The organism is Achromobacter pulmonis (genome assembly GCF_902859765.1).
In the GTDB taxonomy this organism is placed as follows: Bacteria; Pseudomonadota; Gammaproteobacteria; order Burkholderiales; family Burkholderiaceae_B; genus Achromobacter; species Achromobacter pulmonis.
In genome coordinates this window covers 1-57,215 of sequence record NZ_CADIJV010000031.1, presented here as the reverse complement: position 1 = coordinate 57,215, position 57,215 = coordinate 1, and the positions used below count along the sequence as shown (strand labels likewise).

The 57,215-nt window shown below is 65.3% G+C and carries 52 protein-coding genes (1 of these 52 running past the window's edge); 29 read left to right on the top strand and 23 right to left on the bottom strand.

Going from position 1 to position 57,215, the window contains the following annotated elements; all coding sequences use genetic code 11:
- The 4 genes from mrdA to HV701_RS21605 all read right to left on the bottom strand — a co-directional run.
- Window positions 1–1,252, bottom strand: the 5' portion of a protein-coding gene (mrdA, locus tag HV701_RS21620; protein WP_175135057.1) for a penicillin-binding protein 2. Its footprint begins 677 nt before the window's first position; 1,252 of the gene's 1,929 nt are visible here — the first part of the coding sequence; it begins with the start codon at window positions 1,250–1,252; the stop codon falls past the left edge of the window.
- 17 nt (window positions 1,253–1,269) lie between these two features.
- On the bottom strand, window positions 1,270–1,839 hold the full coding sequence (gene mreD / locus HV701_RS21615; protein WP_175135056.1) for a rod shape-determining protein MreD: 570 nt from the start codon (window positions 1,837–1,839) through the stop codon (window positions 1,270–1,272).
- Entirely contained in the window at window positions 1,826–2,710 is an 885-nt protein-coding gene (gene mreC / locus HV701_RS21610) for a rod shape-determining protein MreC (protein ID WP_175135055.1), read from the bottom strand. Before mreC ends, mreD begins: the two co-directional genes overlap by 14 nt.
- Window positions 2,711–2,794: 84 nt before the next feature.
- Entirely contained in the window at window positions 2,795–3,838 is a 1,044-nt protein-coding gene (locus HV701_RS21605; RefSeq protein WP_006216320.1) for a rod shape-determining protein, read from the bottom strand.
- Between the two features lie 228 nt (window positions 3,839–4,066).
- Here HV701_RS21605 and gatC point away from each other — a divergent pair, with 228 nt between their 5' ends.
- The 4 genes from gatC (at window position 4,067) to HV701_RS21585 (ending at window position 7,815) form a co-directional block, all read left to right on the top strand.
- Entirely contained in the window at window positions 4,067–4,375 is a 309-nt protein-coding gene (gene gatC / locus HV701_RS21600; protein WP_175135054.1) for an Asp-tRNA(Asn)/Glu-tRNA(Gln) amidotransferase subunit GatC, read from the top strand.
- A gap of 3 nt (window positions 4,376–4,378) precedes the next feature.
- Entirely contained in the window at window positions 4,379–5,977 is a 1,599-nt protein-coding gene (gene gatA, locus HV701_RS21595; RefSeq protein WP_175135053.1) for an Asp-tRNA(Asn)/Glu-tRNA(Gln) amidotransferase subunit GatA, read from the top strand.
- 2 nt (window positions 5,978–5,979) lie between these two features.
- A complete protein-coding gene (gene gatB / locus HV701_RS21590; RefSeq protein ID WP_175135052.1) occupies window positions 5,980–7,437 on the top strand; it encodes an Asp-tRNA(Asn)/Glu-tRNA(Gln) amidotransferase subunit GatB in 1,458 nt (485 codons plus the stop codon).
- A 126-nt stretch (window positions 7,438–7,563) separates the two neighbouring features.
- Complete coding sequence (locus HV701_RS21585; RefSeq protein ID WP_175135051.1) at window positions 7,564–7,815, top strand: hypothetical protein; 252 nt, start codon at window positions 7,564–7,566, stop codon at window positions 7,813–7,815.
- Between the two features lie 486 nt (window positions 7,816–8,301).
- On the opposite strand, the gene pyrE is transcribed toward HV701_RS21585, so the two are convergent.
- Window positions 8,302–8,991 carry an orotate phosphoribosyltransferase gene (pyrE, locus tag HV701_RS21575; RefSeq protein WP_175135050.1) on the bottom strand — a complete coding sequence of 230 codons (690 nt, stop codon included), beginning with the start codon at window positions 8,989–8,991 and terminating at the stop codon, window positions 8,302–8,304.
- A 134-nt stretch (window positions 8,992–9,125) separates the two neighbouring features.
- Between pyrE and HV701_RS21570 the strand changes: the two genes are divergently transcribed.
- Both HV701_RS21570 and gdhA read left to right on the top strand, forming a co-directional pair.
- A complete protein-coding gene (locus HV701_RS21570) occupies window positions 9,126–9,914 on the top strand; it encodes an exodeoxyribonuclease III (protein ID WP_175135049.1) in 789 nt (262 codons plus the stop codon).
- A gap of 450 nt (window positions 9,915–10,364) precedes the next feature.
- The gene (gene gdhA / locus HV701_RS21565; RefSeq protein WP_175135048.1) at window positions 10,365–11,711 is read left to right on the top strand and encodes an NADP-specific glutamate dehydrogenase; all 1,347 of its coding nucleotides are present in this window, start codon (window positions 10,365–10,367) and stop codon (window positions 11,709–11,711) included.
- A 100-nt stretch (window positions 11,712–11,811) separates the two neighbouring features.
- Here the strand turns inward: gdhA and HV701_RS21560 are convergent, their stop codons facing one another.
- Window positions 11,812–12,303: a copper chaperone PCu(A)C gene (locus tag HV701_RS21560; RefSeq protein ID WP_175135047.1), complete on the bottom strand. Its 492-nt coding sequence runs from the start codon at window positions 12,301–12,303 to the stop codon at window positions 11,812–11,814.
- A 21-nt stretch (window positions 12,304–12,324) separates the two neighbouring features.
- Window positions 12,325–13,224, bottom strand: coding sequence for a LysR family transcriptional regulator ArgP (locus HV701_RS21555; protein WP_175135046.1), 900 nt, complete (start codon window positions 13,222–13,224; stop codon window positions 12,325–12,327).
- 149 nt (window positions 13,225–13,373) lie between these two features.
- Between HV701_RS21555 and HV701_RS21550 the strand changes: the two genes are divergently transcribed.
- From HV701_RS21550 to HV701_RS21525, 6 genes are all read left to right on the top strand, one after another.
- Window positions 13,374–14,006: a LysE/ArgO family amino acid transporter gene (locus HV701_RS21550; protein WP_175135045.1), complete on the top strand. Its 633-nt coding sequence runs from the start codon at window positions 13,374–13,376 to the stop codon at window positions 14,004–14,006.
- 126 nt (window positions 14,007–14,132) lie between these two features.
- Entirely contained in the window at window positions 14,133–15,074 is a 942-nt protein-coding gene (locus tag HV701_RS21545; RefSeq protein ID WP_175135044.1) for a LysR substrate-binding domain-containing protein, read from the top strand.
- A gap of 330 nt (window positions 15,075–15,404) precedes the next feature.
- The gene (locus tag HV701_RS21540; RefSeq protein ID WP_175135043.1) at window positions 15,405–16,568 is read left to right on the top strand and encodes an ABC transporter substrate-binding protein; all 1,164 of its coding nucleotides are present in this window, start codon (window positions 15,405–15,407) and stop codon (window positions 16,566–16,568) included.
- 139 nt (window positions 16,569–16,707) lie between these two features.
- Window positions 16,708–17,580 (top strand): branched-chain amino acid ABC transporter permease, encoded by an 873-nt coding sequence (locus tag HV701_RS21535; protein WP_175135042.1) that lies wholly within the window; start codon window positions 16,708–16,710, stop codon window positions 17,578–17,580.
- Between the two features lie 3 nt (window positions 17,581–17,583).
- Window positions 17,584–19,506 (top strand): branched-chain amino acid ABC transporter ATP-binding protein/permease, encoded by a 1,923-nt coding sequence (locus HV701_RS21530; protein ID WP_175135041.1) that lies wholly within the window; start codon window positions 17,584–17,586, stop codon window positions 19,504–19,506.
- A 16-nt stretch (window positions 19,507–19,522) separates the two neighbouring features.
- Window positions 19,523–20,245 carry an ABC transporter ATP-binding protein gene (locus HV701_RS21525; RefSeq protein WP_175135040.1) on the top strand — a complete coding sequence of 241 codons (723 nt, stop codon included), beginning with the start codon at window positions 19,523–19,525 and terminating at the stop codon, window positions 20,243–20,245.
- A 168-nt stretch (window positions 20,246–20,413) separates the two neighbouring features.
- Here HV701_RS21525 and HV701_RS21520 read toward each other — a convergent pair whose 3' ends face one another.
- The 3 genes from HV701_RS21520 to HV701_RS21510 all read right to left on the bottom strand — a co-directional run bounded on the left by HV701_RS21520 (window position 20,414) and on the right by HV701_RS21510 (window position 22,276).
- The gene (locus HV701_RS21520) at window positions 20,414–20,842 is read right to left on the bottom strand and encodes an organic hydroperoxide resistance protein (protein WP_175135039.1); all 429 of its coding nucleotides are present in this window, start codon (window positions 20,840–20,842) and stop codon (window positions 20,414–20,416) included.
- Window positions 20,843–20,994: 152 nt separating this feature from the next.
- Complete coding sequence (locus tag HV701_RS21515; RefSeq protein WP_175135038.1) at window positions 20,995–21,456, bottom strand: MarR family winged helix-turn-helix transcriptional regulator; 462 nt, start codon at window positions 21,454–21,456, stop codon at window positions 20,995–20,997.
- Window positions 21,457–21,568: 112 nt separating this feature from the next.
- The gene (locus HV701_RS21510; protein WP_175135037.1) at window positions 21,569–22,276 is read right to left on the bottom strand and encodes a Crp/Fnr family transcriptional regulator; all 708 of its coding nucleotides are present in this window, start codon (window positions 22,274–22,276) and stop codon (window positions 21,569–21,571) included.
- A gap of 169 nt (window positions 22,277–22,445) precedes the next feature.
- On the opposite strand from HV701_RS21510, the gene HV701_RS21505 reads away from it, so the two are divergent.
- The 7 genes from HV701_RS21505 to HV701_RS21475 all read left to right on the top strand — a co-directional run bounded on the left by HV701_RS21505 (window position 22,446) and on the right by HV701_RS21475 (window position 31,161).
- Entirely contained in the window at window positions 22,446–24,422 is a 1,977-nt protein-coding gene (locus HV701_RS21505; RefSeq protein ID WP_175135036.1) for an AMP-dependent synthetase/ligase, read from the top strand.
- A 5-nt stretch (window positions 24,423–24,427) separates the two neighbouring features.
- On the top strand, window positions 24,428–25,318 hold the full coding sequence (locus tag HV701_RS21500) for an ABC transporter ATP-binding protein (RefSeq protein ID WP_175135035.1): 891 nt from the start codon (window positions 24,428–24,430) through the stop codon (window positions 25,316–25,318).
- A gap of 10 nt (window positions 25,319–25,328) precedes the next feature.
- A complete protein-coding gene (locus HV701_RS21495) occupies window positions 25,329–26,258 on the top strand; it encodes a branched-chain amino acid ABC transporter permease (RefSeq protein WP_175135071.1) in 930 nt (309 codons plus the stop codon).
- Window positions 26,259–26,278: 20 nt separating this feature from the next.
- Entirely contained in the window at window positions 26,279–27,343 is a 1,065-nt protein-coding gene (locus HV701_RS21490) for a branched-chain amino acid ABC transporter permease (protein ID WP_175135034.1), read from the top strand.
- Between the two features lie 224 nt (window positions 27,344–27,567).
- On the top strand, window positions 27,568–28,908 hold the full coding sequence (locus tag HV701_RS21485) for an ABC transporter substrate-binding protein (protein ID WP_175135033.1): 1,341 nt from the start codon (window positions 27,568–27,570) through the stop codon (window positions 28,906–28,908).
- A 58-nt stretch (window positions 28,909–28,966) separates the two neighbouring features.
- Window positions 28,967–29,809 carry an ABC transporter ATP-binding protein gene (locus HV701_RS21480; protein WP_175135032.1) on the top strand — a complete coding sequence of 281 codons (843 nt, stop codon included), beginning with the start codon at window positions 28,967–28,969 and terminating at the stop codon, window positions 29,807–29,809.
- 83 nt (window positions 29,810–29,892) lie between these two features.
- Window positions 29,893–31,161 carry a phenylacetate--CoA ligase family protein gene (locus HV701_RS21475; protein WP_175135031.1) on the top strand — a complete coding sequence of 423 codons (1,269 nt, stop codon included), beginning with the start codon at window positions 29,893–29,895 and terminating at the stop codon, window positions 31,159–31,161.
- 81 nt (window positions 31,162–31,242) lie between these two features.
- Here HV701_RS21475 and HV701_RS21470 read toward each other — a convergent pair whose 3' ends face one another.
- From HV701_RS21470 to HV701_RS21455, 4 genes are read right to left on the bottom strand one after another with little or no spacing between them, the layout of a single operon-like run.
- Window positions 31,243–32,481: an NAD(P)/FAD-dependent oxidoreductase gene (locus HV701_RS21470; protein WP_175135030.1), complete on the bottom strand. Its 1,239-nt coding sequence runs from the start codon at window positions 32,479–32,481 to the stop codon at window positions 31,243–31,245.
- A gap of 13 nt (window positions 32,482–32,494) precedes the next feature.
- Window positions 32,495–32,932, bottom strand: a complete 438-nt coding sequence (locus HV701_RS21465; RefSeq protein WP_175135029.1) for a YeeE/YedE family protein — start codon at window positions 32,930–32,932, stop codon at window positions 32,495–32,497.
- A 1-nt stretch (window position 32,933) separates the two neighbouring features.
- Window positions 32,934–33,365: a YeeE/YedE family protein gene (locus HV701_RS21460; protein WP_175135070.1), complete on the bottom strand. Its 432-nt coding sequence runs from the start codon at window positions 33,363–33,365 to the stop codon at window positions 32,934–32,936.
- Window positions 33,359–33,697, bottom strand: coding sequence for an ArsR/SmtB family transcription factor (locus tag HV701_RS21455; protein ID WP_175135028.1), 339 nt, complete (start codon window positions 33,695–33,697; stop codon window positions 33,359–33,361). The genes HV701_RS21460 and HV701_RS21455 overlap by 7 nt, the downstream gene beginning before the upstream one ends.
- A 125-nt stretch (window positions 33,698–33,822) precedes the next feature.
- Between HV701_RS21455 and HV701_RS21450 the strand changes: the two genes are divergently transcribed.
- From HV701_RS21450 to HV701_RS21435, 4 genes are all read left to right on the top strand, one after another.
- Window positions 33,823–34,686: an MBL fold metallo-hydrolase gene (locus HV701_RS21450; RefSeq protein ID WP_175135027.1), complete on the top strand. Its 864-nt coding sequence runs from the start codon at window positions 33,823–33,825 to the stop codon at window positions 34,684–34,686.
- Window positions 34,687–34,788: 102 nt separating this feature from the next.
- On the top strand, window positions 34,789–36,255 hold the full coding sequence (gene pap / locus HV701_RS21445) for a polyphosphate:AMP phosphotransferase (RefSeq protein WP_175135026.1): 1,467 nt from the start codon (window positions 34,789–34,791) through the stop codon (window positions 36,253–36,255).
- Window positions 36,256–36,274: 19 nt separating this feature from the next.
- Window positions 36,275–36,724: a GNAT family N-acetyltransferase gene (locus HV701_RS21440; protein ID WP_175135025.1), complete on the top strand. Its 450-nt coding sequence runs from the start codon at window positions 36,275–36,277 to the stop codon at window positions 36,722–36,724.
- Window positions 36,721–37,185: an HIT family protein gene (locus tag HV701_RS21435; protein WP_175135024.1), complete on the top strand. Its 465-nt coding sequence runs from the start codon at window positions 36,721–36,723 to the stop codon at window positions 37,183–37,185. Before HV701_RS21440 ends, HV701_RS21435 begins: the two co-directional genes overlap by 4 nt.
- A gap of 30 nt (window positions 37,186–37,215) precedes the next feature.
- Here the strand turns inward: HV701_RS21435 and HV701_RS21430 are convergent, their stop codons facing one another.
- Window positions 37,216–38,322 (bottom strand): glycosyltransferase, encoded by a 1,107-nt coding sequence (locus HV701_RS21430; RefSeq protein ID WP_254595228.1) that lies wholly within the window; start codon window positions 38,320–38,322, stop codon window positions 37,216–37,218.
- A 585-nt stretch (window positions 38,323–38,907) separates the two neighbouring features.
- On the opposite strand from HV701_RS21430, the gene nhaA reads away from it, so the two are divergent.
- A complete protein-coding gene (gene nhaA, locus HV701_RS21425; protein WP_236755523.1) occupies window positions 38,908–40,089 on the top strand; it encodes a Na+/H+ antiporter NhaA in 1,182 nt (393 codons plus the stop codon).
- A gap of 49 nt (window positions 40,090–40,138) precedes the next feature.
- Window positions 40,139–40,540: a DUF488 domain-containing protein gene (locus tag HV701_RS21420; RefSeq protein ID WP_175135021.1), complete on the top strand. Its 402-nt coding sequence runs from the start codon at window positions 40,139–40,141 to the stop codon at window positions 40,538–40,540.
- Between the two features lie 45 nt (window positions 40,541–40,585).
- Here HV701_RS21420 and HV701_RS21415 read toward each other — a convergent pair whose 3' ends face one another.
- From HV701_RS21415 to HV701_RS21405, 3 genes are all read right to left on the bottom strand, one after another.
- Window positions 40,586–41,434 (bottom strand): lysozyme inhibitor LprI family protein, encoded by an 849-nt coding sequence (locus tag HV701_RS21415; protein WP_175135020.1) that lies wholly within the window; start codon window positions 41,432–41,434, stop codon window positions 40,586–40,588.
- 30 nt (window positions 41,435–41,464) lie between these two features.
- Window positions 41,465–42,661, bottom strand: a complete 1,197-nt coding sequence (locus tag HV701_RS21410; protein ID WP_236755521.1) for a COG3904 family protein — start codon at window positions 42,659–42,661, stop codon at window positions 41,465–41,467.
- Between the two features lie 157 nt (window positions 42,662–42,818).
- Window positions 42,819–43,481 (bottom strand): N-acetylmuramoyl-L-alanine amidase family protein, encoded by a 663-nt coding sequence (locus HV701_RS21405; protein ID WP_175135019.1) that lies wholly within the window; start codon window positions 43,479–43,481, stop codon window positions 42,819–42,821.
- Between the two features lie 421 nt (window positions 43,482–43,902).
- Here HV701_RS21405 and HV701_RS21400 point away from each other — a divergent pair, with 421 nt between their 5' ends.
- The 4 genes from HV701_RS21400 (at window position 43,903) to tenA (ending at window position 46,508) form a co-directional block, all read left to right on the top strand.
- On the top strand, window positions 43,903–44,688 hold the full coding sequence (locus HV701_RS21400; RefSeq protein WP_175135018.1) for a 3-hydroxybutyrate dehydrogenase: 786 nt from the start codon (window positions 43,903–43,905) through the stop codon (window positions 44,686–44,688).
- A 191-nt stretch (window positions 44,689–44,879) separates the two neighbouring features.
- Window positions 44,880–45,446 (top strand): PH domain-containing protein, encoded by a 567-nt coding sequence (locus tag HV701_RS21395; protein WP_175135017.1) that lies wholly within the window; start codon window positions 44,880–44,882, stop codon window positions 45,444–45,446.
- 5 nt (window positions 45,447–45,451) lie between these two features.
- Window positions 45,452–45,727: a hypothetical protein gene (locus tag HV701_RS21390; protein WP_175135016.1), complete on the top strand. Its 276-nt coding sequence runs from the start codon at window positions 45,452–45,454 to the stop codon at window positions 45,725–45,727.
- Window positions 45,728–45,845: 118 nt separating this feature from the next.
- On the top strand, window positions 45,846–46,508 hold the full coding sequence (tenA, locus tag HV701_RS21385) for a thiaminase II (protein WP_175135015.1): 663 nt from the start codon (window positions 45,846–45,848) through the stop codon (window positions 46,506–46,508).
- A 34-nt stretch (window positions 46,509–46,542) separates the two neighbouring features.
- Here the strand turns inward: tenA and HV701_RS21380 are convergent, their stop codons facing one another.
- From HV701_RS21380 to HV701_RS21360, 5 genes are all read right to left on the bottom strand, one after another.
- A complete protein-coding gene (locus HV701_RS21380; RefSeq protein ID WP_254595226.1) occupies window positions 46,543–47,133 on the bottom strand; it encodes a hypothetical protein in 591 nt (196 codons plus the stop codon).
- Window positions 47,134–47,181: 48 nt separating this feature from the next.
- On the bottom strand, window positions 47,182–47,862 hold the full coding sequence (locus HV701_RS21375) for a hypothetical protein (RefSeq protein WP_175135014.1): 681 nt from the start codon (window positions 47,860–47,862) through the stop codon (window positions 47,182–47,184).
- Between the two features lie 142 nt (window positions 47,863–48,004).
- A complete protein-coding gene (locus tag HV701_RS21370; RefSeq protein ID WP_175135013.1) occupies window positions 48,005–48,466 on the bottom strand; it encodes a hypothetical protein in 462 nt (153 codons plus the stop codon).
- 7 nt (window positions 48,467–48,473) lie between these two features.
- Window positions 48,474–56,747 (bottom strand): hemagglutinin repeat-containing protein, encoded by an 8,274-nt coding sequence (locus tag HV701_RS21365; protein WP_254595225.1) that lies wholly within the window; start codon window positions 56,745–56,747, stop codon window positions 48,474–48,476.
- Between the two features lie 71 nt (window positions 56,748–56,818).
- Window positions 56,819–57,215 (bottom strand): ShlB/FhaC/HecB family hemolysin secretion/activation protein (locus tag HV701_RS21360; protein ID WP_175135012.1); only part of this gene is annotated, 397 nt, incomplete at its 5' end.

Below are 57,215 nucleotides of genomic sequence, written 5' to 3'. Positions count from 1 at the left end.
CGAGGTCGATGCCGGTGATCTGGCCGAAGCCGAACTGCTTGGTGAAATCGTGCAGCGCGTTCACGCCGATCTCGGGGCCGAGCGAATAGAAGTAGGTGTCCGAGGACACCACAATGGCCTTGTGCATGTCGGTCATGCCATAGGCGGCGCCACCGGCGTTGCGGAACTTCTGGCCGCCGAACTCGAAATAGCCCGGGTCGGAGATGCGGTCCGTGGCGCGGCGCTTGCCCAGCTCCAGCGCCGCCAGGCCGACGAAGGGCTTGTAGGTCGAACCGATCGGATAGGTGCCGTACAGCGGCCGATTGATCAACGGATGGTCCGGCGACTCGTTCAGCATGCGCCAGTTGTCCACGTCGATGCCATCGACGAACAGGTTCGGGTCGAACGACGGCTGCGACACGAAGGCCAGCACCTCGCCGGTATCGGGATCGATCGCCACCAACGCGCCGCGCTGGCCTTCGAAGGCGTCCTCAGCCACTTTCTGCAGGCCCATGTCGATCGACAGCATGATGTCCGATCCGGGCACCGGGTCGATGCGGCGCAAGGTACGCATCGGCCGGCCACCGGCCGTCACTTCGACTTCTTCGAGACCGGTGCGGCCATGCAGCGCTTCTTCCCAGGTTTTCTCGATGCCTTTCTTGCCGATGACGTCGGTGCCACGATAGTTGCCCAACTGGCCGCCGCGCTCGAGTTCCTCGATATCGCCCTCGGCGATGCGGCCGATATAGCCGACCACGTGGGCAGCGGACTGCCCTTGCGGGTACTCGCGCACCCAACGCGCGCGCAACTCGACGCCGGGGAACTGGAAGGCGTGGGCGGCGAACCAGGCCGCCTCGGTATCATTGAGATTGTTGCGCAGTTGCAGGCTGGCATAGCGGCTGGATTCGGCCGCGCGCCGCTTGAAGCGGCGCTGGTCGGCCGGGCTGATATAGACCACCTGGGTCAGGCGCTCGAACAGGGCGTTCATGTTGCCGGCCTGCGCCGGCACCACTTCCAGCGTGTAGGTGCGGTAATTGCGGGCCAGCACCGCGCCGTTGCGGTCGAGGATCTCGCCGCGGCGCGGCGGGATCGGCACCACCGCGATACGGTTGCGGTCGGCGCGCTCGGACAGGCCTTCGTAGCGGTCGACCTGCAGATACCAGAACCGGCCCACCAGCACGCCGAAGCAGGCCAGCGCGAAGATGCCGCCCACCCAGGCGCGCAGGCGGAAGCGCTGCTTCTGCTGCTGACCGGTTTTCTTGAATTCGAACATGGGACGCGGCGCCGCCGTCAGGCGGAGGAAGATTCGGCGTCGTCGTCGGCGCGCTGCGGCAAATGCAGCACCCAGCCCGCCAGCGGCCACAGGGCGGCGGTGATGGCCACGCTGACGCCCCAATCCCAGCCCGGCCACTTGCCGGCCAGCCAGGCATGGATGACCTGGGTCAGCAACCGCGCGATCAGGAAGACCGGCAACATATGCATTGCCTGGCTCCAGAGATCGAAGCGTTGCAGGCGGCGATGCAGCACCACGGCGCCATAGGCGACCAGGGTGTAGGACAGCGCGTGTTCGCCCAGCAGGCCAGCATCGTGCACGTCCATCAGCAAGCCGAAGCAGAATGCGGTGAACAGGCCGACACGGCGCGGTTCATGCACGCACCAGAAGGCGATGATCAGGATCAGCACATCGGGCGCGCCCTGCCACAGGCGCCACGGCAGCAGCGATGCGAGCCACACCAGCAGGATGCTGCCCCAGACGAACACCCCGTGCGCCGGGCCCGACAGGCGCTCCGGCTGCACATTGCTGGGCGTCCCCAGGCGGCGGCGGGGTTGCCCGGAGGCTTGTTGGTTAGTCCGATCCACCGGAATCGACCTCCTGACGGTTGGATTCGGCGCGTTCCACATCCACCTGCAGGACCAGGAAGTGGCGATAGCGTTCAGGGTGGGCCAGCGGCTCGCAGACGGCGCGCGCGAAGCCCGAAGCGGTATCGCGTTCGACCGAGGTCACCTTGGCCACCGGCAAGCCGGCCGGGAACAACCCACCGACACCACTGGTGACAATGGTATCGCCTTCCTTGATGTCGGCATTGGCGGCCAGATAACGGACCTCCATCTTGCCAGGAGAGTTCCCGCCAAAGGCGATCAGGCGCAAGCCATTGCGCAGCAATTGCACCGGGATCGAAACCTGCTCGTCGGTGACCAGGGCGGCCTCGGCCGTCATCGGCGTCACCCGCACGATCTGGCCCACCACGCCGCCTTCGTCGATCACCGGCATACCGGGCGCCAGGCCGGCCTTGCTGCCCTTGTTGAACACCAGCCGCTGGTTGAACGCATTGGAGGGCTCGTACAGCACCTCGACCACCACGGCCGATTGCGCCACGGTGTCGGTCACGCCCAGCAGGCGGCGCAACTGGGCGTTTTCGGCGGCCAGCTGCGCGGCGTGCGTGGCCACCTGGGCCAGCTCGATGCGCTGGCGCTGCAAGGCTTCGTTTTCACTGCGGATGAGATTGGCGGCATTGACCCATTCGTTGACCTGCTGGACCAGGTCGCGCGGCGCCATGACGGCGCGCTGGAAGGGATACAACGCCACGGACATCGCCCGGCGCGCCGGTTCCAGCATGCGCCACTGCGAATCCATGATGATCAAAGCCAATGCCAGGACGACCAGGATGACCAGCCGCACCTCTGCCGGAGGGCCGCGCCTGAATAGGGGAGGAGTCCCTTGTCGTTGCATGAATCTCAGCCCGGGCACCCGCGCCCGCTGCTCCCGCAGCGGCCGGAGCCGTGGAAAAGCGGGGCTCCGGGCTGGCGGGCGGGATTAGTCGTTGATGAAGATGGCGCCCAGTTTCTCAAGGTGTTCCAGCGCCTCGCCGCAACCACGCACGACGCAGGTCAGGGGATCATCGGCGACCACCACCGGCAAGCCGGTTTCTTCCTGCAGCAGGCGGTCGAGGTCGCGCAGCAGCGCGCCACCGCCGGTCAGGGCGATGCCCTTGTCGGTGATGTCGGCGCCGAGCTCGGGCGGGGTCTGTTCCAGGGCGATCTTGACGGCCGAGACGATCTGGTTGAGCGGATCGGTCAGCGATTCCAGGATCTCGTTGGACGAAACCGTGAAGCTGCGCGGCACGCCTTCGGCCAGATTGCGGCCCTTGACTTCGATCTCGCGGACTTCGGAACCCGGGAAGGCCGAGCCGATTTCCTTCTTGATGAGCTCGGCGGTGGGCTCGCCGATCAGCATGCCGTAGTTGCGGCGGATGTAGTTGACGATGGCCTCGTCGAACTTGTCGCCGCCGACGCGCACCGAACCCTTGTAGACCATGCCGCCCAGCGAAATGACCGCCACTTCGGTGGTGCCGCCGCCGATGTCGACGACCATGGAGCCGCTGGCGTCGGAGACGGCCAGGCCGGCGCCGATGGCCGCGGCCATGGGTTCCTCGATCAGGAACACGTGCGAGGCGCCGGCGCCGAGCGCCGATTCGCGGATGGCGCGGCGTTCGACCTGGGTCGAACCGCAGGGCACGCACACGATGATGCGCGGGCTGGGCGCCAGCATGTTGCGGGGATGCACCATGCGAATGAACTGCTTGAGCATCTGCTCGGTCACCGTGAAGTCGGCGATGACGCCGTCCTTCATGGGCCGGATGGCCTCGATGTTGCCGGGCACGCGGCCGAGCATCTGCTTGGCTTCGTGGCCGACGGCCTGGATGATCTTCTTGCCGTGAGGCCCGCCTTCATGACGGATCGCGACCACGGAGGGCTCATCGAGCACGATGCCCTTGCCGCGGACGTAGATCAGCGTATTGGCGGTACCGAGGTCGATCGCCATATCGCTGGAAAAATAACTGCGCAGGAATCCGAACATGGGAGCTCAGCTAAATTCTGGGGGGAATTGGGGTCATGCCGCGGGGCGTGCCACCCGGGAAACCCTGGGTGCGCCTGTCATCACGGCGATTAAACCGTGAATCATAACTTATAATTTCCCCGGAAATAGCGCATAAATGCAGGCTATTCAAGCTTTGTAACGGGTTTGGCATGTGCATACTGCCCAGTCCCTCCCCTCGGCCTCCGCTTCTCGATATTTGCAATCCCCATGGCGCTCAATGACACAGATGTGGCCCGCATTGCCAGGCTGGCCAGAATCGAACTGACCCCGGACCAGCGCGCCCACGCGCAGGCCGAACTCAATGGCATCCTCCACCTGATCGAACGGCTGCAGGCCGTCGATACCCAGGGCGTCGAACCCCTGGCCCACCCGCTGTCCGCCCATGAGGACATCGTGCTGCGCCTGCGCCAGGACGCCGTCACCGAAACCGCCTCGGAGGCCCGCCGCGCCGAACTGCTGGCCAACGCCCCCGACGCCCAGGACGGTCTTTTCCTGGTCCCCAAGGTTCTCGACTAAGCCATGACCCAACCCGCCCTGCACACCCAATTCGAGGGGATCGCCGCCCTGCGCGCGGCCCTCGCCCAACGCCAGGTCAGCGCCGTCGAACTGGCGCAAAGCTCGCTGGCGGCCGCCGAGGCGGCCCGCGGCCTGAACGCCTTCTTACATATTGATGCCGAATTGACGCTGGCCCAGGCGCGCGCCGCCGACGCCGCGCTGGCCGCCGGCACCGCCGGCCCCCTGGCCGGCGTGCCCATTGCCCACAAGGACGCCTTCGTCACCCGCGGCTGGCGCACCACCGCCGGCAGCAAGATGCTGGACGGCTACGTCAGCCCGTTCGACGCCACCGTGGTCGAGCGCCTGCAGGCTGCCGGCGCCGTGTCGCTGGGCAAGCTCAACTGCGACGAGTTCGCCATGGGCTCGGGCAACGAGAACTCGGCCTACGGCGTGGTCCGCAACCCCTGGGACCCCACCGCCGTGCCCGGCGGCTCCTCGGGCGGCTCGGCCGCCGCCGTGGCCGCCCGCCTGGTGGCCGCCGCCACCGGCACCGACACCGGCGGCTCGGTACGCCAGCCCGCCGCGCTGTGCGGCGTCAGCGGCATCAAGCCGACCTACGGCACCGTGTCGCGCTATGGCATGGTGGCCTTCGGCTCCAGCCTGGACCAGGCCGGCCCGCTGGCCCCCAGCAGCCGCGACCTGCTCGAACTGCTGGACGTCATCAGCGGCTTCGATCCGCGCGACGCCACCAGCCTGGAAAAATGCGATGCCGCCGTCAACGAACCGGGCCGCGTGCGGCGCGACTTCGACGCCGCGCAGGGCAAGTTCGACGCCGCCGGCAGCCAGCCCCTGAAAGGCCTGCGCATCGGCGTGCCCGAGGAATACTTCGGCGCCGGCCTGGCGCCCGACGTGGCCGCCGCGGTGCAGGCCGCCCTGGAACAGTTCGAGGCCCTGGGCGCGGTGCGCGTGCCGGTGTCGCTGCCGCGCACCGAGCTGGCCATCCCCGCCTACTACGTCATCGCTCCCGCCGAAGCCTCCAGCAACCTGGCGCGCTACGACGGCGTGCGCTACGGCCACCGCGCCGCGCAGTACGGCGACCTGAACGAGATGATCAGCCGCTCGCGCGCCGAAGGCTTCGGCGACGAGGTCAAGCGCCGCATCCTGATCGGCACCTACGTGCTGTCTCACGGCTACTACGACGCCTACTATCTGCAGGCCCAGCGCCTGCGCCGCATGATCGCCCAGGACTTCCAGCGCGCCTTCGCCGGCCAGTGCGACGTCATCATGGGCCCGGTGACCCCGACGGTAGCCAAGAACATCGGCGACAACCGCGACGACCCCACCGCCGACTGGCTGGCCGACGTCTACACGCTGGGCGTCAGCCTGGCCGGCCTGCCCGCCATGTCGGTTCCGTGCGGCTTCGGCACCGGCGCGGACGCGGGACAGACGCCCCCCGAGGGGGCTGCCAGCGCCTTGGGGCGGCCCGGCGGCGCAGGCCGCCGCCCCGTCGGCCTGCAGATCATCGGCAACTACTTCGACGAAGGCCGCCTCCTGGCCATCGCCGACCGCTACCAACAAGTCACGACGTGGCACAAGGCCACGCCGGCCCAGCAGGACGCCTAAGCATGAACTGGGAAATCGTCATCGGCCTGGAAACGCACACGCAGCTTTCCACCGACTCCAAGATCTTTTCGGGCAGCAGCACTGAATTCGGCGCCGCGCCCAACACGCATGCCAACGAAGTCGACCTGGCGCTGCCGGGCAGCCTGCCGGTCATGAACCGCGGCGCCGCCGAACGCGCCATCCGCTTCGGCCTGGCGGTCGGCGCCGAGATCGCGCCGCGCTCGGTGTTCGCGCGCAAGAACTACTTCTACCCCGACCTGCCCAAGGGCTACCAGATCAGCCAGTACGAGCTGCCGGTGGTGGTGGGCGGCTCGCTGTCGTTCTTCGTGGGCGAGGAAGAAAAAACCGTCAACCTGACGCGCGCCCACCTGGAAGAAGACGCCGGCAAGTCGCTGCACGACGACTTCACCCTGGCCAATGGCGCGCCGGCCAGCGGCATCGACCTGAACCGCGCGGGCACGCCGCTGCTGGAAATCGTCACCGAACCGGAAATGCGCTCGGCCGCCGAGGCCGTGGCCTACGCCCGCGCCCTGCACAGCCTGGTGGTGTGGCTCGGCATCTGCGACGGCAACATGCAGGAAGGTTCGTTCCGCTGCGACGCCAACGTGTCGGTGCGCCCGGTCGGCCAGAAGGAATTCGGCACCCGCACCGAGATCAAGAACGTCAACTCGTTCCGCTTCCTGGAACGCGCCATCACCTATGAAGCGCGGCGCCAGATCGAACTGATCGAGGACGGCGGCACCGTGGTGCAGGAAACCCGCCTGTACGACGCCGACCGCGACGAAACCCGCAGCATGCGCAGCAAGGAAGACGCGCACGACTACCGCTACTTCCCCGATCCCGACCTGCCCACGCTGGTGATCTCGCGCGCATGGGTCGACGAAGTCCGCGCCGCCATGCCCGAGCTGCCGGCCGCGCAGCGCGCCCGCTTCGAATCCGAGTACGGCCTGCCGGCCTACGACGCCGCCCAGCTGACCGTCAGCCGCGATCTGGCCGCCTACTTCGAGGCCGTGGCGCACGCGCTGCCGGCCGGCCAGGCCAAGCTCGCCGCCAACTGGATCATGGGCGAAGTGGCCGCCACCCTGAACAAGGAAGAAAAGGCCATCGCCGAATCCCCGGTGCAGGCCCCGGCCCTGGCCGCGCTGATCAACCGCATCATCGACGGCACCATCTCCAACAAGATCGCGCGCGAAGTGTTCGGCGCCATGTGGGCCGGCGAGAACGGCGGCCAGCCCGACGCCATCATCGAGGCCCGCGGCCTCAAGCAGATCAGCGACAGCGGCGCCATCGGCGCCATGATCGACGACGTGCTGGCGGCCAATCCGGCCATCGTCGAGGAATACCGCGCCGGCAAGCAGAAGGCGTTCAACTCGCTGGTGGGCCAGATCATGAAGGCGGCGCGCGGCAAGGCCAACCCGCAGCAGGTCAACGACCTGCTCAAGCAGAAGCTGGACAGCTGATCCCCGGCCGGCCCGCTGTCACGGGGGCCGGCGCAGTATCAGACCGAACCGAAGGCCGCGGCATCTTGCCGCGGCTTTTTGTTTGGCCAAGAATGGTCTGGTCGATTTTGCGCCGGAGACTTGGCCATGACCACCCCCTATCTATCCGTTCCGCAAGAACAGGTCGCCGAGCGACTGGATGAACTCATTGAAGCGGCCCATACCGGGACCCGCGTCGTCATCACCCGGGACGGCAGGGCGTATGCCCAGTTCTGGCGGGTCAACCCGCTGCTGACCGAAGAGGCGCACCGCGCGATCGAGGAACTCAAGCAATTCAAGGGCATCCCGTATGTGGACGACGCCACCTGGTGGTATGCCGTGAAGGGGATACGCGAATGACGCTCGTGCTCGATGCGTCGGTTGCCTTGAGCTGGCTGCAATTGCCCAGCCAGACCCCAGTGGGCAAGCGCTCACGATACTGGAAGGCCTGATTGACAAGCCCGCGCGTCCCATCGATCTGGAAGCTGGAAGTCGCCCAGGGAGCCTTACGCATCGAACGGTTGCGGCAAGCCACGCCAGACATGCTAAAAAAATTCTCGACGCGGTTGAAGATGGCGCCGGTGGTCAACGAAAGCCGCCCTGCCGCCACCTGGCTGCCGCCCTGTGTCGCCCTTGCCCGGGAACACGCCCTCACGGTGTATGACGCGTCGTACCTGGAACTTGCGCTTTGGCACGCTGTCGCACTGGCCACCTTCGACAAGCGCCTGGCGCAAGCGGCATATGCCTGCGATGTCGTCGTCATCGGCCCTGAAGCGCCGGCCAGCAGGCTGGAGTCCCCGGCGGCCCGATACGGAAGCCGGCAGGCCAGCTCACACCGGTCCGGGTTTATTTCACCCCGTACTTCGTCCGGTACGCCTGCACTGCGTCGCGGTGTTCGGCAAATGCGGCGTCGTCCTGCAGCAGCGCCATGATGTCAGCCAGCGACGCGATCGCCACCACCGGGATGCCGTAGGTCTTGGCCACGTCCTGTACCGCCGAATGCGGCGACAGCGCGTCATCGGCGCCGGCGCGCTCCATGCGGTCCATGGCGATCAGCACGGCGGCCGGCTCGGCGCCGGCGTTGCGGATGATCTCCACCGACTCGCGCACCGAAGTGCCCGCCGTGATCACGTCGTCGATGATGACGACCTTGCCCTTGAGGGGCGCGCCCACCAGGGTGCCGCCTTCGCCGTGGTCCTTGGCTTCCTTGCGGTTGTAGGCGAACGGCACGTCGTTGCGCCCCTGCATGGCCGGATGATTGGCCAGCGCGACGGCGGTGGCGGTGGCCAGCGGGATGCCCTTGTAGGCCGGGCCGAACAGCATGTCGAAGGCCACGCCGGAATCCAGCAACGCCTGGGCGTAGAAGCCGGCCAGTTTGCCCACCGACGCGCCGCTGTTGAACAGGCCCGCATTGAAGAAGTACGGACTGATGCGGCCGGACTTGACCTTGAAGCTGCCGAAGCGCAACACGCCTTCGTTCAGGGCGAAGCGGACGAAATCGAGCGAGGTGGCGGAGGCGGTGTGGGCGGCAGACATGCGGGCAGGATCCGGGAGGTGACAAACCCCGGCATTTTATCCGGTGTCGGGGCCATTCCCGGACAACGTCGTCGAGTCGGTTAAATTCCTGGCATGGTTCCGGCCGTTCCTGGCCGCTCTACAGGAGTCCCGCTTTGCTGCGCATCACGTCGATCAACCTCAATGGCATCCGGTCCGCCTTCCGCAAGGGCCTGCAACCCTGGATGGAAAAACACGCGGCCGACGTGCTCTGCCTGCAGGAAATCAAGATTTCGGACGGCGACCTGACCGACGAATTGCGCCACCCGCCGGGCTATACCGGCCATTTCCATCACGCCGAGAAGAAGGGTTACAGCGGTGTCGGCATCTACCTGCGCGATGCGGCCGAACGCGTCAGCATCGGCCTGGGCTGCGAAGAGTTCGACCACGAAGGCCGCATCATCCGCGCCGACTGGAAGAACCTGTCCGTCATCAGCGCCTACCTGCCCTCCGGCTCCAGCGGCGACGAGCGCCAACAGGCCAAGTACCGCTTCCTGGACCGCTTCGGCCCCTGGATCGACGAGCTGATGCGCGAACACAAGAAGACCGGCCGCGAATTCATCATCTGTGGCGACTGGAACATCGCGCACAAGGAAATCGACCTGAAGAACTGGAAGGGCAACCTGAAGAATTCCGGCTTCCTGCCCGAGGAACGCGCCTGGCTGACCGACGTGTTCGACAAGCGCGGCTTCGTCGACGTGTTCCGCGCCATCGACGACCGTCCCGACCAATACACCTGGTGGAGCAATCGCGGCCAGGCCTGGGCCAAGAACGTAGGGTGGCGCATCGACTACCAGATCGCCACGCCCGGGATCGCGGCCCGCGCCCGCAGCGTTGCCATCTACAAGGACGAACGCTTTTCCGACCACGCGCCGTTGACCATCGACTACGACGCCACACTCTGAAAAGCCGCGGCGGCGGAATCATCATTGCGCCGCCCGTGCCTGATCCGGATCAAAATATAATTAGGGACACATAATAGGAAATGGCTCCGTCAGAATAAGACCATGCTTCACTCATGCGCGGGATTCCCCTATGAGATGGCGATTGCGCGCTGCCCGCCAGGATTGAATAATATTGGGGACACATAAAATTTCCCTGTGAATTCAATGCCTCCCGCGGCGCCCCATGACAGACAAGGTTCCCGGCGCGCCACCCCAAACACCATACGTCCCCGATAAAACAATAAAAAAGTGCTTTGATATCAAGGTGATGGCGCACTTTCCCGCTTTGCGCAGGGCAACAAAATAGCCCTACAATCCCGCACCAAGCCGGTGCAACTCGCACCAAAACGGAGAAACAACGCCCCAATACGGCGCATCTCCGCACTCATTCGAAGCGCCCCCAAGGAGATCATGTTGAAAGTGCAGCGTCTGGACGACTTCCTGCGTAGCGTCGCCGTGCGCGATCCGCAGCAACCGGAATTCATGCAAGCCGTCCAAGAGGTGATGCTGAGCCTGTGGCCTTTCATCGAAAAGCACCCCCACTACGCCGAGCACGCCCTGCTCGAGCGCCTGGTGGAACCGGAACGCGTGATCCAGTTCCGCGTGTGCTGGACCGACGACAAGGGCCAGGCGCAGGTCAACCGCGCTTTCCGCATCCAGCACAGCTCGGCCATCGGCCCGTTCAAGGGCGGCATGCGTTTCCACCCCTCGGTGAACCTGTCGATCCTGAAGTTCCTGGCGTTCGAGCAGACCCTCAAGAACTCGCTGACCACGCTGCCCATGGGCGGCGGCAAGGGCGGCTCCGACTTCGACCCCAAGGGCAAGTCCGATGCGGAAGTCATGCGCTTCTGCCAGGCCCTGATGATCGAGCTGTACCGCCACCTGGGCCCGGACACCGACGTGCCGGCCGGCGACATCGGCGTGGGCGCGCGTGAAGTCGGCTTCATGGCCGGCATGATGAAAAAGCTGTCGAACTCCACCGCCAGCGTCTTCACCGGCAAGGGCCTGACCTTCGGCGGCAGCCTGATCCGCCCCGAGGCCACCGGCTACGGCACCGTCTACTTCGCCGAGGAAATGCTCAAGCGTGTCGGCAAGTCGTTCGACGGCCTGCGCGTGTCGGTCTCGGGCTCGGGCAACGTGGCCCAGTACGCCATCGAGAAGGCCATGGCGCTGGGCGCCAAGGTCGTGACGGTGTCCGACTCGAACGGCACGGTGGTGGACGAGGCCGGCTTCAACCACGAGAAGCTGGTGGCGCTGATGCACGTCAAGAACGATCTGCGCGGCCGCCTGGACGCCTACGCCCGCCAATTCGGTCTGGTCTATGAGCCCGGCAAGCGCCCCTGGCACGTGCCGGTGGACGTGGCCCTGCCCTGCGCCACCCAGAACGAGCTGGAACTGGCCGACGCGGAAACGCTGATCAAGAACGGCGTGCAATGCGTGGCCGAAGGCGCCAACATGCCCGCCACCCTGGAGGCCGCCAAGGCCTTCATCGCCGCCCGCGTGCTGTACGCGCCGGGCAAGGCCAGCAACGCCGGCGGCGTGGCCGTATCGGGCCTGGAAATGGCCCAGAACTCGGCCCGCCTGTCATGGACCCGCGAGGAGGTGGACACGCGCCTGCACGCCATCATGCGCGACATCCACGAGAATTGCGTGCGCCACGGCCACAGCGAGCGCGAATACGTCAACTACCTGGACGGCGCCAACATCGCCGGTTTCGTCAAGGTCGCCGACGCAATGCGCCAGCAAGGCCTGTACTGATCGCCAGGCCGGCGCGCCAGGCGCCGGCGCACCGCGACAAAAAAGGCGGCAGGCTCGAATCGCCCGCCGCCTTTCTTCATTGCCGAACAGTCCGGCGCGATCAGTGCTTCATCGCGCCGTGCTCGTGGCTCATGCCGGGGTTGTGCGAGGCCGGCTTGACCTTGAACTGCACCGCCACCTCGCCCGCCTTCTCGAACTTGAGCGTGGCCGGCACGGTGGCGCCCTCGGCAAACGGCGCCTTCAGCTTGATGAACATGACGTGGTAGCCGCCCGGGGCCAGTTTGACCTCGCCACTGGCCGGCAGCGCGATGCCGCCTTCGACCTGGCGCATCTTGGCCACGCCGTTGGCCGTCTCCACGGTATGCAACTCGACGCGTTCGGCGGCCTCGGAGGTGACCGACAACAGGCGATCAGGCGTCTTGGCATCGTTGTCGATGTCCATATAGCCCGCGCCGTTGGATTGCCCCGGGGCGGACGCGCGCACCCAGAGATCGTCGACCTCGACATCGCCTACCTTGTAATCCTTGGCCCAGGCCGAACCGGCTGCGCACAGGCCCAGGACGGCGACAGCGGCGAACTTGCGGATGTTCATGGGGGGTGTTCTCCTATGGGGTTAACGCCGCCGGACCAGGCTGCGGGCGGCTGACAGAACCGAGTCGGTCAAAGCTTCCATCGCTTCGGAGTTTACCCGCCAATGCTGCCAGTACAACGGCACGTCCTCCCACGCGCGGCCCCGCAGCAGCATCAACTGACCTGCGTCAAGATGTTCCTGCACCAGCGGCAGCGGATTCATGGTCCACCCCAGTCCGCCGAGCGTCGCCTGCACAAAGGCGCGGGTGGACGGCACCCACCAGACCGGCGGCTGCCACGGCGCCGGGTCGGAAATCTTGTGCGCGAACCGCGCCTGCAACGCGTCCTTGCGGTTGAACACCAACACCGGCGCCTGTGCCAGCGTCTGCGCATTCACGCCCTGGGCGAAATAGCGCTTGTGGAAAGCCGGCGTGCAGGTCGCCACGTAGCGCATGCTGCCCAGCGCATGGATGCGGCACCCCTGCACCGGATCGGCCAGCGTCGTCACCGCTCCCAGCACCGCGCCATTGCGCAGCAATGCCGCGGTGTGGTCCTGGTCCTCGGACTGCATGTCGAGCGTGGCGCGGGTACGGCTGGAGAATTGCAGGGCCGCGTCGACGAACCAGGTTTCCAGGCTGTCGTGGTTGACCGCGATGGGGATGCTGGCATGCGGCACGTCGTCGTCCGCCACCCCCAGCCGGTTCAAGGCATCGTGCTCCAGCAGCGCGGTCTGCTCGGCCAGTTGCACCAGCACCTGGCCGTCGGTGGTGGCCGCCGCCGGCACAGTGCGCTGGACCAGCAGACGCCCCATGCGATCTTCCAGCGCCTTGATTCGCTGCGACACCGCGGAGGGCGTCACGCTCAAGGCCAATGCCGCCCGCTCGAAACTGCCTTCGCGCACCACCGCGGCGAGGGCGCGCAGGTTGCCGTGATCGATTTTCATGAAATTAGTTTTACTTAATATAGTGAAGGAAAATTAGCTGTATTTCATATGCATGGCAAGCGAGAATATTGCATTGCCGGCATGCGCAACGCTGCCGGCCCGCTATCCAAGCGCCACCACAAGGCGTTGCAGTCACAAGGTTCGCCGTCATGTTCACCACGTTGTCATCCCCCCTCTTCCTTACCGCCTGGGCCAGCGGCACGGCCACCGGGCTGGGCCTGTTCGCCGTCGTTGGCGCGCAGAGCGCATTCATTCTGCGCCAGGGATTGATGCGCGCCCACCTGCTGTCGGTGGTCGCGATCTGCGCGCTGATCGACGCGGTTTTCATCTTCGCCAGCGTGTCGGGCCTGCAGGCCCTGACTTCCTGGTTTCCGTGGCTGACCACGGCCGTGCTGTGGTTCGGCGTGGCATTCCTGTCCTGGTATGCATTGCAGTCGGCGCGCCGCGCCTGGACCGCCACCGGCGGCCTGGCCGCCGCGCGCGCCGTGGTGCCATCGCGCCGCGCCGCGATGTTGGGCGCGCTGGGCTTCTCGTTGCTCAACCCGCACTTCTGGCTCGACATGGTGGTGGTGGGATCGCTGGCCCATGGCTTTGACGACGCCCGCATGGCGTTCGCCGCCGGCGCCCTCACCGCCAGCCTGCTGTGGCTGGCCGTGCTGGGCATCGGTTCGCGGCTGTTCGCGCGCTTCTTCGCCAGCGCCTCGGCCTGGCGCGTGCTGGATGGCGTCATCGCCGTGGTGATGGCCGGCCTGGCCGTCAGCCTGGCGCTCAAGGGCGTCTGACGGCCCTCCCGGGTCTCATCTCCCAGATGCCGCCGGAATACGGGGACAGACTTTCTGGTCCCACACTTTTATAATCGCCGGGTTGCCACTTCTTCGTCGGGCGCATGGCCGGCCCGCCAGACGATCATGCGCGGACCTTCTCCCTCCAAAGACGTGCGCCTGCCGCCGCTGGCCGCCATCCAGGCGTTCGAAGCCGCCGCCCGGCTCGGTTCGTTCGAGCGCGCCAGCGAAGAACTGTTCGTCACCGCCAGCGCCATCGGCAAGCGCATCGCCGCGCTGGAAGCGCAACTCGACGTCACCCTGTTCATCCGCAGCAGCCGCGGCATCACCCTGAGCGCGGCCGGACGCGAATACCTGGAACAGGTGCGCACCGCCCTGGCCCTGCTGTCGGACGCCTCGCTGCACAAGCGCGGCGAGCCCAAGCCGGAACCGCTGCGCGTGGTGTCCACCCCGACCTTCGCGCGCCAGGTGCTGATCCCCGCCCTGCCGGGCTTCACGGCCACCCATCCCGAGGTCGAACTGGAAATCATGCTGTCCATTCCATACCTGGACATCATGCCGCCGAATGCCGATGTCTGGATCCGTTTCGGCAGTGGCCGCTACCCCGGGCTGCACACCCGTCCCTTGACCGCCGACCCGGTTTTCGCGGTCTGTTCGCCAGCGTACCGTGACGCCCACGGGCCGTTCCGGCAACCGCGAGACCTGGCGCGCGCCGCCCTGCTGCGTTGCCCGATGGAACCATGGCGCCCCTGGCTGGCGGCCGCCGGACTGGATTGGCCGGAGCCGACGCGCGGCGTCTGGCTGGTGGACCTGGGCATGATGCTGGCGGCCGCCCGCGCCGGCCAGGGCATCGCGCTGACCCGCCGCACCCTGGCGGCCGAATGGCTGGACGAAGGCAAATTGCTGCGCGTGCTCGATATCGAGACCGCCGGAGAATCGCAGTACTACCTGTGCACCGAAACCTCGCGCCCGCCCGGCGGCGCGGTGCAAGCGTTTTCCCTATGGCTGACCGGCGTCTGCCAACGCGCCGCCCAATGGCCACGCGGCCTGGCGGCCCACCCGGAATAAATTTCCAGCCCCATCCGGAAGGAAATTCCGCGCACCGTGGCGCCGCCGTGGCTAGCATGCGCCGAACGCGGTCGCGCACGCGCCGGCCGGCGCGCGCAAGCGTCCTTGCCCCGGGTTGCCGACCCATGCTGCGTCGCAGCATCCGATTTTGTAACCCGTGCGCGCGTACTAGGTATTTACACGGAATAACCCCGTCGGGTCAGATTCGCGTAAGCGATTAAGCAGACAGTCACAACACGCAACACAGGAGCGCGCCATCCACTTTGCCTTGCCGCCTGGCGCCGGCACACGGTTTTCCACGCAGTTCTACTAATTACAACGGAGACATCCATGGATTTTCGTTTGAAGCTGCTTGCAGGAACCCTTGCTTTTGCTGTCTCGGCCGCGGGTTACGCCGCCGACCCCATCAAGATCGGCGTTACCGGCCCCTATACCGGCGGTTCTTCCTCCATGGGCGTGAGCATGCGCGATGGCGTGCGCCTGGCAATCGAGGAAATCAACAAGAGCGGCGGCGTGCTTGGCCGGCAACTGGTCGCGGTGGAGCGCGATGACGAAGCCAAGAACGAGCGCGGTGTGCAGATCGCCCAGGAACTGATCAACAAGGAACAAGTCACCGCCACGGTCGGCTACATCAACACGGGCGTGGCGCTGGCCTCGCAGCGTTTCTACCAGGATGCCAAGATTCCGGTGTTCAACAACGTGGCCACCGGCAGCGTCATCACCCATCAGTTCAAGGCGCCGGAATACAAAGACAACTACGTGTTCCGCAACTCGGCCAACGACAGCATCCAGGCGCCGATGATCGTCGAGGAAGCCGTCACCCGCCGTGGCTTCAAGAAGGTGGCGATCCTGGCCGATTCCACCAACTATGGCCAGCTGGGCCGCGAGGACCTGGAAAAGGCGCTCGACGCCAAGGGTATCAAGCCGGTGGCCGTCGAAAAGTTCAACATCAAGGACGTCGACATGACGGCCCAACTGCTCAAGGCCAAGTCCGCCGGCGCCGAAGCCGTGCTGACCTACGGCATCGGCCCCGAACTGGCGCAGATCGCCAACGGCATGGCCAAGCTGGGCTGGAAGGTGCCGATCATCGGCAGCTGGACCCTGTCGATGGCCAACTACATCGACAATTCCGGCGCCAACGGCGAAGGCGCGCGCATGCCGCAGACCTTCATCCAGGACCCCGACACGCCCAAGCGCAAGGCCTTCATCGACGCTTATCTGGCCAAATTCAAGCCCAAGAACGACCGCATCGACTCGCCGGTTTCGGCGGCCCAGGGCTATGACTCGGTGTTCCTGCTGGCCGCGGCCATCAAGCAGGCCAACTCCACCGACGGCCCGAAGATCCGCGAGGCGCTCGAGAACCTGCAAACGCCGGTCGAAGGTGTCGTGATGACCTACGACAAGCCGTTCACCCACGACAACCACGACGCCATCACCACCAAGCAAGTGCTGATTGGCGAGGTCAAGGGCGGCCGCGTGGTCAAGGCCAACTGAGTTCGTCCGAAGCAAGCGCGCGGCGGCGGCCCTGCCGCAGCCGGTGTCTCCGCGCGCGGGACACCGGCACGCCGTCGCCCGACAACAGCGTTCTGCCCAAGGGGGTTGGGACGGAACACAGCGCCTCACGACACACACCATGATTCTTCTACAGCTTATCTATAGCGGTATCGCGCTGGGCATGATCTATGCCGTCATCGCGTTCGGATACCAGCTCACTTTCGCCACCTCCGGCACCCTCAACTTCGGCCAGGGCGAAGCCCTGATGCTGGGCGCCATGGTCGGACTCACACTGGTCGGACTGGGCGTGAACTACTGGGTGATGATTCCCATTGTCTGCGTCTTCGGCTTCGCGCAAGGCGCGCTGGTCGAGCGGGTCGGCGTGCGGCCGGCCATCAAAACGCGATCGGAATTCGGCTGGATCATGGCCACCATCGCGCTGGGCATCATCTTCAAAAACGTGGCCGAGAACGTCTGGGGCCGCGATGACCTGCGCTTTCCCTCGCCGCTGCCCGAGGCGCCGATCCAGGTGATGGGCGCCAATGTGCTGCCGATGGAACTGCTGGTGGTGTTCGGCGCGCTGGCCATGATGCTGCTGGTGGAAGTGTTCAACCGCAAATCCATCTACGGCAAGGCCTTCGTCGCCACCGCCAACGACCGCGATGCCGCCGGCTTGATGGGGATCAACACCGGCATGGTGATCACGTTTTCGTATGCCCTGTCGTCACTGACCGCCGCCTTCGCGGGGGTGCTGGTGGCGCCGCTGACGTTGACCGGCGCCACCATGGGCGCGGTGCTGGGCCTGAAGGCCTTCGCGGTGGCCATCATCGGCGGCCTGTCCAGCGGCATGGGCGTGGTGGTGGGCGGACTGATCCTGGGGATCGCCGAGACCACCACCGGTTTCTATATTTCCACGGGGTACAAGGATGTGCCGGGCCTGGTCCTGCTGCTGCTCGTACTGACGTTCAAGCCCGCCGGCCTGTTCGGCAAGACCGCCATCAAGAAGGTGTAACCGATGAAACCCCTGCACCTTCTGCTCTCCGTCGTGGCGGTCGCCTGCCTGGCGGCCGTGCCGCTGGGCGTGACCAACACGTACTACCTGCACCTGATCGAAACCATCATGATTTACGCGATCCTGCTGTTCGGGCTCGATATCGTGGTGGGTTATACGGGGCAGGTGTCGCTCGGCCATGCGGGCCTGTTCGGCATCGGTTCCTACGTGGCCGGCGTCTTGTTCTTCCATCTGCAACTGCCGATTTGGGTAACCCTGCCGGCGGCCATCGTCATCGCCGCGGCCTTTGGCGTGGTGTTGGCATTGCCGGCGCTGCGCGTGACCGGGCCCTATCTGGCCATGGTGACGCTGGCGTTCGGCACCATCATCCAGATCCTGATCAACGAAATGACCTTCATGACCGAAGGCCCGCTCGGCATCAAGATCCCCAAGCCGTCGATCGGCGGGCACATCCTGACCAAGAGCGAGTACTTCTGGCTGGTGGCGGCGTTGCTGGTACTGTCGCTGATCGTGGTGCACCGCATCCTGAAATCGCACCTGGGCCGTTCGTTCGAAGCCCTGCGCGACAGCCCGATCGCCTCTGACTGCATGGGCGTGTCGGTGTACCGGCACAAGGTATTCGCCTTCGTCATCAGCGCCGGCTTCGCCGGCCTGGCGGGCGCGCTGTATTCGTATTCCGAGCAGTACATCTCGCCCAATACCTACAACTTCGAGCTGACCATCCTGTTCCTGCTGGCCATCATCATGGGCGGGCGCAAGAGCCGTACCGGCGCGTTGCTGGGCGCGTCGATCATCGTGCTGCTGCCCAAGATGCTGGACGATATCGATACCTTCCGCCTGATCGCGCTGGGCGTGGCGATCTTGGTGACAGTGGGCAGCGTGCTCGCGGTGTCCAAGGGCCGCACCGACGCCCGCCGGGTGGCGGTTCCGGTGGCCGGCACCATCCTGCTGGCGGTGTTCTCGTACTGGCTGGATGCGGTGACCGACTGGCGCCTGACGATCTTCGGCGCCATGATCCTGTTTGTCGTGTACTACCTGCCGGACGGCATTGTCGGCTTTGTGCGCAACCTGTTCTTCTCGAACCGCCGCGCGGTGCTGGCGGTCAAGAAAGACCTGATCAACGAACGCGACGCGGTCCCGGATGCAATCCAGGGCAAGGGCGAGACGCTGTTGGCGGCCAAGGGGGTGCTGATGCAGTTCGGCGGCCTCAAGGCCTTGAACCAGGTTGACCTGACGGTCGAACGCGGCACCATCCACGGCCTCATCGGGCCGAACGGCTCGGGCAAGAGCACCATGATGAACGTGCTTACCGGCATCTACGTGCCCACGGCCGGCGCGGTGGAATTTTCGGGCAAGTCGCTGGTCGGCCTGGCGCCGGCCGACATCGCCGCCACGGGCATTGCCCGCACCTTCCAGAACGTGCAGCTGTTCGGCGAAATGACCGCGCTGGAGAATGTGCTGGTGGGCCTGCACCACACCTTCACCACCGGCCTGGCCGGGATCGCGCTGCGCACATCCAAGTGGAAAGGCGAAGAGCAAGGCGCCCGCGCCCGCGCCCTGGCACTGCTGGAATTCGTGGGGCTGGAGGACCTGGCGAACGAAGAAGCGCGCAACCTGCCCTACGGCAAGCAGCGCCTGCTGGAGATCGCCCGCGCGCTGGCGCTGGATCCGCAGTTGTTGCTGTTGGACGAACCGGCGGCGGGCCTGACGGCGCCCGATATCGTCGAACTGCTGGCCATCATCCGCAAGGTGCGCGACCACGGCATCACCCTGATCCTGATCGAGCACCACATGGATGTGGTGATGGGCGTGTGCGATACCGTGTCGGTGCTGGACTTCGGCCAGAAGATCGCCGAGGGGCTGCCCAACGAAGTACAGAGCAACGCCAAGGTTATCGAGGCGTATCTGGGCGGCGCGCCCGCCTGACGCCGAGGACGACAACATGCTATCGATCAAGAATCTGGAAGCGGGCTACGGGAAAGTGAAGGTGCTGCACGGCATCAGCATGGAAGTCCCCAAGGCCAAGGTGGTGACGTTGATCGGCTCGAACGGGGCCGGCAAGACAACGACGATGCGGGCGCTGTCGGGGATGATCCGGCCCACGGCGGGCGAGGTTACGCTGAGCGGCAAGCGCATCGACGGCCTGGAATCGCACCGGATCGCGCGGCTGGGACTGGCGCATTCGCCCGAGGGGCGGCGCGTGTTCCCGACGCTGTCCGTCACTGACAATCTGCTGCTGGGCGCGTTTCCCCGGCTCACCGGGAGCCGCCCCAAGGGCAACGTGCAGGCGGATCTGGAACGGGCAATGGATCTGTTTCCGCGCCTGAAGGAGCGGCGCGATCAGCTCGCGGGAACACTGTCGGGCGGCGAGCAGCAGATGCTGGCGATGGCACGGGCGGTGATGCTCAATCCCGAGCTGGTGTTGCTGGACGAGCCGTCGATGGGGCTGGCGCCGATCCTGGTGGAGGAGGTGTTCCGGATCATCGCGCGGCTCAAGGACGAAGGGGTGACGATGCTGCTGGTCGAGCAGTTCGCGGCGGCGGCGTTGAATGTCGCCGACTATGGGTACGTGCTGGAGAACGGACGGATCTCGGTGCACGGGAGTGCCGACAAGCTCAAGCACGATCCGGCAGTGGTGGCGGCCTATCTTGGTGGGTCGCACTAGCCAGGCGTGTCTCGCCCGGACCGTGAGTCCTTCAGGCGTACGGCCTGGCCGCCGACGGATTTGGCGGGCGTGCCGTTCGTGCCGGGAGGGCGACCGATGACAAAGGCAGGATTGCGCGTACCGCGCAATCCTGCCTTTTCCTTGGGCGCGCGGGGACCCGCGCCGCGATCAGACGTCGATGGTCAGGGTGACGTCGATGTTGCCGCGGGTGGCGTTCGAGTACGGGCAGACGATGTGGGCGGCGGCGACCAGCTTTTCGGCTTCGGCGCGGTCCATGCCGGGCAGCGAGATCTTCAGTTCGGCTTCGATGCCGAAACCGGTGGGAATGGGGCCGATGCCGACCGAGCCATCGATGGTGGCGTTGGCGGGCATGGCGATCTTGTCGCGGCCGGCGACGAACTTCATGGCGCCCATGAAGCAGGCCGAATAACCGACGGCGAACAGCTGCTCGGGATTGGTGCCGGCCGCGCCGGCGCCGCCCAGTTCCTTCGGCGTGGTCAGCTTGACGTTCAGGTTGCCGTCGCTGGAGACGCCAGTGCCTTCGCGGCCGCCGGTGACGTGAGCGTGGGCGCGGTAGAGAACTTTTTCGATGGACATGGTGTGTTCCTTTTGGATGAAGGTGGGACTGCCAGGCTGGCGGGACCCTTCCCGCTTCGGCCCTTACTAATCAAATAGCATGCTATTTCATAGCGCACTACCTTTAACCGGGAATGACAGCACTAACTATCATCCGCCTCAAAGACTGCGGCTCAAAGACTGCCGACCAACTTTTCCCGCAATTCGTGCAACGACTTCATGGTGCCCTGCACTTCTTCCAGCGAGCACCGGGCCGCGGCGGCGATGGCGTGGGGCACGGCCTCGGCCTGGTTGCGCAGGTCGCGGCCCTGCCTGGTCAGGGCAACGATGACCTGGCGTTCGTCATCGTGTGCGCGGGTCCGGGTGACCAGGCCCGCCGCTTCCAGCCGCTTGAGCAGGGGCGTCAGCGTGGCCGAGTCCAGGAACAGGCGCGCGCCGATATCGGTGACCGTGATCTCGTCGCGTTCCCACAGCACCAGCATGACCAGGTACTGCGGGTACGTCAGATCCAGGCCGCGCAGCAGCCTGCGGTACACCTTGTTCATCGCCAGAGAGGTCGAGTACAGGGCGAAACACAGCTGGTTGTCTAGCAGCAGCGGGTTGAGCGCGCCTTTGGGCTGGGATCTGGATTTCATTGCGCAATATTAAATAGCGCACTACTTATTGTCAAGCCCTCTTCCCGCCAATTTTTGTAACGGCCAGCCTGCCCGCGAGCGGCGTCACGGCAAGCGCGGCCGCCGCCGGCGCTCAGGCGGCGTGCTCGCCTTCCTGCGCGCCGCGGTCGGAGCCGTACCGCTTGAGGCCGTCCAGGTCCAGCACCCGCACGGCGCCGTACTCGACGTTCAGCAGGCCCGCCTCTTCCAGCTTGCGCAGCGCCTGGTTGGCGCGCTGGCGCGAGACCCGGGCCAGGTAGCCGACCTCTTCCTGCGTGATCGTCAAACGCATCCCCATGCCGGGATACAGCAGGGGATTGAACAGTTCAGCCAGGCAGCGCGCCACGCGCGCGTCCGGGTCCAACAGGCGGTCGTATTCGGCCTTGCCGATGAACTGGGCGACGCGCTCGTTCAGTTGGTGCAGCAGGTAGCGGTTGAACGGGATGCTGCTATCGAGCAGCCAGTCGAAGGTCGCGGCCGGCAGGCGCGCGACGACCGAATCGCGCAACGCCACGATGTCGTACTTGCGGACTTCTCGCTTGAGCAGCGAGCCCTCGCCGATCCAGCCGCCGGCCGGCACGCCGGTCAGCGACGCGACCTTGCCTTCGGCATTGCCCACCGATACCTTGACCAGACCGGCCAGCACGCCGATCCATGCCTGGGCGAGTTCGCCTTTGCGCTCTATGATCGACCCGGCGGCCACCTGCTGCACGGAAAGGTCTCGCTCGACGCGCGTTTGCTGTTCGCTGTCGAGCACGCGAAACCAGGCCGCGGCAAGTTGCAGGGAGTCGGATAGCTGCATCGGGAATACCCTAAAAGTTCCTTGAATGTCGCGATGGTGACAGTTGGTAGCAACCCAACCTTATACCTTAACTCCTGCCGTAAATCTAAAACCAACTGGTCAAGCGCGATCGCCCGCGCGCCGCATCTCGCGGCCCCGGGTCCGATGCGCCCAAACCGGAGGAGACAACGTGGCACATTCATCGCCCGCATCCGCACAGATGCCGGCGGCGCTGGACACCTTTCCAGCGCTGCTGTTCGCGCATGCCGACGTACGCGGGTCGCGGCCCGCGATACGCGAGAAAGACCTGGGCATCTGGCAAACCCTTACCTGGTCGGAAGTGGCCGAGCACGTGCGCCAGGTCGCCCACGGGCTCGCGTCGCTGGGCATCCTGCCGGGCATGCATGTGGCCGTGATCGGCGAGAACCGCCCGCGCCTGTACATGGCCATGATGGCCGCGCAATCGCTCGGCGCGATCCCCGTTCCGCTCTACCAGGACGCCGTGGCCCAGGAAATGGTCTACGTGCTGCAGGACGCCGAAGTCAGCGTCGCGGTGGTCGAGGACCAGGAACAGGTCGACAAGATGCTGGAAGTGCGCGACCAATGCCCCGCGCTCAAGCACGTGGTCTACGACGACCCGCGCGGCCTGCGCCACTATACCGATGCGATGCTGCTGTCGTATGACCGGCTCGAGGAGATCGGCCGCGAATACGCCGCGCAACATCCCGATTTCTTCGCCCGCGCCGTCGCCGCGGTGCAGCCGCATGACGCGGCGGCGATGTTCTATACCTCGGGCACCACCGGCAAGCCCAAAGGCGTGGTGCTGACGCACCATGCGCTGATCGATCGCGCCCGCGCGGTGTCCGAAATGGAAAAGCTGACCGACCGCGAGGACGTGCTGGCCTACCTGCCGCCGGCCTGGATCGGGCAGAACATGTTCTCGTACACGCAATTGCTGGTCACCGGCTTCACCGTGAACCATCCGGAATCGCCCGACACGGTCTCGATCGACATGCGCGACATCGGGCCCACCTACTATTTCGCGCCGCCGCGCGTGCTGGAAGGCCTGCTGACCCATGTGATGATCCGCATGGAAGATGCCGGCTATCTCAAGCGCAAGCTGTTCCATGCCTGCATGAAGCTGGCGCGCCGCGTCGGCACCCGCATCCTGGATGGCGAATCGGTCAACCCCTGGGACCGCCTGCGCTACGCGCTGGGCAATGTGCTGATCTATGGCCCGCTGCGCAACGCGCTCGGCATGAGCCGCGTGCGCGTGGCCTATACCGCGGGCGAGGCCATCGGCCCCGACCTGTTCGTGTTCTACCGCTCCATCGGCATCAATCTCAAGCAACTCTATGGCTCCACCGAGACCTCGGTGTTCGTCTGCGTGCAGCCGGACGGCCAGGTGCGCGACGACACCGTCGGGCCGCCCGTGGCCGGCGTCGAGATCCGCGTGGCCGACAACGGCGAAATCCTGGTCAAGAGTCCCGGCCTGTTCAAGGAGTACTACCGCAACCCGGACGCCACGCAGGAGGCGCGCAGCGCCGATGGCTGGTTCCACACAGGCGATGCGGGCTACCTGGACACCGACGGCCAGCTCAAGATCATCGACCGCGCCAAGGACGTCGGCAAGCTGGCCGACGGCAGCCTGTTCGCGCCCAAATACCTCGAGAACAAGCTCAAGTTCTTCCCGCACATCAAAGAGGCCGTGGCCTTCGGCGCCGGCCGCGACGACGTCTGCGCCTTCATCAACATCGACCTGGAAGCGGTGGGCAACTGGGCCGAGCGCCGCGGTCTGGCCTATGCCGGTTACACCGACCTGGCGGGCAAGGACGAGGTCTACCAGCTCATCGCCGAATGCGTCGAACAGGTCAACGCCGATCTGGCCACCGACCCGAAACTGTCGGCATCGCAGATCAGCCGCTTCCTGATCCTGCACAAGGAACTGGACCCGGACGATGACGAACTGACCCGCACCCGCAAGGTGCGCCGCGCATTCATTGCGCAGAAGTACGGCGTGCTGATCGACGCCCTCTTCCAGAACAAGCCCTCCCAGTACATCGAAACCGAAGTGAAATTCGAGGACGGCCGCAGCGGCAAGATCGCCGCCGACCTGAAGATCCGCCCGGTCAAGACGTTCCCCGCCATCACAGCCCGAGCCGCGTAGAGACCATGAGCAACAACGACCGCGACCAGCGCATCGGCGACGTGATGCTGGACATGCAGAACATCTCGCTGTCCTTCGGCGGCGTCAAGGCGCTGACGGACATTTCCTTCAATGTGCGCGAACACGAGATCCGCGCCATCATCGGCCCCAACGGCGCCGGCAAGAGCTCGATGCTGAACGTCATCAACGGCGTCTACACCCCGCAACAGGGCGGCATCGAGTTCCTCGGCAAGCGCTTCTCGCGCATGAACCCGCGCCGCGCCGCTGAAATGGGCATCGCCCGCACCTTCCAGAACCTGGCGCTGTTCAAGGGCATGAGCGTGCTCGACAACATCATGACCGGCCGCAACCTGCGCATGAAGTGCGGGCTGCTGGCGCAGGCTTTCCGCCTGGGCGCCGCCGAACGCGAAGAGATCGAGCACCGCCAGTTCGTCGAGAACATCATCGACTTTCTCGAAATCCAGGCCTACCGCAAGACGCCCGTCGGGCGCCTGCCCTATGGCCTGCAAAAGCGCGTCGACCTGGGCCGCGCGCTGGCCATGGAACCGCGCCTGCTGCTGCTGGACGAACCCATGGCCGGCATGAACATCGAGGAAAAGCAGGACATGAGCCGCTTCATCCTCGACGTGAACGACGAGTTCGGCACCACCATCGTGCTGATCGAGCACGACATGGGCGTGGTCATGGACATCTCCGATCGCGTCGTGGTGCTGGACTACGGCAAGAAGATCGGCGACGGCAAGCCGGAAGAAGTCCGCGCCAACGAAGACGTCATCCGCGCGTACCTGGGCGTGGACAGCGCTCCCGCCCAGGGCGCCGAAGCGCAGGCGACGCCCCCCGCCCCCAGCCCTCCCCATGAGGGGCAGGGAGATAAATCAATGGCTGCACGGACATAAGGGGCGAATGATGGGATTTTTTCTGGAAACCTTGTTCGGCGGCCTGATGAGCGGCATGCTGTACGCGTTGATCGGCCTGGGCTTCGTGCTGATCTTCAAGGCCTCGGGCGTATTCAATTTCGCCCAGGGCGCGATGGTGCTGGTGGCCGCGTTGTCCATGGCGCGCTTCTCGGAGTGGCTTCCACGCTGGTTCGGCTTCGAGAACATGATCCTGGCCAATGTGCTGGCGTTCATCGTCAGCGCCATCGTGATGTTCCTGCTGGCCGTGGCGATCGAGCGTTTCGTGCTGCGCCACCTGGTCAACCAGGAGGCCACCACGCTGCTCATGGCCACGCTCGGCATCAGCTACTTCCTGGACGGCCTGGGCCAGATCGCCTTCGGCAGCTCGGTCTATTCCATCAACGTCGGCATGCCGAAAGATCCGCTGCTGATCCTGGACACGATGTTCGAGGGCGGCCTGCTGATCAATCTCGAAGACCTGACCGCCGCCGTCATCGCCGCGCTGCTGGTGGCGGCGCTGGCACTGTTCTTCCAGTTCACCTCCACCGGCCGCGCCCTGCGCGCCGTGGCGGACGACCATCAGGCGGCGCAGTCCATCGGCATTCCGCTGAACCGCATCTGGGTCATCGTCTGGAGCGTTGCCGGCTTGGTGGCGCTGGTGGCCGGCATCATCTGGGGCTCCAAGTTCGGCGTGCAATTCACGCTCTCGACCGCGGCGCTGCGGGCGCTGCCGGTGGTGATCCTGGGCGGGCTGACCTCGGTGCCGGGCGCCATCCTGGGCGGCCTGATCATCGGCGTGGGCGAAAAGCTGTCCGAAGTCTATCTGGGGTCGCTGGTCGGCGGCGGTATCGAGATCTGGTTCGCCTACGTGCTGGCGCTGGTGTTCCTGCTGTTCCGTCCGCAAGGACTGTTCGGCGAGAAGATCATCGACCGCGTCTGAGCGCCTTCTAGGATAAAAACATGTTCTATCGCGAAAACGGCCAATTCAAGACCAGCTATCGCGCTGACCAGCAGATCTTTCCGATCCGCCAGGACCGCGTCTTCATCTGGCTGCTGCTGGCGGTGGCGTTCATCGCCATCCCGGCGCTGTCCAGCGACTATCTGCTGCGCGCCATCCTGATCCCCTTCCTGATCCTGTCGCTGGCCGCCGTCGGCCTGAACATCCTGGTGGGCTATTGCGGCCAGATCTCGCTGGGCACGGGCGCCTTCATGGCGGTGGGCGCGTATGCCGCCTGGAACTTCGGCGTGCGCTTTCCGGGCATGCCGCTGATCGTCCAGATCCTGCTGGGCGGCTGCTTCGCCACCATCGTCGGCGTGATATTCGGCATCCCCAGCCTGCGCATCCGCGGCCTGTACCTGGCCGTGGCGACGCTGGCGGCACAGTTCTTCGTCGACTGGGCATTCCTGCGCATCCCGTTCTTCACCAACTACTCGTCGTCGGGCAACGTCTCGGTGCCGCCGCTGACCGCCTTCGGCCTGCCGGTGCAGAGCGCTCTCGAGAAATACCTGTTCGTGCTGATCCTGGTCGTGCTCTTCAGCCTGCTGGCCAAGAACCTGGTGCGCGGCGCCATCGGCCGCCAATGGATGGCGATCCGCGACATGGACGTGGCCGCGTCGGTCATCGGCATCCGCCCGATGTACGCCAAGCTCACCGCCTTCGCGGTCAGTTCCTTCATCGTCGGCGTGGCCGGCGCGCTGTGGGGCTACATCCATCTGGGCTCGTGGGAACCGCTGGCCTTCGACCTGACCCGCTCGTTCCAACTGCTGTTCATGGTCATCATCGGCGGCCTGGGCTCGATCATCGGCAGCTTCTTCGGCGCGGCCTTCATCGTGCTGGTGCCGGTAGCGCTGACCAATGTGCCGCACATGCTGGGCCTGTCGCTGTCGGTGGACATCGCCGCGCACGTCGAGCACATGGTGTTCGGCGCGCTGATCGTGTTCTTCCTGATCGCCGAACCGCACGGACTGGCACGTTTGTGGAGCATCGGCAAGGAGAAACTCCGCATCTGGCCGTTCCCCCATTAAGGAGGGCACACGCCCGAAGCGCCTGCGGCGCTTCCCCCTCAAGGGGGCGCCGCCGGGGACCGGCAAAGCCGGATCCGCCGCGGCCCGAATGGTGTGGCTCCCGTTGTGATCATCGTCGGTAGTAGCGGTATGCGCGCCACGACCGACATCCTGAATACCCGGCTCCAGACCGGGCCAACCCCGGTGTCCGAGGGTTTATGACCCAAACACCACGCAGGAGGTAAATGGAGATGAAGCGTCTTAACCTGAAGTTGGCGGCAGCCTTGGTGGCCGCAGCCGGCGCCGTGGGCGCCGTGGCCACGCCGGCAATGGCGGCGGAAGAGCAGTTCGTTCCGTTGCTGGTGTACCGCACCGGCTCCTTCGCGCCGCTGGGCATTCCCTGGGCCGACGGCAAGCTGGATTACCTGAAGCTGGTCAACGAACGCGATGGCGGCGTCAACGGCGTCAAGATCACCTACGAGGAGTGCGAAACCGCCTACGCCACCGACCGCGGCGTGGAGTGCTACGAGCGCCTGAAGGGCAAGGGTACCGGCGCCTCCGGCTTCGACACCCAGTCCACCGGCATCACCTTCGCGGTCAGCGACAAGGCCATCGTCGACAAGGTGCCGGTCGAGACGATGGGCTACGGCCTGTCGCAATCGGTCGATGGCAGCGTGTTCGAATGGAACTTCCCGCTGCTGGGCACCTACTGGACCGCGGCCGACGTGATGATCCAGGACATCGCCAAAAAAGAAGGCGGCATGGCCAAGCTCAAGGGCAAGAAGATCGCCCTGGTCTATCACGACTCGCCCTACGGCAAGGAACCGATCCCGCTGCTGCAAAAGCGCGCCGCCAAGGAAGGCTTCGAACTGCTGCTGTATCCGGTGACCGCGCCGGGCGTGGAGCAGAAGTCCACCTGGCTGCAGATCCGCCAGGCCCGTCCGGCCTACGTGCTGCTGTGGAGCGCGGGCATCATGACGCCCACCGCCATCCGCGAAGCGCAGGCCAGCGGCTATCCGCGCGACAAGATGTACGCCATCTGGTGGGCCGGCTCGGAAGGCGATGTGAAGGACCTGGGCGATGTCGCCAAGGGCTACAACGCCATCACCATCCACAACAGCGGCGCCGAGCACGACAAGGTCTACGACGATCTGAAGAAGTACGTCTACGACAAGGGCCAGGGCGCGGACAAGACCGGCAAGACCACGCTCGGCACCATTGCCCATACCCGCGGCATGATGATCTCGATGCTGCAGGTCGAAGCGATCCGCACCGCGCAGGAAAAGTATGGCAAGGGCAAGGCCATGACGCCGGAGCAGGTGCGCTGGGGCTTCGAGAACCTGAACATCACCCAGGAACGCCTGGACCAGCTTGGCTTCGGCCACATCATGCGTCCGGTAAAGACCTCATGCAGCAACCACAAGGGTGACGACTGGGCCCGCATCGTGCAGTGGGACGGCGCCAAGTTCAAGGTCGTTTCGGACTGGTACCAGGCCGACAAGACCCTGCTCGACCCGATGGTGAAGGAAGCCGCGGCGAAGTACGCCAAGGAAAAGAACATCACGCCCCGCACTTGCGAGAACTGATGTGAACCGGCGGCCGGCGCCCCAGGGCGTCGGCCGCCACCATGCCGCAGGAACCGCCATGACCGCAGCAACGACTACCGCTACTACCGCCGACACCCCCAAGGTGCTGCTCGATGTGAACGGCATCGAGGTGATCTACAACCACGTCATCCTGGTGCTCAAGGGCGTCTCCCTGCAAGTGCCCGAAGGCAGAATCGTGGCCTTGCTGGGCGCCAACGGCGCCGGCAAGACCACCACGTTGCGCGCCATCTCGAACCTGCTCAAGGGCGAGCGCGGCGATGTCACCAAAGGCCACATCCAGTACCGCGACCAACGCATCGAGAAGTTGTCGCCGGCCGAGCTGGTCAAGCGCGGCGTGGTGCAGGTGATGGAGGGCCGTCATTGCTTCGCCCACCTGACGATCGAGGAAAACCTGCTGACCGGCGCCTATACCCGCGATCTCAGCCGCGGCGACACCAGCGCCGCGCTCGACCGCGTCTACCAGTATTTCCCGCGCCTGAAGCAGCGCCGCACCAGCCAGGCCGGCTACACCTCGGGCGGCGAACAACAGATGACCGCCATCGGCCGCGCGCTGATGGCCAACCCCAACATGATCCTGCTCGATGAACCGTCCATGGGCCTGGCGCCGCAGATCGTCGAGGAAATCTTCGAGATCGTGCGCGACCTGAACCAGCGCGAGCGCGTCAGCTTCCTGCTGGCCGAGCAGAACACCAACATCGCGCTGCGCTACGCCGACTACGGCTACATCCTGGAAAACGGCCGCGTGATGATGGACGGCGCCGCCCAAGACCTGGCCCAGAACGAGGACGTGAAAGAGTTCTACCTGGGCATTTCCAGCGGCGAACGCAAGAGTTTCCGCGACAACAAGTTCTATCGCCGCCGCAAGCGCTGGCTGGCCTGATCCCTGGAGCGGCGATGCCGGCGCGGGCCGGTGCCGCCGCCGGCAACGACACCGCAGTACGGCACACGAGAGGGTGCGATCCCATGTCCGAGTTTTTCGATGTCCTGGAAACCCGAGCGCCCGAGCAACGCGAGCGCGAGCTGATGGCGGCCCTGCCCGGCGCCATCGCGCGCGCCATCGCCCGCGCGCCGGCCATTGCCGAGCAACTGCGCGGTATCGACCCCGCCACCGTCACCTCGCGCGCCGCGCTGGCGCGCCTGCCGGTGCTGCGCAAGCACGAACTGCTGGAACGACAACAGCACAGCCGCGCTCAGGCCACGCAGCCGGCCGGCCCGCAGAAAGCCTTTGGCGGCTTCTCGGCCATCGGCTGGGGCGAAGCCATGCGCGTATTCGCCTCGCCCGGCCCGATCTATGAACCCGAAAGCGCCCGTGCCGACTACTGGCGCTTTGCCCGCGCCCTGTACGCCGCCGGCTTCCGCGCCGGCGAACTGGCCTACAACTGTTTTTCGTACCACTTCACCCCGGCCGGTTCGATGATGGAGACCGCCGCGCACGCAGTCGGCTGCACCGTGTTCCCCGGCGGCACCGGCCAGACCGAACAACAGGTCCGCGCGATCCAGGATCTGTCGCCCAGCGGCTACACCGGCACCCCCAGCTTCCTGAAGATCATCCTCGAAAAAGCCGACGAACTCGGCGTGAAGCTGGATTCATTGCGCCGCGCCCTGGTATCGGGCGAAGCCTTCCCGCCCTCGCTGCGCGACTGGCTGGCAGCGCGCGGCATCGAGGGCTACCAGGCCTATGGCAGTGCCGACCTGGGCATGATCGCGTTCGAAACGCCGGCGCGCCAGGGCCTGGTGCTGGGCGAAGACATCATCGTCGAGATCGTGCGCCCCGGCACCGGCGAGCCGGTGCCCGATGGTGAAGTGGGGGAAGTCGTGGTCACCACGCTCAACCCCGATTACCCGCTGGTGCGCTTCGGCACCGGCGACCTGTCGGCGGTGATGCCCGGCATTTCGCCCTGCGGCCGCACCAACACCCGCATCAAGGGCTGGATGGGCCGCGCCGACCAGACCACCAAAGTGCGCGGCATGTTCGTGCATCCCTCGCAGGTGGCCGACGTGGCGCGGCGCCATCCGGAAATCCTGCGGGCGCGGCTGGTCATCAGCGGCACCACCGGATCGGACAAGATGGTGTTGCGGGTGGAGTCGCGGGTGCGTGGCGAAGACCTGGCCGCGCGCATCGCCGAATCCGTGCGCGACGTGACCAAGCTGCGCAGCGACGTCGAATGGGCCGAGGCCGGCTCCCTGCCGAACGACGGCAAGGTCATCGACGACATCCGCACCTACGAATAACAGGATAAGAAGAAGAAAGGCGCGCGCCCGGGACCGGCAAAGCCCGGGCGCGGCACCGCCTCTTTCGCGGCCGCGCCCGGCTCAGTTGCCCAGCGGACGGGCCAGCCACTCGCGGCCCTTGAGCATGCCGTTCCAGTAGATCCACGGCAGCATCGTCGCCTTCAGGAACCACGCGCTCCTGCGCGGCACTGTTGGGTCCAGCGGGAACGTGGGCAGCAACTTGCCGCCGTACCCGAACTCGGCCAGCACGATACGTCCACGCTCGACCGTCAGCGGGCACGAGCCGTAGCCGTCGTACGCGACCGGCAGCGCATGGCCCTCGCGCAGCGCCAGCAGGTTCTCGGCCACCGTGACGATCTGCTTGCGCGCCGCCGCCGCGGTCTTGGCATTGGTGGTGCTGATGCTGTCGCCCAATCCGAAGATATTGCTGTAGCGCACATGACGCAGCGTGGCCGGATCGACCTCGCACCAACCCGCCGCGTCCGCCAGCGCGCTCTGGCGCAGGAAGTCGTGCGGCACCTGCGGCGGCACCGCGTGCAGCATGTCGAACGGCTTCTCGACGCGAATGACCGCGCCCTCGGCGTCCTTGACGTCGAACCAGGCCTTGCGCGCCGGACCGTCCACCGCCACCAGGTTCGAATTGAAGGCCAGCGAAATGCCGTAGCTTTCGACGTAGCGCATCAGGGGCGGCACAAAGGTCGGCACGCCGAACAGCACCGCGCCGGCCAGGTCGAACTCGACCTTGATGCGATCGAGCACGCCGCTGCGGCGCCAGTGGTCGCAAGCCAGATACATGGCCTTCTGCGGCGCGCCGGCACACTTGATCGGCATGGCCGGCTGGGTGAATAGGGCCTTGCCGCCCTTGAGCCCGCGCACCAGTTCCCACGTGTAGGGCGCCAGATCGAAACGGTAGTTCGAGGTGACGCCGTTCTTGCCCAGGGTATCGGACAGACCCTCCACCTTGTCCCAGGCCAGGCGCAGGCCCGGACAGACGATCAACTGCTGATAGCCGACCACGCTGCCATCGGCCAAGCGCAGTTGGTTGGCCTCGGGCTCGAAACCAGCGGCCGCGGCCTGCAGCCAGGTGGCGCGCCGCGGCATTACCGCCCGCGTCGGACGCACGGTCCTGGCGATGTCGAACGCGCCCCCGCCCACCAGCGTCCAGGCCGGCTGGTAAAAGTGCCGGTCGCTCGGTTCGACCACCGCGATACGCAAATCCGGCCGCCGCCGCAGCAGGCTGGCGGTCACGCCGATGCCCGCAGAACCGCCGCCCACCACCACCACATCGAAATCACGCTGTGCCTGTGCTGCCGTCTGCATGCTTGTCTCCCTTCTATCGACCGGTCCGGGGCGGCCGGTTCGTCATGTACTGAATTGCCGAGAACAGCGCCATGCCGGCCACCATGGCCGCCACGAAGATCAGAGCCTCGGGCACGCCGGCCGCGGCCGCCACCAGCGCCGGCCCCGGGCAGAACCCCGCCAGGCCCCAGCCCGCGCCGAACGCCAGGCTGCCCAGCGCCAGTCGCGGGTCGATACGCGTGGCAGTGGGCCATTGCAGCGGCTCGCCGGACAGGCTGACGCGGCGCCGGCGCAGCCAGACAAAACCCGCGGCGGTCACCGCCAGCGCGCCGCCCATCACCAGCGCCAGCGAAGGATCCCAACGCCCGGCCAGATCCAGGAAACCCAGAACCTTGGCGGGGTTGGCCATGCCGGAGATGATCAACCCCAGCCCGAACACCAGCCCTGCGAGAAACGCGAACAATGCCGCCATGTCAGGCTCCGATCAGATGTCGCACGACATACACCATGGCGAATCCGGCTGCCATGAACAGGGCGGTCGCCACCAAGGAACGGCGCGAGCCGCGCGCCAGGCCGCAAACACCGTGACCGCTGGTGCAGCCCGAGGCGTATCGGGTGCCGATGCCCACCAGCAGGCCGGCGGCGATCAGGCGGCCGTTGCCCGCCTCCACCACGATCGGCGGCAGCGCGCTGCCCCATTGATACAGCCAGGGTGACAGACATAGCCCGAGCAAAAACGCCAGGCGCCAGGAGGCATTGCGATCAGGCGGCAGCAACCCGCCAAGGATGCCGCTGATCCCGGCGATGCGGCCCGCGCCCAGCATCATCAGGACGGCGGCCGCGCCGATGACGGCGCCGCCGGCCAGCGCGCTCCAGGGCGTGAAAGCGGCGGCGTCGATCATGATGCGAGCGCCGCCATGGTCCGGCCGCAATACAGGCTGGACAGGGTCTTCATGACCTGGCTGACCTCGAAGCTGGCCAGCTGGTAGTACACATACTTGCCCTGGCGGCGCGTGGTTGCCAGGCCTTCGTCGCGCAGCACGCCCAATTGCTGCGACAGGGGCGGCTGGCGGATGCCGGTCAGGGATTCGAGTTCGCCGACATTGCGCTCGCCCTGCACCAATTGGCACAGCAGGAGCAGGCGGTCTTCATTGGCCAGCGCCTTGAGCAAGGTGCAGGCCTGCGAGGCGGACTCGCGCAGCGCGGCGACTTCGCATTCGGTAAGGGGAGCATTCATTTGATGGGGGTCAATCACCAGAAAATAGTTTGATCATTATATTGACGAATAAACTATTCAACAATTTTATTTAAAAAAGTATATTGTTTCATCGACTCCGCCACCATCCGGCCAAGGCAACCGCCATGACTCCGCAGATCCAAGCCTTTTTCGACCCGGTCACTGCCACCGTCACCTATGTGGTGCACGAGCCCGCCCCTGGCGGCGCCTGCGCCATCATCGACTCGGTGCTGGACTACGATCCCAAGTCCGGCCGCACCACCACCGCCAGCGCCGACCGCGTCGCCGCCTATGTGCGCGAGCATGGCCTGCATACCGAATGGCTGCTGGAAACCCACGCCCATGCCGATCACCTGTCGGCGGCTCCGTACCTGCAGCGCCAGTTGGGCGGAACCATCGCCATCGGCGAGAGCATCCGCACCGTGCAGGGCGTATTCAAGAAGATCTTCAACCTCGAACCGCAGTTCCAGCTCGACGGCTCCCAGTTCGGCCACCTTTTTGCCGATGGCGAGACCTTCCATATCGGCGCGCTGGCCGCCAGCGCCATACATGTGCCCGGCCATACGCCGGCCGACATGGCCTACCGCATCGGCGATGCGGTCTTCGTCGGCGACACCCTTTTCATGCCCGACGTCGGCACCGCCCGTTGCGATTTCCCCGGCGGCGATGCGCACCAGTTGTACCGCTCCATCCAGCGCCTGCTGAGCCTGCCCGCCGACACCACCCTGTACATGTGCCATGACTACCCGCCCGCCGGCCGCGAGGCCGCTTGGCGAACCACTGTGGCCGCGCAGCGCGCCGGCAACATCCATGTGCGCGATGGCATCTCCGAAGACGACTTCGTCGCCATGCGCACCGGACGCGATGCCACCCTGGCCATGCCCACGCTGATTCTGCCGGCCATCCAGGTCAATATCCGCGCGGGCCATTTCCCGCCAGCCGAAGACAACGGCGTGCGCTACCTCAAGATCCCGGTGGACGCCCTCTAGTTCCGCACCTGGCACGGCGCCCCCGGCGACGCACTTGCGCGCCGCCGGGATATCCCGCAAGATCGGCCGATCACCCGATTGCCGATCAGACGGAACCCCTCCATGTTCGCCGAAGCCGAAGCCGACCCAGTCCTGACCAAGGAAGCCTTCAAGCCGCTGGAAGCCAAGCTGCGTGTCGCGCTCCTGAATGCGCAATACCAGCGCCTGCAAAAGGCTGAAAAATCCCTGCTGGTCGTGGTCGCCGGCATCGACGGCGCCGGCAAAGGCGCCACCGTCAACCTGCTCAACGAGTGGATGGACCCGCGCCACATCAAGACGCTGGCCTATGGCCCGCCGGAAGGCGAGGAACTCGAACGGCCGCCGATGTGGCGCTATTGGAAAGACCTGCCCCCCAAGGGCAGCACCGGCATCGTCTTCGGTTCCTGGTATGCCCCGCTGATCCGCGAAGCGTCGCGCAAGCACCCCAACCAGGACAGCATCGAGGCCCAGTCGGTGGCCATCCGTCGCTTCGAGGCCATGCTGGCGGCCGAAGGCACGCAGATCGTCAAGCTCTGGTTCCACCTGTCGAGCGACGCCCAGCGGGCGCGCGCCAAGCGCCTGCTGGCCAGTCCCGAGACCTCCTGGCAGGTCAGCCCGATCGATCTCAAGGTACACAAGAAGTACGACCGCATCCGCAATAGCGGCCAGGTCGTCATCAATCACACCGACAGCGGCCACGCGCCATGGGTGGTGATTCCCAGCGCCGACGAGAACATGCGCGCGGCGCGCACCGCCGAAGCGGTGCTGGCCGCCATGCGCCAGCAGAGCGTGCCACGCATCCCGCCGACCTTCGTGGCCCATACCGGCCCGGCCCGCATCCTCGACCGGCTCGGCCAGCTCGACTATGACGCCAAGCTCGACCGCGAGGACTATGAGTCCGAGCTGGGCCTGCTGCAAGGCCGCCTGGCGCGCGCCGCGCGCTCGAAGAAGTTCCAGGAACGCTCGCTGGTGCTGGTATTCGAGGGTCAGGACGCCGCCGGCAAGGGTGGCGCTATCCGCCGTATCACGCATGCGCTGGACGCGCGCCAGTATGACATCACGCCGGTGGCCGCGCCCAACAGCTACGAATCGTCGCGCCCCTATCTGTGGCGCTTCTGGCGCCATGTGCCGGGGCGCGGCCGTATCGCCATCTTCGACCGCTCCTGGTACGGACGGGTGCTGGTCGAGCGGGTCGAGAAAATCACCCCACCATCGCACTGGCGCCGCGCCTATGCCGAAATCAACGACTTCGAGGCGCAGTTGGCCGGCAGCGGCGCGCTGGTGCTGAAGTTCTGGCTGGCGATCACCGCGGACGTGCAGCTCGAACGCTTCAAGGACCGCGAGAAATCGCCGTTCAAGAACTTCAAGATCACCCCCGACGACTGGCGCAACCGCGACAAATGGAAGGAATACGCCGCCGCCACCAACGAAATGCTGGCGCGTACCGACGTCAAGCACGCGCCGTGGCATCTGATATCCGCCAACGACAAGCGCTACGCGCGCCTGCAAGTGCTATGGCACATCGTCGAAGCCCTGGAAAACCAACTCTGACCCGCTGGAGGCCCGTCTCATGAGTTCCGCCGAAATCCGCCCCGTCGTCGCCGCCGATTTTGACGTCTGGCTGCCCCTGTGGAAGGGCTACCAGGACTTCTATCGCGTCGACATCGCCGATGCCGTCACCCGCAACACCTGGGGCCGCTTCCTGGACCCGGCCGAGCCGATGCACGCCGCCCTGGCCTACGACAGCGGCAAGGCCGTCGGCCTGGTGCACTGGATCTTCCACCGCTCCACCTGGACGGCGGGCGACTACTGCTACCTGCAAGACCTTTACGTGGCCCCCGACACCCGTGGCACCGGCGCCGGCCGCAAGCTGATCGAACACGTCTATGCGCAGGCCGCCAACGCCAACTGCGCCCGCGTGTACTGGCTGACCCACGAGACCAACGCCACCGCCATGCAACTGTACGACCGCATCGCCGACCGCTCCGGCTTCATCCAATACCGCAAGGCGCTGCCATGAGCGCGCGCGATCCGGACTGTCCGCTGTGCCAGGACGACGGCGGCGCGCTGCTGTGGCGCGGGCCGCACCTGCGCCTGATCGAGGTCGATGATCCCGACTACCCCGGCTTCACCCGCGTGGTGTGGAACGGCCACCTAGCCGAGATGACCAGCCTGTCGGCCCACGGCCGCGACCTGCTGATGCGCGCGGTGTACGTGGTGGAAGAGGCGCAGCAGTCGATCCTGGCGCCGGATAAGATCAATCTGGCCTCGTTGGGCAACATGGTGCCGCACCTGCACTGGCACGTCATCCCGCGCTGGCGCGGCGACCGCCATTTCCCCGACCCGATCTGGGCGGCCCCGCGTATCGCCCCGGGCGCCGAATCCGCCGACTGGCACGCACGCCAGGCACGCGTGCGCGCCCTGCTGCCGCGCTACCGCGACCGGCTGGTCGAAGCCATGAACGCGCTGCTGTGGCACTGAACCCGTGACAAGGCCACCGGCCTCCCGGCGTCACCGTTGACCACCGGCGCGCCGCCCGCGGCGCGCCAGCCAGCGCAGATAGACGGTCTCGAGCTGGGCGGCCGTGGCGGCCGGGCTGAACCGGCCGCTCGCCACGTAGGCGCGGCCCATCCGGCCCATCTCGCGCCGGCGCGGCTCGTCGCCCAGCAGCACATCGAGCGCCTGCGCCAGCGCGGGCACATCGCCGGGCGGCACCAGCAAGCCCGAGACCCCGGGCAACAGGGTCTCCGGAACGCCGTCCACATCGCCCCCGATCACCGGCACGCCCAGCGCCGCGGCTTCGATGAACACCGTCCCCAGCGCTTCGCGGCGGGTGGGCAGCGCGAAGATATCGAATGCCATCATGACCTCGGCGATGTCTTCGCGCCACCCCAGGAAATGGATACGTCCAGCCAGCCCCAGCGCCACGGCACGGGCCCGCAGCAACGACAACATCGGTTCGCCATCGCCCGCCAGCACCAGATGCGCCCGCGGATGGCGGCTGCTGATACGCTCGAACGCGTCCAGCAGGTCGTAATGGCCCTTGTCCGCGCGCATGGCCGCGACACAGCCGACGACAGGCGTGTCGGCCGATAGCCCCAGTTCACGCCGCACGCGGGTCGCGTCGCCAGCGGCGGGGAACTCGACCGGGGAATGCACCATGGCGACCTTGCGCGGCGGCGCGCCCCTATCGAGCAATTGGCGGCGCACGAATTCGCTGACGGCGATCACGCCGTGCGCCAGCCAGGTGTAGGCATAGAGGGAATGGATCGGCTTGGCCAGGTGGCGCGTGCGCACGATCAACGGCGTGCCTGCCAGACGGGCGGCAATGGCCCCCAGCACGGTATCGCGCCGGCTGTGCGTGTGGACCACATCGAAGGGCGTGCGGCGCAGGAGCCGGCGGATCCAGGCGATGGCACGCCAGCCATGAACCACGCCATCCATCGGCATCGTGTGCACCCGAAAACCGGCCTCCTGCAGCCGCCGCGCCAGCTCCGAGTGCGGCTGGCAGACCGCTTCGAGTTCGTGGCCGCGCGCGCGCATCGCCAGCATTTCCTTGTAGATGCAGTATTCCTGGCCACCGAACGAGGTGGCGGCCTCGGTGTGCAGGATGCGCAACTGCGGCCGGGCGCCCTGCACCGCGGCCGCCGGCCCGGCGGCCCCTTCGCTCCAGCTGTGACCTTGCCAGATCAGGTAGGCGCCCAGGTAGGCGCAATCGGCGGGCGCCAGCGGCGCGGCGCCATCGTGGGGCGCTTCGGCGGCAATCAGTGCGCCATCCTGCCAGACCCGGATGGCGCCGGTGGCGGACAGATCGAAACGCGCCCCCTGCGCGGCCCAATCGAGCACCTGCGCGCTGGCCTCCAATCGAGCCACCCGATAGGCGGCGTCGGGCGCTACCATGGGCTGCGGCTGTACCTCCACCATCCGGCCGGGAGCGTCCGCTGTCGGGTGATACGTCAAAACATAAAGCGGCGACAAGGCGGGATCTCCAGGAAGGCGGAATGACAGCGTTGGAGGCGGCGGCCAGGCGCCGGCCCATCCAAGCGAACAGAGTCAAATCCTATAGAAATCAACACCCTTTCTATCTAGGATCAGTCTGAATTCAGGTAATATTCAATATTTGTCGTTTTACGCTGCACCGCAGCAATCAAGGAGTGGATATTGACCTTGCAGGCCTCTCCCGCGAACCGGCCCGTTTCTTTCATGCAGGCATTCCTGCGCTCGGAAGCGCTGGGCGGCTACGTCCTGATGCTGGCCGCGGTCGTCGCGCTGATCATCGCCAATAGCCCGCTCGCCCCTCATTATTTCGACGTGCTCGGCGCCAAGCTGGGGTTCCAGGCCGGGCCCGTAACCCTCAAGGAATCGGTGCTGCACTGGATCAACGATGGCCTGATGGCGGTGTTCTTCCTGCTGGTAGGCCTGGAGATCAAACGCGAAGTGCTGGATGGCCAACTGCGCGGCGCGGCCCGCATCGTGTTGCCCGGCATTGCCGCCCTGGGCGGCATGGTCATGCCGGCCCTGATCTACGTCCTGATCAACCTGGGCAGCCCGGACACCCTGCGCGGCTGGGCCATTCCGGCCGCCACCGACATCGCCTTCGCGCTGGGCATCCTGGCCCTGCTGGGCAGCCGCGTGCCAACCTCCCTGAAAGTGTTTCTGACAGCGCTGGCGATCCTGGACGACCTGGGCGCCATCGTCATCATTGCGTTGTTCTACACCTCCGAACTGAACCTGTTCGCGCTGGCCATGGCCGGGGCGCTGCTGGCCTGCCTGGTGTGTCTGAACCGGGCCGGCGTGCTGCGCCTGACGCCATATCTGCTGATCGGCATGGTGCTCTGGTATTTCGTGCTGAAGTCCGGCATACATGCCACGCTGGCCGGCGTGGCGCTGGCGCTGACCATTCCGCTGCGTCCACAGAGCCAGGGCCACGCCGGCGAGCATTCGCCGCTGCACGCGCTGGAACATGCGCTGCACAAGCCCGTGGCCCTGCTGATCGTGCCGCTGTTCGGCTTCGCCAATGCGGGGGTGTCATTTGCCGGCATGGGCCTGTCCAGCCTGGCGCAACCGGTGCCGCTGGGCGTGGCGCTGGGGCTGTTCCTGGGCAAGCAGCTGGGGGTGTTCGGCTTCGCCTGGCTGGCCATCAAGTCCGGCATCGCCAGCCTGCCGCGTCACGCCAGCTTCACCCAGCTGTACGGCGTGGCGCTGCTGTGCGGCATCGGCTTCACCATGAGCCTGTTCATCGGCGCGCTGGCCTTCTCCGATCCGGCCGCGGTCGACGCCACCAAGATCGGCGTGCTGACCGGTTCGCTGGCCTCGGCGGTGGTGGGCTTTCTGCTGCTGCGCGCCGGCGGCGCCACCGTGCCGCAGGCCAAAGCCACGGCCTAGCATCGCGCCCGGCGGGAGTAGACTGGTGGCACCGCAGACAGGAGCCGCCATGAAGCCGTCCGCCGTCTCCGTGCAACGCGTCTATGAAGGCATCGGTCCCGATGGGCACTACCGGGCCCTGGTGGACCGCCTATGGCCGCGTGGCCTGCGCCGCGCCGACCTGGCACTGGACGAATGGGCCAAGGACCTCGCTCCCAGCGCCGAACTGCGCAAGTGGTTCTGCCACGTGGATGAACACTGGGACACGTTCCGCGAGCAATACCTGGCCGAATTGGCCAAGCCCGAGCAGCAGGCGCGTATGCAGGCTCTGCTGCAAGCCGCTGGCGAGCGTCCGCTGACCCTGCTGTACGGCGCCCGCGACAGCGAGCACAACCAGGCGGTGGTGTTGCGCGATGCGCTGCAGGACTACGCCAGGCGCCACCGCAAGCGTCTCGCCCGCGCACCGGGCTAGCGCCTCGACCAGCGCGCCGCCCCCCTGAGGCGAACCTCGCCCGCCCTAGCGGCCTGCCGCCGTCGGATTGGACAACGGGAAGTTGCCGTCGGTCAGGCAGGCCTTGATCCAGCCATAATCGTCGCTGTCGTCGACCTCGCCATCGACCTGCGGCAAGGGCTTGGACGAATACGTCGGCGCATGCACTTTGGGCCCGGTATTCCAGCGCGCATCATCGGCAATGCTACCCGGGCAGGCAGCGTCATCGCCGTTATACGAGCAGGACGCGACCGGCACCGGTTTGTTGTCGACGACCTTGGCCACATAGCGCTGCGCGTAGACCGAGCCGGTGGCCCAATACTCTTGCGCGCTGCAGACGCGCTCATTGTTCTGGTAGTGGCGGGTCGCGAAGCAAGCGTAATACTTGTAGTCCGGCGGCAGCACATCGCACGACACCTCATAGCCGGAATAGGGGCCACCGGTGAACTGGCCGCGAAACTCACGCTGCTTCAAGGCCGTCCGGATCAGCCTTGGAATGTTGTCGCCCTTGCTGCGCTCCCTTAACTCGCCGGCACGGGCGCGGATCAGATCGGCCGCGACAGCGCCCGGCGTCTTGTCGTCAGGCAACGATTCGGCATCGGAGACCAGACCTTCCAGGCGCATGTCGCGGGCCTCGATCCAGCGGCGCTGGCTTTCCACCAGCATCTTGCGGATCTCCGCGTCGGGCGCCTGCTTGAGCAATGCGGCGTAGGCGCGGTTCAACTCGGCGTCGGCGGCCACCGCCGCGCGGTCCGAGCAGATCAGCTTCTCGGCGGGGTTGCCGGCCTTGTGGCAATCGATCGCCCACACGGGAGCCGACAAGGCGCCCACCCCTACCAGGCACAGCAACCGGGCCACGCGGTTCATGAAACGCATTGTGCTTCTCCCTGGCGTCGCGCCGCGGCTTCAACGGCTGACGACCTCACTGTCTTCCATGACGATGCGATAACGGTTGCGCAGGTCCAGGACATACGTGAAATTGGACGTGCCGGTCGCGGTCTTGCCGCGCGCCGGGCTCGATACCTTGAAATCGTAGAGGCCCTTGACCATGCACATCTGGTCCTGGCATTTGGCCCGGAGCGAGTTCTGGTCCACCACGAAGCGCCGCACCGGCCAGCGCGCGAAATAGGCCGTCTTGTCCGCCAGGATCTCCGATTTCGGGCGCGTCTTCTTGAAATAGTCGACCGTATCCGCATAGAACTCGCGCGTGAAGTTCATCGCCTCTTCATTGGTGCCGCTACCCGCCTGGATCATCAGGGTCGCAGCATTGATCGCCCGTTGTTCGTCGGAAAGCGGCGCCGGCGCGGGCTCCTTGGTCATATACGGATTCGCCACCGGCGCGGGGCCGGAGGGCGCCGGCGACGCGGCCGGACGGCGCGGCGGCAGGCGGGTATCGTCGGCTGGCGCCTGTGCCTGCGGCGCGGGCGTGGCGGCGGGCGCGGACGCGGGCGGCGTGCGCGGGCTACCCGCCTGCCGCGGCTCGCTGGCCGCCGTCTTCACGTTGCCCGTGCGGTTGATGCCGTACTTGGCGATCTCCTGAGGCGAGAAGAAATACATCTCCTTGGACGGCGTGCTGAACATGATGCCCAGGACATCCGCAGACACGCCATACTTCGGCAAGGTGGCGACGATATCCGACACGCCGAACTGGGCCTGTTCGCCCGTCATCTCAGGCGCGGTGATCTGGTGCACGCCCAGGCGGCCCTCGGCCAGGCGCTGACGCCCGGCAAAGAACACGAACGCGCAGGCCGAGGCACAGTAGCTGTCTTTGGGAATATAGGTATTGAGCCCGCGCTCATAGACCTCTTCGGCCACCACCAGCCCAATGTGCACCAGTCCGCCGCCGTTGTTCTGCAGGATGAGGGTGGAGATGGTCGGATGCTCGCGCAGCGCCTTCTTCATGTGCAGCAAATCATTGGCGCTGACCGCGCCCACATAGATCAGCAGGTTCGGCTCGCTCGGCAGATAGAAGAACGGGCCATAGCGCTCGGGCGTCTCTTGCTGCTGCGCCGGCGCCTGGGCCTGCGCGGGCGCGGTGGACAGACCGCCCATCAGGGTGAACGCCAGGCCCATGCCCAGTGCCGTCAGTTTTCTTTTCAGCATTATCAGTCCTTGTGCTCGGAACGCATGCCGCGAGCCGGATCGCCTCCGCTTCGCGCCGCCACGTCAACCAGGCGGCGCGGCCCGCCCCTCGAAACCGGGATTTTATCCATCCCGCCCGGGATCGCCATGCCCCAGGTCGGATGTCGCACGCCGCGCGTTAGCGCACCTGGCAAGCGTGCACGCCGCCGGCGATCGCGCCTGCCAGCCGCTGAATGGTCTCCGGCCTGGCCAGCCTGGCTTCCTCGTCCGGATTCACGATCACGCCCGCCTCCACCAACACCGCCGGCATGGTGGCGGTCTTGAGTACCGCCAGCCCGTCGTAGCGATGCACGCCCAGGCGGCGGTCCAGCAATGGCCGGTTCTCGCCGGCGATGGGCTCGGCGTGATACAGCGACGGCTTCTCGCCCGCCGCCAGCAACGCCTCGCCGATCGCCTTGGCACAGCGCAGGCTGTCGGCGTAGCGCGGATTGCGCTGTGAGACAAAAATGGAGAATCCCGAGAATTCGCGCTGGCGACCGGCGTCAATGTACTGCTGCTGCATCGAATCGTGGTGGATCGATATGAAGAGGTCCGCATCCGGCGCGACCCGGGTACGGCGGCCCAACGGTATCTCGGCGCCATCGGCCGATACCCGCGTCACCCGATCCCCCAGGGCCAGCAGGTCGGTGGCCACCGCGCCGCTCAAGTCCAGGTTGTACTGATACTCCACCCGGCCGCTGGCGCCCGTCGCGCCAGGCTGGCTGGGGGTATGACCCGTGTCCACCACCACATGCGCGGCCTGCGCCACGCCAGTCCCCAGAGCCAGCAGTAACGCCGCCATGCGCCGCGCCCACCTGTCCGCCATCCTGCCGCCTTTGCCCGCCCGACCATCCATGACTGATGACACGCTAGTCTTCGCTCTGTAAGAAACCAGGATCCCGCCTGCGCGGCGGGCTCGAATGCCGCGGATTCTCGCGCAGCCGGGAGCAGCCGGCAACCGCTGAATGCAGGCCGCAGTGCGGTTGGTAACAGCAGCCGGGGCGTAGCGGGCGGTCGCCAACCTGCCGCAGCCCCGGTATCGCCACATGCGCTAGGCCGGCCCTGCGCACCGTGCTGCGCCGTCGTCCGAAGCAAATGACATAGAAAGTTACCTGACCGGACCATTCAGGCGCCTCTCATCCTGGCGCGTTACCATCAACCCATGCCCCTCGCATCCGCGGGCGCATCCCGGCTCGCGGCATCCATACCCGGAGGTCCCCAGCATGAGCAATCTGAACGGAAAAGTCGCGGTCGTCACCGGCGCCGCCAGCGGCATCGGCAAGGAAATCGCGCTGACCCTGTCGCGCGCCGGCGCCGCAGTCGCCATCGCCGACCTGAACCTGGCCGGCGCCGAGGCCGTCGCCCATGAAATCGAACAGGCCGGCGGCAAGGCCATGGGCGTGGCCATGGACGTCACCAACGAAGACGCCGTCAACCAAGGCATCGACCGCGTCGCTGCCGCCTACGGCAGCATCGACATCCTGATCTCGAACGCCGGCATCCAGATCGTCAACCCCATCGAGAACTTCGCTTTCGCCGACTGGAAGAAGATGCAGGCCATCCACGTGGACGGCGCCTTTCTCACCACCAAAGCCGCGCTCAAGCACATGTACAAGGACGATCGCGGCGGCGTCGTGATCTACATGGGCTCGGTGCATTCGCACGAAGCCTCGCCGCTCAAGTCCGCCTGCGTCGCCGCCAAGCATGCGCTGCTGGGCCTGGCACGCGTGCTGGCCAAGGAAGGCGCCAAGCACAACGTGCGCTCGCACGTCATCTGCCCCGGCTTCGTGCGTACCCCGCTGGTCGAAAAGCAGATTCCCGAGCAGGCCAAGGAGCTCGGCATCAGCGAGGAAGACGTGGTCAAGAAGGTGATGCTGGGCGATACCGTCGACGGCATCTTCACCACGGTCGAGGACGTGGCGCAGACGGCGCTGTTCCTGTCGACCTTCCCCAGCGCGGCGTTCACGGGGCAGTCGTTCGTGGTCAGCCATGGGTGGTACATGCAATAGGCCCTGCGCCCTCTGGCATGCGGCGCGCGCAGCTGGCGTTGCGTCGCTTCGAATCTCGACAATCGACAGACAACCTCCCGGCCCCGCGCAGGGCCCGGAGTATTGACTGCGCGCCGCCACGCGAGACCACAGTATGGCTTAAGATAGGCGCGCTTTGGCTGCCGATGCCATAACCGGATGCAAGGAAGTGCATGGCCTTCGACTATAAAAACGCGTCGCCCGAACAACTGAAAGCGCGCTATGACGAAATCGCCCGTGAAATCGGCGACGACCAGTTCTTCACCAAGAAGGAACTGAACCACCTGCCCCACGTGCTGTACGACGACGAGGAAATCCTGGCCTTCACCTCCGGCATGATGAACAACAACACCTGGCTCATCACGCTGACCGACAAGCGCATCATCTTCCTCGACAAGGGCCTGATCTACGGACTGCGCCAGACCGCGATCGACCTGGACAAGGTCAACGCCGTGTCCGGCGAGACCGGCCTCATGTTCGGCAACATCGCCATCCAGGACAGCGCCGGCAGCTACCAGATACGCAACGTCTGGAAAAAGACCGTCATGCGGTTCGCCAACCGCGTGCAGGAGGCCATTGAGGCACGCAAGGCGCGCTTCATGCAGCAGCCCGCCGCCAAGGCCGCCGTTCCGGATGACGACATCATCGCCAAGCTGGAGCGACTGGCCAGCCTGCGCGACCGCGGCATACTGACCGACGCGGAGTTCGCCGAGCAGAAAGCGCGCATCCTGGCGGCCTGACAGCCATGGAATTCCTGATCGTCGTCGCCGTGCTGGTGGGACTGGTGGCCGGTTATTTCTTCCTCGGCATGCTGCTGAAGCTGCTGCTGCAATGGTGGCTGGCGCTAGTCTGTGCCGTGCCGCTGATCCTGCTGGCAGTGAGCTTCAGCTGGCTGGGCGCCATTGCCGCCGTCGTCGGCGTGCTGTTTCTGATCGGCGCCTGCCAGGTCTGGCAGGAATCCGCCGCCTATCTCAAGCTCGAAGCCAAGATAAACAAGGCGTTCTACTTCGACGACGTCTGACAGCCCGCGGCCGCGGCGCCCCCCCCCCCCCGCCGACGCGCCGCGCAATTGTTGATACCCTTGGTCCTCACCCTCGACGCGCGCGCACGCGCCGTCCGATTTCGCCTTGAGGATTGCCATGTCTTTCAGCACCGACGCCTGGGCGCGCAACGCCGCGCTGTACGAAAAAACGCGCACCATGCCGTTCAACCGGGAACTGGCCAGCGGCCAACTCAGCGAACAGGCGTTCCGCCACTACATGATCCAGGACGCGCACTACCTGCTGGCCTTCGGCCGCGCCCTGGCCGTGGCCGCCGCCAAGGCCGACCATGCCGACGGCGTGGTGCAGTTCGCCGACGCGGCCAAGAACGCCGTGGTGGTCGAACGCAGCCTGCACGAAGGCTTCATGAAGCAGTTCGGCATCGACGCCGAGACGTTCGCCCGCACCCCGCTGTCGCCCGCCAGCCATCACTACACCAGCTTCCTCATCGCCACGGCGTGGAGCGCGCCGTACCCGGTGGCGTTGGCCGCGTTGCTGCCGTGCTTCTGGATCTATGCCGAGATCGGGCGCGACATCCACGCGCGGGCGACGCGTCCCAATCCGTATGGGGCCTGGATCGATACGTACGCCGGCGACGAATTCCACGCGCTGGTGCGTGAAGTGATCGCGTCGGTGGATCAGGCAGCGGAGAAAGCGTCGGCGCAGACGCGCGATGAGATGCATCGGGCGTATACGCATGCGGCGCAGTTGGAATGGATATTCTGGGATTCGGCGTATCGGTTGGGGGAATGGCCGATTTGAGACGCCGCGTATCAGATAGGCCCTGCGACCACGGTCAGACCTTCGGCATCACGGTCGCAGAGGGTTCCGGGCAGGGCGAAGCCGGCATCAATGGCACCACCCGTTCCGCTGCGCTGGCGCCGGGCACCGTGATGTCCTGCACCACGACCGCGCGCCGCTCCACATAGACCTCGTAGTCCTTGCCAGCGGCTGGCGTGAAATACCCGGCATTCTTCGTCTCGGGCCAACTCGTGGTGGTCACGGACCCATAAGGCCCGGCGCTTCTGTACGTCCCGCCGACCTGACCGTAGATGGTTACCGGAATACCCGCCTTGATGATGAATTCGTCGAACACCTGGCCCGAAATGTTCGGCGAAGGCGGCATTCCAACGCTGCCGCTGCCGCGCATGTGCGAGCGCTGGATCGTCTCCAGGCCGTCGCCATGGCCGAACAGACCCGACGCGGGCAGGAAGCACGTCCTGTCAAAATCCAGGCGGATGCGATCCGCCGTATACACATACACGCGAACCCGCGCACTGCTGCCAGCGTCGTAACGGCTGAGGATATTGGGGTTGGTGGCGGAGCAACCCGCCAAGGCACCGCCCAGCAACACAGCGGGCGCCATGCAACGCAACACAGCAATCATCTACCACTCACTCAAAAGAGAATAAATTAGCCACGGCAAACGCGGTGCTCATTTGCCATAGGAGTCGCGAGGCTCGGCCAGGCGGAACAAGCCTGTCTTGCCGCATTGATAAGGATAGGCCTCGGTGCAGCGCTTGCGCATCGTGCGCGCCAACATTTGCGCCATATCCGCCGCGATCCGCAGGCCGTCTGCGGCCGGCCCCCGATTGGAGTAGTCGCGCAAGGAAATCGGATAGGTGTCTTCGGCGTAGCCGCGGTATTCACCCGATACGGCGTCATACAGGCGCACCTTGATGCTTACCGATGGGCCGTATTGCTGATAGCCGCCAAAGCCATAGGGTTCGCCCAATGCCACCACATACTTTGCCCCGATGGCCGCTGCGTCTTCCTTCAAGGTCAAAGGCCGCGCGGAATCCGGATTCACCTTGCGCAGCTTGAATGTCGCCTTGATGCCTGCCGCATCCATCGCCCCTGGTAGTTCGTTGTTCAGGGCCTTGCAGACCGCCTCGGCTGCATACAGCGCAGGCAGCGCGGTACGCGCGCCGATCCAGCCCGTGTCGTCCAATTGCTTCTGGAAATCGCAGTCGGACGTATAGACCAACACCGGACTGATTACTTCATCCGGCCCGGGGTTCGTAGCCAAAGGCTTGGCCGGGGAACCCATGATGAAGGCGCAGCCCGACGTCAGCAGCAACACAGCGGCAGTAGCTGCCAATTTAAGTGAACGCATGATGTTCGTGGTAACCAATGAAGCAAACTGCGGACTGGCGGTAGCTGACTACTCGGCAGTAGCCGGCTCGGCGAATGGGAAGATCTCGGTGTAGACCGTGGAGGCTCTAGGCTTCGCCGGAAAACATAGTCTGAATTCTTCCCTATTGTCCAAGAGCCTTAATTTTTGCCCTTTCAAGTAATTCAACAACTCGCTTTTTATTCAATACGGAAAGAGAATCATCACTTCCCAAATAGTAGGCTGCAAAATACACTCCCTTTGGATTGGAGTCTTCATACTTTATAAGTATTTTCAGAATTCTGGCTATACCCAATCTATGGGCAAATAGGCGATCAACGTATTGTCTAATTTCATTGCTTTGCTCCCTTTTCAAAATTTTCGCAAAAAGAACAGATTGCTGATCTATCGAAAGATTAGCTCGAGCCGCAATTGACGCCGCTAGACGAACGCTTTTCTTCGACAGTCTTTCTATAATTTCTATCTTTTTATCAGACGATAGTCGCCGAACAATTTGACTAAGCCTATTCTCTTCTCCACTAGATCTACGCAACAAGAGCATCGATAACAAGTTATCCAAATCTTCCAGCTCTGAAGAAGGCTTCATATCAATCTCACCATTTTTGTATGAATTTTTCCTGTGGCAAATCTACTTTCTGCGCCATAGATGCAGGAGGTTGGTAGTGACCAGATTTGTTGTCCCATTCCTTCAACCCACCCTTTTGAGAGAACTGTATTTGCCCGGAGAATTCTATGTCAGCCCCTTTTGACAGGGACAAATGCCCCGAGAAGCCATCATCCCTAGTAGGAGCGATGTATATTTTTCCACCATTTTGAATGAAGTCGAACTGCCCTTTTGGCGTACGCAATTCCCCTGTCGACGTGCGATATTTATAATCTCCCGATTCATTTAAAATCAATTCATACCGGGGGCCTGGCATCACGGGATCATTTGGGAAAAGGTTCTTTAATTTAGCAGCATCTGCATCTGAGTTTTTCCCGGTATAGCCGAGCGACCTTCCGCCAATAGCTTCGTACTCCCCGGTTTCTGAATTCTGCCGTACTAGTACCTTCCCGTCCTTATCCAATACTTCGGCATTCCGCACCGTATGTGATGTCGAACCGGTCGATGTATCAGCAGACGCCGGAGTTGTCGACCCTTTATCCCCAGCTACGGCCTCAACCCGCGCCTTCGCGACCATTGCCCGAACTTGAGAGACTGACAGCCGGCCGCCCTCCAACCCGGCCTGCAGGGCCATCCCGAGCGCCTCTCGCTGCTCCCAGGTGAGATCCTGCAAATCGAACACCCCTCCCTGCTGCATCAAGGTGATGTTCGTCAGCTTGTCGTCAATAACACGCTGCAAGATAAAGTCGCCAACAGCCTCAGCTTTTGCACGCTCGTTCTGCAACGCTTGTGCCACCTTGGCGATTTCTGCCTGATTGGAAACATAGTTGACGACATCGAGCGTTGCGTCTGCCAAGGCTCGGTTTGATCCCGTCAAATTCGAAGGATGTTCGAGGCCAGCCTGCAATCGCTTCCACGCCAAATCATAGAGTTCGGTCAGATCCGCGTTCTCTTTGATTCCACCAGCGAAAAGGATTTGGTTGTCGTAAGTACGATCCGCCTTACCGTCAAAGTAAACAAAGCCATTACCCTGTGTACCCGTCATCTGCGACAGGAACGCGCGAGCATTCTGATTTTCGACATAGCGTTCAGCGGCTGCCGAGTCGGCCTGTCGTTGCGCTTGCCCCGTCAACTCAGCTTCGGCCTGGGCAAGTGGAATACCTTGTTCTTCCGCGTAGCGTTTGGCATTTTTCTTGATCCACAGGCCTTCATCCGGATGCAATTGCCTGTTGTACATGTCCGACGCCGCCGCGCCGCCCGCGCCACTAGTCCCACCAGCGATACCGCCTGCCGTGCTGGCGACCACGTTCAAAATGATCTTGGCAACTTGATCTCGCATTTCAGCCGGCAAACCCGCGACGGCTCTCTCGACCTGGTCACGCATCACGCTGGCGGCGAGATCTCCCGCTACGGTGCCTGCAATGGCACCCGCCACATTGCCACCGCCCAGGGCTGCACCAATACCAGCGACCGCCGTATGCAGAGCAATACGGCCGACACCGTCCTCGCCCCACATGCCCGGGTTGTCCTTCTTCAGTTGGTCCGCCACATCCCCCGCAATCTGCATCCCCAGCTGCCCAAACGCCTGCTGGAACTCCAGTTGCTCGCGAACCTCATCCTTATCGAAGATCTTTCCAATACTGCCGTTCGCCCCTACGGTGTCACGGCTCAGCCCGGCCGTGCTATCCCTACCCGTGTCCTTGTCCGACCGCACCTCGATCGTGCCCGCCGACACAGCCGCGCGTGTCGTGCCTGATTCACTGCCGCTGGTGCTTCCGAAACTCAAACCCGACGGGCCGCCACCCAAGGCATCGCCCTTGTTAGGTTTGTCGAACGCGCCGGACATGCCCAGGTTGATACCGACCGTGGTGGACTTGTAGTCCGCCTTGTTATGCAGGTTGCTGAATCCCAAGGTCTCGGTGGACAACCAGTTTTTCGTAGCATCCGCGTCGCTAGCGATGACGGCGCCATCCAACTGCGTGTGTTTTCCAACGTAGATGTCATAGCCCCCCGAACCCGCAAACAAGCCCGTCTGCTCGATCACGCTGTCATAGTTGGACTTGGTCTTGCCGATGCTCGCGCCGAGATAGGCGTTGCCGGTCATCGACCCAAAACTGAAGCTGGCCCCCGCATTGGCCTGTTTTTGCTTGGCGTCATAGCGATCCGAATCCTGCTGGCTCGCCAGAATCAGGTTTCGGCCGATATCGGCGCGGATGCGGTCCGCCCGCGCCTGGGCGCCTTCGAGCACGGTGTCACGGCCGGAGATCAACGTCAGGTTGTCGCGCGCGCTGACCTGGGTCTCGCGATACGTCGTGCCGTTCCCCTTGGCGTTGCCGCTTCCGACGTAGCCGCTGGCAAAGATATTGATGCCGCCGCCGCTACCGCTATCAGAGACACCGATGCCGACGCCGACCTTCCAGCCGCTGTTCTTATTGGTGGAGACTTCGGTGGATGTCTGAGCCTGACTTTGCAGCATCAGGTCATTGGTCGCCGCCAGCAGTACATTCTTGCCGGCCAGGTCGCTGCCGATGATGGAGAGATTGCCCGAGCCGGCAACGCCCTTTTCGCCCAAAGCGATGATGGAGATATTGCCGCCCGCCATGACGGAAGAGCCAAAGGCGGTTTCCTGGGTGCGCTTCGTTTCGCTGACAGACTTGCTGGAGCCCAGGCTAATCTGGATCTGGGCGCTGGCGGCGTCCTTCTGCGCGACCGACGCATCGTCAGCCTTTGCCGCGTCCATCATCCGGTTGGCCTGCACCGCTTGATAAGCCGCCTGCCCCACCTTGACCGCGGCCAGCCTGCCGCTCTTGGCGTCGCCAGCTTGCTGCAAGGTGCCCTGAATCTGCTGGGCAGCGCCCAACATGCCGCCTGCCACGCCAATAGTCAGGCCGGACTGTTTGAACTCGTGATACTCATGCTGGCGTGCTTCGCCGACGCCGGCAATGATCGCGACGTTGCTGCCGACGATGGAGATATTGCCATCCTGGGCCAGCAGATTGCTCGCCATGACGCCGACATCGCGTCCCGCGTCGATAGTGAGGTTACCGCCAGCACTGCCAATCGTGCTCGCGGCATAGCCGCCACTGGCCCCGCGCATCCAATCCGTGCGTTCTTGCTTGTTGTAGCCGATGCTGAACCCGCCGCCGCCAAAGCCCGACTTTTTGACCTTTTCGTACTGATAGTCCTTGTAGGTTTCGTCCTTGGCCAGAACCTGCAGATCTCTGCCAACCGCGATCTCGACATCGCGATCACCGACGATATTCGAGCCGACGACCGTCATATCGCGTCCGGCCAGCATCGCGACCGTGTCGCCGCCAAAGGTCGAACTAACTCCCTTGGTCCATTCCGTCTCGCGGATGCGGTGCGTCGTCTTACTGGAAAGGAAGCCTTTCGTCTTGTAGTAGATCTCGTTGTACGTGTAGCCACTGGCGTCCCCCGCCAGCACGTTGATGTCGCGTCCCGCGCCAACAGCCAATTGCTTGTCCGATGCGACTTGCGCGGCGATGGCGTTGACGTCCCTCACTGCCATCAGCGTCAGGTTGCCACCTGCGGCGATCTGCGTACCGATATCCTCCGTCGTACGCATCTCCGACCGGTTCTTCTTGCCGAAGTTGAACGACTCGCCGTAGCTCGTCCCCGCGGCGGTCAGGTTGATATCGTTGCCGGCGCGAATGCTCGCATCACCGCTGGTGACGATGGCGGCAGCCTGCGCGTTGACGTCGCGGCCCGCCTGCGCATTCAGCGTCCCGGCGTCGATACGGGCCACCCCGTCGACGATGGTGTTGCTGATCCCGCCGCGCACGTTCGATTGGGTGCTGGCCGTGAGGTTGATGTCGCGGCCCGCGGTCAGCGTGACGCCATCCCCCTTGAGCAACCCCGCCAGATTATCAATGTCATTGCGCGCATTCAGGTTGACGGTCTTGCCCTGTATCGTGCCCACGGTGTTGCGCACGTTCTGCGCATCGACCACCAACGCATTGCGCGCGCCGATGGTGCCGCTGTTGGCCACGTCGCCCGTCGCGCTCATCTGCGTGTCGCGGCCTGCAATCAACGTGCCGTCGCCGCGCAGGTCGCCCGGCTTGACGGCCAGGTAGACCTGCGGCGCCAGCACCTTTTGCTGCGTGCCGTCGGGCAGCGTGACGGTCTGCTCCACCATCCAGACGATATCGCTGGTCAGGTGGCGCATCTGCTCTTCGGTCAGCGCGGTGCCCACCGCCAGGCCGAACTGGTTGGCGAAGTCGGCGCCTGCCGACAGCAGCGCCTTGTACTGGGTTTCGTTGTCGGTGTAGTCGCCGACGAAGCGTTGGCCGCTGGCCAGCATGACCTGCTCGGCGACCAGCTTCTGTTCATAAAAACCGTCGCCCAGGCGCTTGAGGATATGGCCGGGATCCTGGTTCAGTTTCTCCAGCAGGAAGTCGCTGGACACCACGGTGCGCGAGCCGATGAACTGGCTGTCGGTGGCGATCAGGTAAGGCGCGTTGGGCGCCGGAACGACCTGGTACAGCTTGCTGGTCGGGATGGTCGGCGGCAGCACGACGACGGCGATGGTCTGGTTGCCGGGTAGCGTGATGCGCGTCAGCGTGGCTGGCGGCAGCGCCTGGACGATGGTGCTGCCCCCCGGCGTCTGGCCGGACGGTGCGAAGGAGGCGCCGCCTTGCGCGTCGCCCAGGCCGGTCTCGATGCGTTCGGCCAGGACGGTGGCGTTGTAGTCGGAGCGGTTGTACTTGCGGGAGTCGTTCTTCTCGTAGGTGTAGGCCATGGTGCCGACACGGTCGACCGTGCGCAGCCCCTCGGCTCCGACGTTGCTCAGCGTGCCGCCTTCGGTCTTCAGGGTGCCACCGGCGAGGATGCGACTCTTATCGTTGACGATATTGCCGGCAAGGCGGGCGTTGCCGCCAACGATGATCTTGCCCGGATCGCTTTGCGTGATGCGCGTTTCGCGCGTGATCTCGGTCACCTCGTAGAAGGTGAAGTCCTTGATCATGCGGTTGTTGCGGAAGTCGGCGTTGAACGCCTTGATCTTCTCGTTCAGCGTGTCGTACAGGTCCAGATCGCGGTCGTACTGGGCCTGCTGCTGGGCCAGATCCGCGGGGCAACGCAGTCCGCAATCGTCGGGTGCCGGCGGCTTTCTGATGCCCGAGGGTCGCTCCACTTCAAATACCGACCAGATCTTGGCGTCGGGTTTGTAGAAGAACTGGGCCGGGTCGACGGAACAAAAGCCCGAATCGCCACCATCGCAAAACGGCGTTTCCGGTGTATACGCCAGGCCAATCGGTGCACTGATACCCGCCCGCCCCTCCTGGTCATTCTGGATATTGCTGTAGTCAAACGGCGGCCCATACTGGCTTTCCGGATAGCGCGCCGACGGCATCAGCAGGCGCCGCTCGTCGTACTGTCCCATCCAGCTCGGCCCGCGGCCGCAGATGGATTTGACGGTGTTGCAGAACCACATGCCCTCGCCGTCGACGATGTCGGTGGTGCCGTCCAAGCGATAGAACCATTTGGCTTCGCGGCTGACTTCGACGGTTTCGCTGGCAAAGTGCAGGTTGCGATTCTGGATACTGGCCGCGGCGATGTCTGCGTTGCGCTCGGCTTCGATGCTGGCCGATTCGTTGGCCAGCAGCGTCGCCTGCCCCGCCGCCTTGCCGCCGGCGTCCAGCGTGCCGCCGATCCGCAGATCTCCCGCCACGTAGATCAGCGCATGTTCGCGGTTGGTCAGCGTGCCCACGCCCAGGTCCATGTCGCTGCGCGAGGCGATGACGGCGTTGGCGTCGTTCAGCAGGACCGGGGTCTGGATGCCGATGCGGTCGCCGTAGATGCGGCCGGTGTTGGTCAGGCTGCCGGCATGGATGCGGGTGTAGCCGCCGTCGATCAGGCCGGCGTTGGCCAGCAGGCCGCCGATGACCAGCTCGTTGTTGCGCACCGCGATCAGTTCGCCGCCGGCGCGGTTGGTCAGCGTATTGGCGGTGATCTTCAGGTCCTGGCCGGAATGGATCTTGCCGTCGTTGTCGAGGTTGCCGGTGACCAGTTCCAGCGAAGTGCCGGCGGTCAGGGCGCCGCCCGTGTTGGCCAGGCTGCTGAACGCGAGCTTGGCGTTGGCGTCGGATGACACGTTGCCGCGCGCGTTGTCGAGCGCGCCGGTGGTCACGCCGAGGTCCTGGCCGGCGCCGATGCGGCCGGCCTGGTTGTCGATGGAACCAGCGTTGAGCGTGACCTGCTTGCCCATCATGCCGAGGGCGCCGGCGACCGTGGCGCCCGCGCCGGCGACGCCGTTGACGAGCGTGTCGCGGTTGTTCAGACTGCCGGCGGTGAGTAGCAAGGCATTGTCGGCCTGGATCAGGCCGGCATTGTTGTCCAGCACGCCTTGCGTCTCGAGCGAGAGGCCATTAGCCGCGACGATGCCGCGGGTGTTGGTCAGGCGTTGCGCGTCCAACGAGGCCAGGCCTTGGGCGGCGATGGTGCCGCCGGTGTTGTCGATGGCGCCGGTGACGGTGACATCCAGCGCGCCGTCCGTCGCGATGCGTCCGGCGCCGTTCTCCAGGCTGCCGCTCTTCAAATCCGCCGTGCCGCCATACAGGCCGCCGTCCTGGTTCCGCAAGACGCCGCCGCTCGTGATCGCCAACTTGCCATCGGCCTGGGCCACGCCGTTGCGGTTGTCCACGCTCGCCGCCTGAATGTCGGCGCTGCCGCCCAGCAGCTTGCCGCCTCGGTTGTCGAGTGCACCGGCAGTCTCGACACGCAAGGCGCCGTTGGCCTGCACCGTGCCGCCCTGGTTGTCGATGGCATCGGTGCCGCGCAGCGCCACGTTGTCGCCCGACACCACGCCGCTCGCCGCGTTGACCACGGACCTGCCCGTGACATCGACCGCGCCCGCGCCTGCCAGCGTGCCGCCGGTGTTGTCGATGGCGCCCGTCACGCGGCCACGAAGCGCGCCGCCGCTGGCGAGCTTGCCGCCGCTGTTGTCGAGACTGGCGGCGCGCAGCACCACCGAGCCGCCATACACTTCGCCGGCGCGGTTGCTGACCGCGCCCGTGGCATCCAGCGTCAACGCACCGCCCGCAACGAACTTGCCGCCCGACAGGCCCAGCACGCCGGCGGTGACGGCGGCATTGCCGCCCGCCACCAACACGCCGGGGTTGAGCAACTGATCGACCTGCACGCTCAACGTGCCCAACGGGCTGACCGACCCATCGGCCTGCAGGCCCGCCGTGAACGCGCCACGGTTCTCCATCTGGCGCGCCACGATGCTAGCGCCCGAGCCCGACGAGATGGCGCTGTGGTTGACGATCTTGCCGGCGGCGTTGAAGGCCAACGCACCGCCCGCGGTGGCGGTGCCCTGGTTGACGATGTCGCGTCCGCTTTGCAGCGACAGATCGCGGGCGGCCTGCACGCGGGCCGAAGGCAGGATCCTGACGTCGCCATTGGCGCTGACGGACAGCGTGCCGGTCAAGGCCGCCAGGTTGCCGCCCACGTTCACGCCCACGCCGGCTTCGGTGCCGATCAGGCGGATGCTGTTGGCGTACATGCCGCCCAGCGCCGCCACATCGAGCGCAACGCCGGTGCCCGCGCCATCCCCGGCCAATGCGGATACATCAATGCCGTCGTAGCCCACCCGCGCCGCGCCCGCGACCACGTTGAGGCGGTCGGCCCAGACCTGCGCGTTCAGCTCCAGCGTGCGGGCCAGCAGGTCGAGCTGGCTGAGATTGGCGCCATACAGGCCCGCGCCCTCGATCGCGAGGCGGCCGCTGGCGATGTCAAAACCCAGCGTGCCGTCCGGGCCGATGACCGGCTTGCCGGTGGTGAGCGTGGCGCGATTGGCATTCAGAAAGCCGCAGCCGTTGCAGGTGATACCCGCCGGGTTGGCGACGATGACGTTGGCACGGTTGCCCGCCACTTCCAGCATGCCCATCAGGCGCGACGGGTTGGCGGCAGTGACCTGGTTCAGGATGGTGGCGGCGCGCTGGTAGCCCAGCATCGGGTTGCCCGCCACCTGTCCGGCCAGTTGCGTCTGGCTGGCCGCGCCGCTGTTGTTGAGCACCACGCCCGACGGGCCGACGTTGAACTGGGTGAAACGATTGTTCGACACGCCACCGGCCGAGGGCGGCGCGATATTGACCACCGGCACGCCGTTGGCAACGCCCACCACGGGCTTCTGGCCCGCCACGCTCTTGTCGACGGAGATGGGTAGCGTCTGCGCCAGCACGGGCGTCCAGATCTGCGTGGTCAGGACCAACCAGACGACTGCGGAGCGAAGCTCGGACATGGCGAGGCAACTCTCGGTAAGCGTGAAGCAACTGAACGGACGACGGCCGGGGTGCACGAGCCCCGAACGGTCTAGAACTCGAACATCTGCGTGGCGGCGAACACCGTGCTTTGCGTTTTCAGGTTGTCGGGCTTTTTCAGGGGCCAGCCGGCCGACAGGTCGTAGCTGGCATTGACATAGGGCATGGCGATGCGGCCGCGCAGACCGGCCACCGCGCCGACCAGCGTACGACTGGCCAGGTACTGGGCCGACGGGCCGCCAACGCGGCCGGCGTCCAGCCCGGCATAAAGCTGCTGGCCCGGCAGGCCCGCCAACCCGCCCAGGTCCAGCGACAGGTCATTGCGCAAGGTCCAGCCATCTTCCGCGGCCAGCGTCATCTGCCCGTCGAAGCCGCGCACCGCATAGCGGTTGCCGATGGTGAAGTAATCGGCGGGCACGACCGGTGTCTTGGCGTGCTGGATCTGCCAG

Coding starts and splice junctions, on each gene's coding strand:
- mreC (WP_175135055.1), bottom strand. CDS start 2,710: ATGCAACGACAAGGGACTCCTCCCCTATTCAGGCGCGGCCCTCCGGCA.
- HV701_RS21605 (WP_006216320.1), bottom strand. CDS start 3,838: ATGTTCGGATTCCTGCGCAGTTATTTTTCCAGCGATATGGCGATCGAC.
- gatC (WP_175135054.1), top strand. CDS start 4,067: ATGGCGCTCAATGACACAGATGTGGCCCGCATTGCCAGGCTGGCCAGA.
- gatA (WP_175135053.1), top strand. CDS start 4,379: ATGACCCAACCCGCCCTGCACACCCAATTCGAGGGGATCGCCGCCCTG.
- gatB (WP_175135052.1), top strand. CDS start 5,980: ATGAACTGGGAAATCGTCATCGGCCTGGAAACGCACACGCAGCTTTCC.
- HV701_RS21585 (WP_175135051.1), top strand. CDS start 7,564: ATGACCACCCCCTATCTATCCGTTCCGCAAGAACAGGTCGCCGAGCGA.
- pyrE (WP_175135050.1), bottom strand. CDS start 8,991: ATGTCTGCCGCCCACACCGCCTCCGCCACCTCGCTCGATTTCGTCCGC.
- gdhA (WP_175135048.1), top strand. CDS start 10,365: ATGTTGAAAGTGCAGCGTCTGGACGACTTCCTGCGTAGCGTCGCCGTG.
- HV701_RS21560 (WP_175135047.1), bottom strand. CDS start 12,303: ATGAACATCCGCAAGTTCGCCGCTGTCGCCGTCCTGGGCCTGTGCGCA.
- HV701_RS21555 (WP_175135046.1), bottom strand. CDS start 13,224: ATGAAAATCGATCACGGCAACCTGCGCGCCCTCGCCGCGGTGGTGCGC.
- HV701_RS21550 (WP_175135045.1), top strand. CDS start 13,374: ATGTTCACCACGTTGTCATCCCCCCTCTTCCTTACCGCCTGGGCCAGC.
- HV701_RS21545 (WP_175135044.1), top strand. CDS start 14,133: ATGCGCGGACCTTCTCCCTCCAAAGACGTGCGCCTGCCGCCGCTGGCC.
- HV701_RS21540 (WP_175135043.1), top strand. CDS start 15,405: ATGGATTTTCGTTTGAAGCTGCTTGCAGGAACCCTTGCTTTTGCTGTC.
- HV701_RS21535 (WP_175135042.1), top strand. CDS start 16,708: ATGATTCTTCTACAGCTTATCTATAGCGGTATCGCGCTGGGCATGATC.
- HV701_RS21530 (WP_175135041.1), top strand. CDS start 17,584: ATGAAACCCCTGCACCTTCTGCTCTCCGTCGTGGCGGTCGCCTGCCTG.
- HV701_RS21525 (WP_175135040.1), top strand. CDS start 19,523: ATGCTATCGATCAAGAATCTGGAAGCGGGCTACGGGAAAGTGAAGGTG.
- HV701_RS21520 (WP_175135039.1), bottom strand. CDS start 20,842: ATGTCCATCGAAAAAGTTCTCTACCGCGCCCACGCTCACGTCACCGGC.
- HV701_RS21515 (WP_175135038.1), bottom strand. CDS start 21,456: ATGAAATCCAGATCCCAGCCCAAAGGCGCGCTCAACCCGCTGCTGCTA.
- HV701_RS21510 (WP_175135037.1), bottom strand. CDS start 22,276: ATGCAGCTATCCGACTCCCTGCAACTTGCCGCGGCCTGGTTTCGCGTG.
- HV701_RS21500 (WP_175135035.1), top strand. CDS start 24,428: ATGAGCAACAACGACCGCGACCAGCGCATCGGCGACGTGATGCTGGAC.
- HV701_RS21495 (WP_175135071.1), top strand. CDS start 25,329: ATGGGATTTTTTCTGGAAACCTTGTTCGGCGGCCTGATGAGCGGCATG.
- HV701_RS21490 (WP_175135034.1), top strand. CDS start 26,279: ATGTTCTATCGCGAAAACGGCCAATTCAAGACCAGCTATCGCGCTGAC.
- HV701_RS21485 (WP_175135033.1), top strand. CDS start 27,568: ATGGAGATGAAGCGTCTTAACCTGAAGTTGGCGGCAGCCTTGGTGGCC.
- HV701_RS21480 (WP_175135032.1), top strand. CDS start 28,967: ATGACCGCAGCAACGACTACCGCTACTACCGCCGACACCCCCAAGGTG.
- HV701_RS21475 (WP_175135031.1), top strand. CDS start 29,893: ATGTCCGAGTTTTTCGATGTCCTGGAAACCCGAGCGCCCGAGCAACGC.
- HV701_RS21470 (WP_175135030.1), bottom strand. CDS start 32,481: ATGCAGACGGCAGCACAGGCACAGCGTGATTTCGATGTGGTGGTGGTG.
- HV701_RS21465 (WP_175135029.1), bottom strand. CDS start 32,932: ATGGCGGCATTGTTCGCGTTTCTCGCAGGGCTGGTGTTCGGGCTGGGG.
- HV701_RS21455 (WP_175135028.1), bottom strand. CDS start 33,697: ATGAATGCTCCCCTTACCGAATGCGAAGTCGCCGCGCTGCGCGAGTCC.
- HV701_RS21450 (WP_175135027.1), top strand. CDS start 33,823: ATGACTCCGCAGATCCAAGCCTTTTTCGACCCGGTCACTGCCACCGTC.
- pap (WP_175135026.1), top strand. CDS start 34,789: ATGTTCGCCGAAGCCGAAGCCGACCCAGTCCTGACCAAGGAAGCCTTC.
- HV701_RS21440 (WP_175135025.1), top strand. CDS start 36,275: ATGAGTTCCGCCGAAATCCGCCCCGTCGTCGCCGCCGATTTTGACGTC.
- HV701_RS21435 (WP_175135024.1), top strand. CDS start 36,721: ATGAGCGCGCGCGATCCGGACTGTCCGCTGTGCCAGGACGACGGCGGC.
- nhaA (WP_236755523.1), top strand. CDS start 38,908: ATGCAGGCATTCCTGCGCTCGGAAGCGCTGGGCGGCTACGTCCTGATG.
- HV701_RS21420 (WP_175135021.1), top strand. CDS start 40,139: ATGAAGCCGTCCGCCGTCTCCGTGCAACGCGTCTATGAAGGCATCGGT.
- HV701_RS21415 (WP_175135020.1), bottom strand. CDS start 41,434: ATGCGTTTCATGAACCGCGTGGCCCGGTTGCTGTGCCTGGTAGGGGTG.
- HV701_RS21410 (WP_236755521.1), bottom strand. CDS start 42,661: ATGCTGAAAAGAAAACTGACGGCACTGGGCATGGGCCTGGCGTTCACC.
- HV701_RS21405 (WP_175135019.1), bottom strand. CDS start 43,481: ATGGCGGCGTTACTGCTGGCTCTGGGGACTGGCGTGGCGCAGGCCGCG.
- HV701_RS21400 (WP_175135018.1), top strand. CDS start 43,903: ATGAGCAATCTGAACGGAAAAGTCGCGGTCGTCACCGGCGCCGCCAGC.
- HV701_RS21395 (WP_175135017.1), top strand. CDS start 44,880: ATGGCCTTCGACTATAAAAACGCGTCGCCCGAACAACTGAAAGCGCGC.
- HV701_RS21390 (WP_175135016.1), top strand. CDS start 45,452: ATGGAATTCCTGATCGTCGTCGCCGTGCTGGTGGGACTGGTGGCCGGT.
- tenA (WP_175135015.1), top strand. CDS start 45,846: ATGTCTTTCAGCACCGACGCCTGGGCGCGCAACGCCGCGCTGTACGAA.
- HV701_RS21380 (WP_254595226.1), bottom strand. CDS start 47,133: ATGATTGCTGTGTTGCGTTGCATGGCGCCCGCTGTGTTGCTGGGCGGT.
- HV701_RS21375 (WP_175135014.1), bottom strand. CDS start 47,862: ATGCGTTCACTTAAATTGGCAGCTACTGCCGCTGTGTTGCTGCTGACG.
- HV701_RS21370 (WP_175135013.1), bottom strand. CDS start 48,466: ATGAAGCCTTCTTCAGAGCTGGAAGATTTGGATAACTTGTTATCGATG.
- HV701_RS21365 (WP_254595225.1), bottom strand. CDS start 56,747: ATGTCCGAGCTTCGCTCCGCAGTCGTCTGGTTGGTCCTGACCACGCAG.